The organism is Corynebacterium appendicis CIP 107643 (assembly GCF_030408415.1).
In the GTDB taxonomy this organism is placed as follows: domain Bacteria; phylum Actinomycetota; class Actinomycetes; order Mycobacteriales; family Mycobacteriaceae; genus Corynebacterium; species Corynebacterium appendicis.
The window spans coordinates 2,099,750-2,157,420 of the sequence record NZ_CP046976.1; the positions used below are offsets into that span (position 1 = coordinate 2,099,750).

Sequence of the window (57,671 nt, forward strand, 5' to 3'; positions counted from 1 at the left end):
CCTCGACGGCACCGACATCCGCGACCTCACCCGCGCCGAGCTGCGCTCCCGTATCGGCATGGTGCTCCAGGACGCCGTCCTGTTCAAGGGCACCATCATGGAGAACATCCGCTACGGGCGCCTCGACGCCACCGACGACGAAGTCATCGCCGCCGCGAAGGCCACCTACGTCGACCGCTTCGTGCGCAGCCTCCCCGACGGCTACGACACCGAAATCGACCAGGACAGCGGCTCGATTTCCACCGGCGAACGCCAGCTCATCACCATCGCGCGCGCGTTCCTGTCGCAGCCCGGCCTGCTCATCCTCGACGAAGCCACCAGCTCCGTGGACACCCGCACCGAAGTCCTCGTCCAAGAAGCCATGAACGCGCTGCGCAGCAACCGCACCAGCTTCGTCATCGCGCACCGCTTATCGACGATCCGCGACGCCGACCTCATCATCGTCATGCATCACGGCCGGATCGCCGAGCAAGGCACCCACGAGGAGCTTCTCGCCGGCCACGGCACCTACTACGAGCTCAATCAGTCCCAATTCAGCGCAGAGGCCTAACACCCGCACACTTATCGACGCCCCGCGCAACCCTCCCTACTGCTCCCCTGTGGATAAGGCTGTTTGTGGGCGGGTTATCCACAGATTTTTAGGGGCTTCTTTTTCGGGGTTGTTGTTCTGTTTAGCGTGTGGGGCATGAGCGATTTTGACGCGTTTCTTGGATCACTTGGTAGCCCGATGGATATCCTGGCTGGTTTCGACCGTCAGGCTGCTCGTGCTGCCGGCGTCAAGCCCGCCACGTATGTCGAGTGGGAAAAGGCCCACGAGGTCTACTTCGGTGCGACCCGCTTTTCTCGCCAGCAGGCCAATGCCGTTCGTGTTGCTAGGCAGACGGGGAAGTCTCTGGATCAGATTCTGTTCATCGAGCAGCAAGTGCGTGCTGTGTCCTCCGACCGGGAGACGTGGAAACTCCGCCTGGCGTTGTTGTCGGTGCGCGGCAACTACAAGACGCTGCAGCGCCGCGCCAAAGACATCATCCCCGACCCGGATAAACCCGCCCCGGAGTCCACAGTGCGGTTCGGCCGGACCCGGAAAGGCAAACGCACGGTCATCGCCACCGGGGAAGAACGCGACATCGCCGACCTGGAACACGCCCTGCGGGCAAAGCTCGACCCCAACCGGCCCGAGGGGCCGCAAATGTACGAAGCGTTCGCCGAGCTGCTGCGGGGCGGTGCCGGGGTCGCGCAGGCTGTGCCGCGCCCGTTGATCCAGGTCCCGCTTTCCGAGCACATCAGGATCGTTTCCGGTAACGGCGATGAGACGATCCTGGGCCTGTCGGACGGCACCACCATGACCGGTGCGGAGTATCTGACTCACTATTACTCGAAGGATTTGGAGGTGGCGTTGTTCCACCCGCAGGCGGGTGCGGTGAACCTGTACCACGCGAAGCGGTTCGCGAACGCCAAGCAACGCGACCTGGCGCGGGCGACGTTGACGACGTGTCCGGTGCCGGATTGCCGGCATGCGGCGGATAATTGCGAGGTCCACCACATCACACCGTGGGCGCGTGGCGGGCCGACGAACATGGACAACCTGTCGGTGTTGTGCAGGTACCACAACCGCACCAACGACGACGACCCCCACAGACACCACCGGGGTCGAATACACATGCGCAACGGCACCCCGACATGGGTCTCCCCGCGCGGAACACCAGTACCGAACACCACCCACCAATACGGTGCCATGCACCTGTTGTTCGGAAACTAGCTCGGAACCTGACCACACCACCAGGCCGAGGGCGAAACAACCCTGCGGCCATATCGGTGTGCCCAAAAAGAAACGACGAAACCGGGCCCCGAAACATCGGAACCCGGTTCGATCGGCGTGGGCTTTTAGTACATGCTCATGTAACCGCCCGGCTGCTCTGGGTGGCCGTAGGTGTTGCCCGGAGCAGTGCCAGCAGACGGGTTGCTCTGGCTGGTGGAGCCGTGCTCGCTGACCCAGCGGTAGACGAAGACTGTGCCCAAGATCTGGACCGGCGCCACGATGAACACACCAAAGCCAAGCGTGAAGAAGGCGATAGCCATGCATGCGAGGTTGAGAAGGATGATCGCACCGAAGACCTGCCAGTACTGAGCCTTCACGTCCTTCCATGCGGCAGAGAAAGCGCCGACCGGGCTGGTCTTTCCGTCGATGGCGTAGTACGGCACCAGCACCAGGAATGGGTAGGCGAAGATGATCGCGATAAAGGCCACGAAGAAGAAAATCGCGCCGAGAACCGGTTGCAGCGCACTCAGACCAACTGCGACAGCGACAACTGCGATGTAGGCCACAAGGACCAGAGCAAACATCAGAAGGTATGCGAGAATGCCGTTCCCCCACGGCACACCTTGGAATGCATTGTTCCAGGTGGGCTTGACTCCACGGGTGTCCTGAAGGGCGACCTTGGCGATGACGAGGCCGGTGGCCATCGACAAGAGGATGAGCACGACGTAGAAAATGATCACCGGGGCGGTCAGACCAGTGCTGAGTTCCTCAGCACCGCTTTCGGCGGCGGCGACCTGCGGGAAGATAACGGCGAAGAAGCCGACCAGGGCGACGACCACGGGAAGGAACAGCAAGCCCAGGTAGACGTGCCACTGGCTGGTGAAGAAGCGCTTGAAGCCGAAGGCGACTGCCTCAGCTGGCGGCAGGTTAGTCTGCGGGATGTGAAGCGGGCGGCCGGACTCGGACTGGGTCTCAGGGTTCACGTAGCCGGAGGTCGGCGGGTACGTGTTGCCCGGCCCCTGGCCGTAGCCTTGCCCGTAGCCTTGCCCCTGTCCGTACATTGGGTTGTAGGCGTGGCCGGCATTCTGGTCGGAGGAGGATCCGCCGTAGGACGACGAGCCACCGTAACTGGGGAAATTATTGGGGTTAGACATGGCCTACATGATATTTGTGGGCGAACAGTTGTCTAGGCGGATTGCCCCACCGGACCGTTTAGTATTGAAATCGTGATGAATCAGCCTCCGCATTCTCCGCGCAACCAGTCTGGGCCGCAACAAAGCGGCGGCGATCTTGTCCGCTTGTCGGATGTGGATCGTTCGGACGCGGTGGCGCGGCTGAGTTACGCGCTGGGCGAAGGGCGGCTGGACAGCGACGAGTTCAACCGCCGCTGCGAGCAAGTTGAAGCGGCGACCACCCGGCGCGACCTAGTGCCGTTGTTCCGGGACTTGCCGGAGCAGCAGCGCCAGGAGATTGCGGAGCAGACCTTCACGCGTAGCGAGATCGAGCGGGCCCGCGCGAACGGGAAGAACACGCGCCTGGGCATTTTCCTCCTGGGTTCGATGGCGTCCTTCGCGGGGGCGGTGGGGTTGGCCGCGGCGACGGGCGCCGCCACATGGATCATGCTCCTGCTCATCATTCCGGCGCTGTTCACGATTCTCTACATCATGAAGGCGGGCCCGGACAGCTGGTATGCTCCGAGCCCGCGGCAGCTGGAGCGGCAGAGGTTCCGGGAGTTGCAGACGGCGAGGAAGATGGAGGAGGAGCGTCGTAAAGCGGAGCGCAACGTGCAGCGTGACCGGCTGACCGGCGACGCGATGGACTTCGCGCAGCGTGCGTTGAATCGTTTCAACAAATAGGCCGCAGTTTTTTGGGAGAATTGCGGCATGAGCAAATCGTCGAAAGAGAAGAAATCCGGCCAGCAAGCAAAGCAGAAGCGGCCGCCGCTGAAGCGTCACCGCCACTTCGACCAGGCGGAGAAGATCAAGGGCGTGTCGTACGATCTCCGCGGCCCTGTCGCGACGACGGCGGAGGAGATGGAGCGCGACGGCCACACGATTTTGAAGCTGAACACGGGCAATCCAGCGGTGTTCGGTTTCGAGGCACCGGATGTGATCATGCGCGACATGATCGCGGCGTTGCCGACCTCGCAGGGGTACACGACGTCGAAGGGGATTATTCCGGCAAGGCGGGCCGTCGTCACGCGTTATGAAGAGATCGACGGCTTCCCCGAGTTCGATATCGACGATGTTTATTTGGGCAACGGCGTGTCCGAGCTCATCACGATGACCACGCAAGCTTTGCTTAACGACGGCGACGAGGTTCTCATCCCCTCCCCCGACTATCCCCTCTGGACTGCTGCGACGACGCTCGCCGGCGGTAAGGCCGTCCACTATCTCTGCGATGAGGAGGACGACTGGAACCCGTCGATCGAGGACATCCGCTCGAAGATCACGGACCGCACGAAAGCGATCGTGGTGATCAACCCGAATAACCCGACGGGTGCCGTGTACTCGAAGAAGGTGCTGGAGGACATCGCCGATGTCGCGCGCGAGTTCGAGCTCATGGTGCTCGCCGACGAGATTTACGACCGCGTGCTTTACGACGGCGCCGTCCACCACTCCATGGCCGCCATCGCCCCCGACCTGGTCACCCTGACGTTCAACGGCCTCTCCAAGGCGTACCGCGTGTGCGGTTACCGCGCCGGCTGGATGGTCGTCACCGGCCCGCGCCGCCGCGCCACCGGCTTCATCGAGGGGCTGGACCTGCTTGCGGGCACGCGTCTGTGCTCGAATGTCCCGGGCCAGCACGCCATCCAGGTCGCGCTCGGCGGACGCCAGTCCATTTACGGCCTGACCGGTGAAGGCGGCCGCCTGAAAAAGCAGCGAGACGTCGCGGTGAAGAAACTCCGTGAGATCCCCGGTGTGTCCGTCGTGGAGCCGAAGGGCGCGATGTACGCCTTCCCGAAGCTCGACATGGACATGTACCAGATCCACGACGACGAGCGTTTCATGCTCGACCTGCTCAAGAGCGAGAAGATCCTCATGGTCGGCGGCTCCGGCTTCAACTACCCGACGCCGGACCACTTCCGCGTGGTCACCCTCCCGTGGGCGTCCCAGCTGGAGAACGCCCTCGAGCGCTTGGGCAACTTCCTGTCGGACTACCACCAGCACTAACTAGCCGCACGCCCAACCACTGCGGCGCGCGAAGCCGTCCCTCCGAAACCAGCCTTTACAGGGAACGGCCGAGCGCCTTGAGGTCCCATCCGGCGGCCTGCCAAACGTCGGTGGGGAGGACGTTGCGGGCGTCGATAAGCGTTTTTTCAGCGACGAGCGTGCCTGCGTGCTCGGGGTCCAGCTGCTTGAATTCGTCCCATTCTGTGGCAAGGATCACAAGCTCGGCGTCGGTGAGCGCGTCGTCGAGCGAGGCGGCGTAGTCGAGCGTGGGGAAGACCTTGCGCGCGTTGTCCATGCCCTGCGGGTCGTAGACGCGCACGGCGGCGCCGGCGAGGTTGAGCTGGCCGGCGACCGCGAGGGCGGGCGAGTCGCGCACGTCGTCGGAGTTCGGCTTGAAGGCGGCGCCGAGGACGGTGATGCGGCGGCCGATCAGTGAGCCGAGCACTTCGCGGGAGAGGTCGATGACGCGCTCGCGGCGGCGCATGTTGATCGCGTCGACCTCGCGCAGGAAGGTCAGGGCCTGGTCCGCGCCGACCTCGCCGGCACGGGCCATGAATGCACGGATGTCCTTCGGCAGGCAGCCGCCGCCGAAGCCGAGGCCTGCGCCCAGGAATTTGCGGCCGATGCGGTCGTCGTGGCCGATGGCGTCGGCGAGCTGGGTGACATCCGCGCCGACGATCTCGCAGACCTCGGACACGGCGTTGATAAAGGATATCTTGGTGGCCAGAAACGCGTTGGCGGACACCTTGACCAGCTCCGCGGTCTGCAGGTCGGTGACGATGAAGGGGGTGTCTTTCGCCAGCGGCGCCGCGTAGACCTCGCGGGCGATCTCCTCGGCGCGCGAATTCTCGCCCCGGGTGCCAAGCACGATACGGTCCGGCTCGATCGTGTCCTTGACCGCGTAGCCTTCGCGCAGGAATTCCGGGTTCCACGCGACTTCGACGGTCGCGCCCTTACCGGCGGCTTCCGCGGCTGCGTCGGCGCGTTCCTGCAGCGCGCGCGCCGTGCCGACCGGCACCGTCGACTTGCCCAGAATGACGTGGTCGCCCTCGAGGTGCGGGACGAGCGAGTCGATCGCTGCTTCGACGTAGGTTGTGTCCGCCGCGTACGAGCCACGCTGCTGCGGGGTGCCCACGCCGATGAAGTGCACGTTCGCAAACGCCGCAGCTTCCTCGTAGTCGGTGGTGAACCCCAGGCGCCCTTCTTCGATGTTGCGCTTGAGCACCTCGGGCAGCCCCGGCTCGTAGAACGGCACCTCGCCGTTCTTCAACGCGTCGATCTTCGCCTGGTCAACGTCTATGCCGAGCACCTCGTGCCCAAGCTCCGCCATGCAGGCGGCGTGCGTTGCTCCGAGGTACCCAGTGCCAATCACAGTCATGCGCATACGGGACATTATGACCCGCCGCGCATGATTTAGCAGGGGAGTAGAAAAAGAGGTCAGTTGCCTTCGTTCCAGCGTGCGTTTGCGTTGTAGGTTTCCGGCTTATCGACGGTCCGCACCGCCGGATTCGTCCCATCCTCATTCACGGTGTCCGGGTCGGTGAAGTCCTTGGCTTCCCGATTGCCGCCGTGACCGTGGCCGCAACCACAACCGCCTTCGCCGTCCCGCTGCTTCGCCGCTTCACGGGCTGCTTCCTTGTCTGCGTCCTGGCACTGCTTGCACTCGCAGTCACCGTGGTCCGGCACACCGCGGTGAACTGCAGCGGCCTGGTCGTGCTCGTGACCGTGCTCGTGCTTGCACTCGCACTCGTTCGACGCACAATCGCAGGTCGTGTGGTCGTTGCGGTGGCCGCACTCGCACTGGCCCGGTTCGCAACTGCACTGCGCGTCGGCGGCGTGGACGTCCTTCAGGCCGAGGTCGCGCTGCTCGATCGAGGCATCTTCGCCGTGGTGGCCGTGGCCGCCGCAGCAGCTGTGGTTGGTGTTCTCGTTGGCGGTGGTCATGGTGTGGCTCCTTTTCACGTAGACGAAAACGTTGGTGAAAACCTGTTGAAAAACAGCCTAGTCACTCGCCAGCAAGCACGCCTGAGCCCGCAGAGCGTGGGGGTGTCACCGGAAGTTCAGATACGCCTTCGACGGCGTCGGGCCGCGCTGACCCTGGTACTTGGAGCCGACGGCAGACGAGCCGTAGGGGTTCTCGGCGGGCGAGGACATCTGGAACAGTGCGAGCTGCCCCACCTTCATTTCGGGCCAGAGCGTGATGGGCAGGTTGGCAACGTTGGACAGCTCCAAGGTGATGTGGCCGGTGAAGCCAGGGTCGATGAAGCCGGCGGTGGAGTGCGTGACCAGGCCGAGGCGGCCGAGCGAGCTCTTGCCCTCGAGGCGACCGGCGAGGTCCGCAGGCAGCGCGAATTTCTCGAGGGTCGCGGCCAGCACGAATTCGCCGGGATGCAGCACGAAGGGCTCACCTTCGGGGACCTCGACTTCGGTGGTCAGCTCAGGCATCTCTTTTTTCGGGTCGATGTGCGTGTACTTGGAGTTGTTGAACACGCGGAAGAAGCGGTCGATGCGCACGTCCACGCTGGACGGCTGGACGAGGTCCGGGCTGAACGGGTCGATGCTCAGACGGCCGGAGTCGATGGCGGAGCGAATATCACGGTCAGAAAGAAGCACGGCTTCATCTTACGGCCGCGGGGATAGTGAGGGCTTTTCAACCTGCGACGCGGACGGTGCTACGATGATCTGCGCTGCGTTCAAGCAGCAAGGCCGGCGTAGTTTAGTGGTAGAACATCAGCTTCCCAAGCTGAGAGTGCGAGTTCGATTCTCGTCGCCGGCTCAAATTTTCACTTCGCGATCCCCGCGTGGTGTACACGTCGCTCTACTCTGCCAGCGACGGTGTGGCCACCCCGTTCACGAGCTCCATGCTCGAGTCGGTCGACGGGGCGGACGTTGCAAATGTGGAGGTCCAGGCTGTGTGCGGCGGGAGGGTCAACCACATTTTCATGCCTCAGAACCCGAAGATCACCGCGCTGGTCGCCTGGGGTCTTGAGCGCGATCGGGGCGACCACACTCCCACGCGCTGTTAGCGTAGCGGGTGTGAACCTGTTCAAACCTGTTCTCAACGACCCCGACTTCACGCCCTCACATCCGACGCCGGTGCTGTACGTGCACGGGATCCACAGCCGGGCGAGCGGGTTTCGTCGTAACGCGCGCTTTTTGCGGGACCACGGCTATTGGGTGTGGGGCTTCAACTACGGGAAGATGCTCCTGCCTGGCCTGTACGGGACGGGGAGGCTGGAGGATTCGCTGGGGGAGCTGGAGGCGAGCGTCGATAAGGTGCTCGCGGAGACGGGGGCGAAGCAGGTCGATATTGTCGCGCACTCGCAGGGTGGGCTGCTGACGAAGCTGTTCATTGCGCGCGGCGGTGCACCGAAGGTGCGGCGCGTGGTCGCAATGGGCGCGAATTTCCACGGCACGGACTTGAAAGGCAAGGCACCGCGCGTGCTGGAACGCCTCGAGCGCTTTCCGACGTTGACCCGGCTCCTGCTCAGCCCCAGCGTGACGCAGCAGCTAGCGGGCTCCGAATGGATGCGAGAGAACGCCGATCCCCTGCCGGACACGGACCCGTCAGTGGTGTACACGGCGCTGTACTCGACGCGCGACACCCTGGTCACCCCGTACTACGCCTCGACGCTGAACGCGGTGGACGGCGCAGACGTGGTGAATAAAGAGGTCCCCGGCGCGCCGATCCACCAGCTGATGATGCGCGACGGGGAGATTCGCGAGCTGACCCTGTGGGGTCTGGAGCGCCCGACGACAACCTCTGACTAGCCGCACTGCACGATCGGCTGCGGGTTGTACACCGTGGTCTGGGTTTCGCGGGAGATCTCGTTGCCGGACAGGTCGCGGACGATGCGGGTGTCGGAGGTGGTGAAGCCCTGGGCACCCCCGGACGGGATGCACTCGCCGCCGGAGACGCTCTTCGGCGACGGAGAGGTGTAGGCCCAGCGGCCGCCGTTGACGGATTCGACCTCGCGGTCCTTGACGCCCTTGAAGCGGACGGTGACCTCGCCCCCGCCGAAGCTGGTCTCGATCTTCACCGGGTGCGGGGTGTCGTTCTTGAAGGCTAAGTCGATGGCGCCTTCGTAAACGGTGGCTTCGCGGCCGGCCGGGTAGCGGGAGATGTAGTAGGAGTGCGGGGTGTGGTCGACGTCGGTCATGCCCGCGAAGTAGGAGGCGTTGTACAAGGTGGTGGCGAACTGGGAGATGCCGCCGCCGACGGCGTTTCCGGCACGTCCGTCGATGATGATGCCGGAAGACACGTAGCCCTGCGCGGTGCCGCGGGGGCCGGTGTAGCCGTTGAGTGAGAAGGTCTCGCCGGGACTGACCACAGCACCGTCGACGGTGTTGGCGACGATCGAGATATTGGTGCCGGAAGCAGAGCTGTACCCGCCGGTGGTGAATTCGCCGACGACGTCGTTGAAGGTCGCGCTCTCAGCCTGCTCGGTGGTGAAGGTGGCGGGGGTGTCGCGGTAGTCGGCGTCCCAGGTGCGTGACTCGTCGCCGAGCACGCGGTCGCCGAAGCTCTTCATGGTCTCGTCCCAGCGGATCTCGATGCCGTCGACGGACGGAGTGACCTCGCCGGACGCTGAGATGGTCGCGTTCTTGCCTTCCTTGACGGTGTCTTTGAGCTGCTCGGCGAGGATGCCCTGGGCAGCCTCGGAGTCAACCTCGGGAACGATGCGGCGCTGGCCGGGGTCGTTGCGGAATGTCACCACCTCGCCGATGCGGTCGGAGTCGATGACGGCGTCGGTGTCGTCGCGGCCCTTCAGGGTCAGCGGGCCGTCGAGGGCGCGCGCGACGGGGCCGTCGACGGTGTCTTTGACCAGCTTCTCGTCGATCGCCGGGTCGGTGATGTCCGGCTCGACTTCGACGCCGTCGGGGTTGAGCCAGTTGGAGGTCATGGCGCGCTTGAGCTCGTCGGCGGGAATGTTCTGGCCGGGCTGCGGGTCTTTGACGTCGGCTTTGCCGTCCTTGATGGCCACCGTGCCGTCGACAGGTTCGACGGTAAGGTCTTTCGCGACGCGCTCGACAGTGGGCGCCAGCGCGGCCTCGTCGGCGGTGGAGACAATGTCCACCTCTGTGGTGCGGAACAGACCCATAAGCCGCGTGACGGGGTTGAGCGATTCGGTGCCGGCGGCGTCGATCGTGGCCTGCCAGTCGGGACCCAGCCCGGCGCTCGCAGGGACGAATTCGGTGGTCTTCTCACCGGCGGCGACAGTCACAGGGTCGTCGTTGACGCCGCCGAGCTCAGCGCTGAGCTTATCGACGGCCTCCGCAGGTGCCATCCCCCCGACCTCGACCCCGCCGACGGCGGTGCCGCGCGGAACGTTTCCGCGGTTGAACGCGACATCGGCCAGGTAGAGCCCCAGCAGGAGCACAATGAGGCCGACGAGGAAGCCGGCGGCGATCTTCAGGCCGCGGGATCCACTGCGGGACTCTCCGGGGCCGCCGCTGGTCCCGCGTTGGGCTTGCACACTACTCACGGGACTTAAGGGTAACGGACGACTGGGAAAAGGGAGGAAAAACGGCTAACGGGAGCCGTCGATAAGCTGCTGCTGGACGCGCCGCGCGGCGGCGTCGATGCGCTCCGGCGGAATCTCCCCCTTCTCGACGGCAGCGACTGTGCTGTCGATCGCTTCGCCCAAGCCCTCGCCGGACGACCACAAGGCCTGGTCCGCGCCCGCCGCGATGGCGTTGCGCACGGCTTCGGGGGTTGGCATGAGGTCGGTGATGGCGCGCATGCCGGACAGGTCGTCGGTGACCGCGACGCCGTCGAAGGGCTGGCCGCCGGGGTAATTGCCCTCGCGCAGCATGCGGTACGCGTTGGGGTTCAGCGAAGACGGAGAGCGCCCGTCGCCGACGCCGGGGACGACCATGTGCCCGACCATGACCGACGCGTGCGGGAATTTCGGCAGGACGGCGGCATACGGCGCGAGGTCGAACGCGTTCAAGTCCTGGATCGGCGGCGTGTGCGCGAGGGTCTCGTGGGTGTCGCCGCTGGCACGGCCGTGACCGGGGAAATGCTTGAAGGTGGGGGTGACGCCGGCGTCGACAAGCCCCTGGGCGAATAGCACAGCGACTTCCGCGACACGCTCCGGGGACGAGCCGAACGCCCGGTCGCCGACGATGTCGAGGCCAGCCGCGTCGACGTCGAGCAGCGGGGCGTAGTCGACGTTGATGCCGTATTCCGCGAGGGTGCGGCCGACGTCGTAGCCTTTGCCGCGGATGATCTCCGGCGGTTCCTGCGCGAGGTCGCGCGGCGTCGGAAACGAGCCGAGCACGTCGGAATGCCGTTGCACGCGGCCGCCTTCGAAGTCGATGCCGACGGAGAACGGGCGGTCGAATTCCTCCCGCAGCGCGTTGATGTTGCGGCCTTCTTCCGTAAGCAGCCCGGGGTCGGACCAGCTCGGCAGGAACAGCCCGCCGGCGCCGTGCTCAAGCGCGGCGCGCGCCTCGTCGTAGTTTTTCACGCCGACGACCATCAGCGAAGCGACGCGTTCGCGCAGGTCCGCGGGCAGGGCGGGCGGCGGGGTCTCGGTCACTGTGCGCGTTTCCGTCACCTCAACGGTCACCGGCTCCCGCGCTTCTTCGGGCCCCGCGCATGCGACGCAGACAACGCACGTCAGCGCGCCGACGGCCACGGCAACAGCACGCATCGCGGGCACCCCCTCGTCTCTCGCTTCTCGACGTCTCCTTCCAGATCCTATCCCCCTGGTAACCTCAAGTCCCATGACCTCCGTTATTCGCAGTGCCCGCTCGAGCCAGTCCTGGTCCCGCCGCACCTTAGGCCCCGTGCTGGCCAGCTCGGTGACCGGCATCGTGCTCGGCGTCATCGGCGTGGTGGGCATCGCGTCGTTCTCCGGACAGAACCAGGTGCCGTCCGGCAACGCCGTCCCCGCCGATGAGGCTGTGCTCGGCGGACCGGAGTACGGCTCCCGGCAGTAGATGGCCGAGCCCGCGCCCGCGCCTGCACTGCGCCGCTTTTTCGGCGGTTTTTTCAGCCGCGTTTCCGGCCGCACGCACCTTGTCGGCTGGGTCGCGCTGACCCTTCTGGCCTTTCTGCAGGCCCCCGGGCGCACAGCCGCAGACACCAAATTCGACCTCACTGCCGACCCCGGCGCATTCTTGGCCGCGGCGACCCACGCCTACACCGACCGGTTCACCCTCGGACAGATCCAGAACCAGGCCTACGGCTACCTCTTCCCCCACGGCGCATTCTTCTGGCTGACGGAACCACTGCCGGACTGGGTGGCGCAGCGGATCTGGTGGGCCATCGTCATGGGGACCGCGTTCTCCGGGACGGTGGTGGTTGGAAGGCGGATGGGATTGAAGGGGGCGTCGTTAAGCATTGCTGCTTTTCTGTATGCGCTGAGCCCGCGCGTGCTGACGACGCTCACCGCGATCTCGTCCGAGGCATGGCCCGTGGTGCTGGTGCCGTGGACGCTCGCTCCCCTGCTCGCGCCACGGCTGCGGCGGGGCGATGTCGCGGCGGCGGTGATTCCTGTGGCGCTGATGGGCGCGGTGAACGCGACCGCCACGATGATGGCGTGCCTGCCCGCATTCGTGCTGCTCATCTACCGCTGCGCGTGGAAGCCGCTCGCCGGCTGGCTGCTCGGCGTGGCACTTGTGTCTGCGTGGTGGATCGGGCCGCTGCTGGTGCTGGGGCGGTACTCGCCGCCGTTCACGGACTTCATCGAGTCGTCGTATGTGACCACGCGCTGGCTGAATCTGGCGGAGGTGCTGCGCGGCACCACCTCGTGGGCGCCGTTCGTGGACACGGAGCGCACCGCCGGGCACTTGCTCGTCGCGGAACCCGTGTTCGTGCTGGCCACGCTCGCTGTCGCCGCGTTCGGGGTGGCGGGGCTCGCACTGCGCAGCATGCCGTGGCGCGGTTACCTCGCTGTGCTGCTGTGCCTCGGCGTCGGGCTGCTCGCCGCCGCGCACGGGCCGTTCGGCGATGCGTGGCTTTCGCTTCTCGACGGCCCCGCCGCCCCCTTCCGCAACCTCCACAAGCTCGACCCGCTGGTGCGCCTGCCACTGGCTTTGGGTGCCGGGTACGCGCTGAGTCGCGCGCGCACGCCAGTGGTGGTGGCGGGCGTACTGGTCACGGTGCTCGCCACCTCGCCCGCGTGGACGCTGCGTCTGGCGCCGGAGGGGACGTGGACGGCGGTGTCATCTGATTGGCAGGACGCCGCCGAGTTCATCGACGCGAACGCCGCCGGCACCCGCACCCTCGTCGTCCCGGAGGCGCAGTTCGCACGGCAGACCTGGGGCTGGACGCGCGACGAACCGATTCAGAGCCTGACCTCGACCCGCTTCGCCGCGCGCGACGCTGTGCCGCTCGTCGACCCAGAAGCTGTCCGCGGCCTCGACGGCCAGGTGGCGGCCCTCGACCCCGAGGCCCTGCGCGCCATCGGCGTCGGTGCGGTGGCGGTGCGCGACGACTTGGCCTCAGGCCCTGAAGCGCCCTCGCTGGACGACTCCTTCGGCGAGCCCGAGCGCTTCGGGGACGTGACCGTCTACCTGCTCGAACCGCAGCGTGACATGATGATCTCGTCTGCCGACCTGCCCACCGTCGCCGGCGGCGGGGAGGTGCTGCCGCTGCTCGACCGCGCCTTCGGCTACTCGCCGCGCGCGATCGTGGGCTCTTCCGACGCCGATATCGTCACCGACACCCCGGCGCTGGCGAAGCGCAATTACGGCACTCTCACCGGCCCCAGCTCGTCCCACCTGCACGATCTTTCGGAGGGCGGCGAGATCCGCAACCGCGTCCCCGACTACCCGTCCAATGCCCAGCGCGTGACCGTCACGGCTGAGGGCGGGAGCGTGCGGGCGTCGTCGTCCGCCTCCGACGCCACGTCCTTCGGCGGCGCAAGACCGGCGGAATCGTTGACGGCCGCCGTCGACGGTCTCGACGACACCGCCTGGCACCCCACCCCCGGCGACCGCTCCCCCTGGTTCGAGATCTCGCCCGACGACCCCGTGCGCGAGGTCACCGTGGCCGCCACCGACGACGTCGAGGCGACCGTCAGCTGGCCCGGCGGCTCCCGCGAGATCACGCTGGAGGCGGACGAGCCGCTCGCAGTCGGCGTCGGCACCGAGGACGCGCGGGTTGCCGGCCCGATCCGCGTCGCCCTGGACGAACCAGCCGGCATCAGCGAATTCGACGCCGGCGTGACGCGCACCGTCACCGTGCCCGGGACCGGCGACACGTACTTCTTCCAGCGCCTTCTGCCCGCCGACGACGTCATCCGCCGCGCCTTCACCACCGACCGCCCCGCGACATGGGAGCTCACCCACGCAGCCGAAATCGACGGCGAACACCACGACGAAGGCCCCGTCGAGCTGCCCGCCGGCGAGCACACCATCGTCACCGACGCTGAAACAGTCGCGCTCACCCGCGCCGGGCACCCCAGTGCTGCCGCGTGGTCGCCTTTCGACGGCACCGTCTCGCCCTCCCCTTCCGACCGCCTCATCCTGACCACCCGGGCCTTCAACGACGGCCTGCGCGGAACGGTCAGCGGCCCGGACGGCAGCACCGTCCTCGAACCCGTGCGCGTCGACTCCGGCATGCAAGCCTTCCGCCTGCCCGCCGGCACCCAGGGCACCTTCACGATGAGCTTCGCCGGCGAGGGCTTCTTCCGCGCCAGCCTCATCTTCGGCGGCGCGCTCAGTCTGCTGGTCTTGGGACTGTGCGTGCTGTGGAGCTCATGGACCCCGCCGGCGGCGCGGCCCGGCACACGGCACCACGGTTCTCACAACCAATCCGCGCTGGCCGTCTCGGCTGCGGCGGCCGTCGCTGCGGTCACAGCCGGCGGGCTGGCGGGCGCGGCGGCGTATGCGGCGACGTTCGCGATCCGCCGCTTCACGCTGATCCCGCCGTGGGCGCTCGGCGCTGGCGCGGCGGGGGTCATGGGCCTGTGGCTGGCGCGGGCACCGTGGCCGGCTGAGAATTACGCGGGGGATTCTGCGGCGGTGACGGTCGCGGGCTGCGTCGCGGTGAGTTGTGTCGCAGCCAGTGCATGGCGGGGGCCTCGACAAGCTCGTAGCTGATGTAGCTCACGGCCACCGACACCACGACGGTGAAGGCGAGCACGAGAGCGAAGTCGATCACGCGTCCGGTGAACAGCTCGCGGCCGAGAACCGGGAACGCGAGTTCCAGCACCGCGACATGCCACAGGAAGATCGAGTAGGACCAGCGCCCCAGCGCGCGCATCACGGGGCTGGCCAGAACGCCGCCGTAGCGCCGCGGCGCCAGCGCGAACGGCGCGAGCCACAGCGCGGCGAAGACGGTGCCCAGGATGATCCGGGCGTTGAACTCTGACGGGCTCGGGTGGGTCAGCCCTTGCGGGCCGACCCACTCCTGTCCGGCGAGCCACGCGACGCCCAGCGCGAGCATGGGAAACGCCCACCGCGCACGGCCGGACACGCGCAGACGCACCCCGGCGCGCTCCAGCTCCGCGCAGCCCAGCCCGACGGCGAACCACGGGGCGTACGACGGCGGGAAGATCTGGAGGTTGAGGGGGGCGTCGAGGCCGTCGATGAGCCACGGCCAGGCCAGCCCGAATAACACAGCGCCGGCAAGCAGGACCGCGCGCACCCGCTGCCCCGCGACGAGATAGAGCGGAAGCACAAAGTAGAACGCCACCTCGATGCACAGCGACCACATTTGCGTCAGCCCGGGCACGAGCCCGTCTGGGACGTAGACCTGCACCAAAAAGAGGTTGGCCAGCGCCTGCTGCCAGCTCAAACCAGACAGGCTGGGCAGCGCGGCCATCACCACCACGGCGCACACGAGGTACGCCGGCAGGATGCGGGTGAGGCGGTGGGAGGGGTACGTCGCTAAGCGTGCTTGTCCGCGCGCCAACAGGAAAGCCGACAGGGCGAAGAACACGGCGACGAAGAAATCGAAGCGTTCGAACAGCGCGCTGCCCAGGCCGGTCTGGAAGGAGACGTGCGTGACCACGATCCCCAGGGCGGCGACCGCGCGCAGGCCCTCGAGTTCGGGGAGGATCGGGTAAAGGCGCTTGCTAGTGTTCGAGATACTGCAAGTGTAAAGGAGGGCCATGAAGCGGCTGTACTGGTGCGTCGCCGTGTTCGTCGTCGGCATGGTCCTGGGGACAATGGTGGCGCCACCGATCGTCACGGCGATGAAACCGCTGAAAAACGGTGTCACGACGTTGACGTGGACCGGAGGGGTCACCGAGGAAATCGAGGTTGCCGGCGCGAAGAAGGACGCCACCGTGACCGTGCGCGGGCCGGGCGGCGAATACAGCGACGAGATTTCCCGCTACACCGCCGAAACTTCGCGCGGCCTGGTCTTTCTCTTCCCCTTCAAGCCGGACCGCCGCAGCTTCCGCTTCTACGACCCGGCGGGCGACGCGCAGGGCACCGTCGACTACGTGGGCCCCGGGCGCGTCGACGGGCTGGGCACGTACGAATTCCACGGCACCTTCGACGGCGACGACTACCACGCCGAGCGCACCTTCGAGGTTGAGCGCCGCACGGGCACGCTGATAGATGCGACGTGGGAGACAGCCGACGGCACGCGCACGCTTGACGACGCCACACGTGCCGCCCAACTCTCCCTCGCCCACGACCGGGTGCGCGTGCTGAAGATCCTGCAATTCCTCGCGTGGCTGGGCGGGTTCATGGCTGTCGTCGCCGCGGCTGCGGGAGTGGTGATCTTTGTCCGGCGGTAGCTGGTGGCCCCGCACTGCGCTCACCGCGTGGGGCGTCCTCCTCGTCGGCGCGCTGACCTGGCCGTTTTTGATGTCTTTCGCGTCGCCGTCGGCGGCTTTCGCACTGCGCGACATGATGGTGCTGCCCCACCCGGCGCTCACTCACGCGGCGGTGGGGTTCGGCGATTTAGCGGCGAGGAATGCGCCGCAGGATGGGGTGCTGGCGGCCGTCGGCACGCTTGTTCCTGCGACGTGGTTCGTGGCGGCGCTCATGGTCGCGGGCGCTGGCGCGGCTGCATGGGTCGGCGCGCAGGTGGGGTCCCGGCCGTGGACGCGCGCGGCCGCGATGACGGTGGCGGTGTGGAATCCGTTCGTCGTCGAGCGCCTCCTACAGGGCCAGTGGTCGCTGGCGCTCGCCGCGTGGCTGCTGCCCGCCGTGGCCCTGTGCCGCGGTCCGGGTCAGCTGCTGGCTATCTGCGGCGCGTCGCTCACGCCGACGGGAGGCATATTCGCACTACTCACAAGCTTGACGACGACCCGCCCCACCACCTTCTTCTCCCTTGCGGCCTGCCTGCCGTGGATGGTGCCCGCGCTTCTCGGCGGCGTCGGCGCCGGCGCTGGTTCGGGGACTGCATCCGCCGACTCCGCCGCCGCCTTCGCTCCGCGAGCGGAGACTTTCACCGGCACCCTCGGCGCGCTGCTCGGGCTGGGCGGGATCTGGAATGCCGGCGTCGTTCCACCGTCGCGCTCTGCCGGATTCGCCTTGGCCGGCGTCGTCTTGTTCGCGGTGCTGTGTTTGGCGTGGCGGCATGTGCCCCGGCCTCTTTTAGCCCTCGCCGCCTGCGGTTTCGCTGTTCCGCTCGTCTCGTGGCTGCTGCCCGGCGCGATGGCGTGGTTCGTGTCGACCATCCCCGGCGGGGGTTTGCTGCGCGATGCCCAGAAATTCGTCGCCCTGGCTTTGCCCGCGTTCGTCGTCGCCGCCGCGCGCCTCGACCGCGTGGATCTGCGCTTGCCCGCCGTTGCTCTGCTGCTCGCCGTGGTCCAGGTCCCGGACGCCCCGCGCGCTGTCGCCGCGCTCGCCCCTGTGCACGTCACCGTGCCCGACGTCGACCACCGCGGCCGCGACATCTTCTTCGACGGCCGCCCCCACCTGCTCACCCGCCCGGACGGCATCCCCATCGTCGACCCGGCCACCAAGGCCATGAACGTCGTCGAATCCGGCGAACTCATCGTCGACGGCACCGTCGTCGACCATCCTTCCCCGCGTTGGCGCGCCACGGCCGATATTTTCGGCACAGTGCCGCGGCCTGAGTCGCTTTCGGACTCTGCTTCAGGGGGAGACCCCGCCGTCCAGCGCTACTACTCCGACCCGCAGGTCGCACTCGTCGTCTACCCCGACGGCTCGGTTGAGGATACGGGCTACCCCGCCCGCGCGCTGCCCCGCGCCGGCATCGCGCTGCTGTTGCTGTGGTTCCTGCTGCCGCTACTGGCGGCCGTGCTGTTTTTCGTCCGGTTACGCCGCCCGATTCCACGCGAACGCGCATGAACTGTTCCCCAGGAATTGCTGCTCATCAATCGGGAAAGAGCATTGGCCGGGCCGAGCTTCACTCGGTTCATGCCCGGTAATTCATGCGCAGCAGTTCATGAGCCCCTCCCCCCAACACCATGCGTCGAGCAATCCCCGCGGTGTCACGCGGAGGCGGCGTTACGTGAACGAGCCGACAACCCGGCTGAGCAGCGCGGCGAATTTCCGGCCGGTTTCCTGCCACGAGTACTGGGAGGCGCGGTGACGGGCGGCGGCACCGAGCGCGGTACGGCGGTCGGGGTCGGAGACAAGCTCGCGGACGGCGGCACGGAATTCGGCCTCAGTGTCGACGAGGACGCCGGTCTCGCCGTCGGCAATGGAGTCGCGCAGGCCACCAGCCTCGCGGTAGCCGACGGTGGGAACGCCGTGCTGGCCGGCCTCGATGACCGCGATGCCCCACCCCTCCTTCGCGGACGGCATGAGGTGCAGGTCGGACCGGGCGAGCAGGGCGTGCTTCAAGTCGTCGCCGACGTGGCCGTGGAAAATGACGCGGTCGCCGAGATCGGCGGCGTAGGCGCGCAGCTGGTCCTCCCACCAGCCGGAGCCGACAATGTCGAGAACCACGCCGGGCAGGTCGCGGACAGTGTCGATGGCCTGCTCGATCCGCTTGTGCGGCACCAACCGCGACAGCACCACGAGGTGGGTCTTCCCGTCGGGCTTCAGCGACGGCAAGTCGGCGGGAACGGGGTCGACACCGTTTTCGATGATGGCGATGTCCCCGCGGTTCACGCCGAGTGCGACCAGGTCCGCGCGCGACGCCTCCGACACGGTCACGTACTGCGCGCCCCGGTACACCAGCGGCGCCAGCTCCGACTCCAAGAACCACCCCAACCGCCCGATCACGGGACCGGCGACAGGCCACTGCTCCTGGTGGCAATGGTGCGTCAGCAGCACCACAGGTTTGCGCGTGAACAGCCGCGCGAAGAACGGAATGCCATTTTGCGTATCGACGACCACGTCCGCCCCACTCCCCCACACCGCGAAAGGAGCGCGCAGATAGACGGTGTACTTGCCGCCGTAGCGGCGGAAACGGATGCCGTCGCGGAGCGAGCGATGCGGTGCGTCTGTGTGGCTGGCGCTGCGGTAGATGACCTCGTGTCCTTGGCTGGCCAGGTACGCCCCGACGCGTTCCAGGTAGCGTTCGCTGCCGCCGCCTTGGGGGTGGGTGGTGTCGCGCCAACACAGCAAGAGGATCTTCATCCCGGCTGATCTTACGCGGGTGCGAGATTCGCAGCGTGAGTGATTGCGGGTGTTAGTGTCACTGAAATGGACATTCGCACAGAACGCACGCGCAGCTTTGCGACGTTGAAGCGCTCAGTCAGGCTGCTGCGGGCGTTCCGGCACGAGCAGACCCGGCCGGAGAAGTTCTACGGGGCGTTGGCGCAGGACACGGCGGAGCTGCTCGAGGCGCTCAGCGGGGATGTGCTGGGCCGGGGGCTGGACGGTCAGCGCGTCCTGGACGTCGGCGGGGGTCCGGGGTATTTCTCGGAGGCGTTCGGGGAAAGGGGGGCGTGGTATGTGGGGCTGGAGCCGTCGATAAGCGAAATGTCGGCGGCTGGCTTGAGCGGCTACGGCGCGGTGCGCGGGGATGGCGTAGCGCTGCCGTTCAAGGACGGTTGCTTTGATGTGACGTACTCGTCGAATGTGGTCGAGCACGTCCCGGATCCTGCGGCGATGTGCGCGGAGATGCTGCGCGTGACGCGGCCGGGCGGGCTAGTCGTCGTGAGCTACACGGTGTGGCTGGGGCCGTTCGGCGGGCACGAGACGGGCCTGTGGCCGCATTATGTGGGCGGCGAGTTCGCGCGGCGGCGCTACGAGCGCATCCACGGGCGGCCGCCGAAGAATGTGTGGGGAAAATCGTTGTTCGCCGTCTCCGCGAAATGGGGTCTGGCCTGGGCGGACAGCAGCGGGGCAGAAAAAATCACCGCGTTCCCCCGCTACCACCCGGGGTGCGCCTGGTGGCTCACCTCGGTGCCAGTGGTGCGGGAGTTCGCGGTGTCGAACCTCGTGCTGGCCCTGCGGGCTTAGATCATCGAGCGGGACTTCTCCAGTTCGTCGAAGATCTCCTGCGGGACGCGGTCGCCAAGGGTGCCCAGGTACTCCTTGCCCTCCTCGAAGTCGGCGGCGAATTCCTCCGGGTTGACGGCGAGGGCTTCGCGCACATCCTCGATCGGGGTGTCCAGGCCGGAAAGGTCGAGATCCTCGGCACGGGCGACATTGCCGGCCACGGTCTCGTCAGCCTCGACGCGGCCCTCAATGCGATCGACGATCCACTTCAGCACGCGGGAATTCTCGCCGAAGCCCGGCCACAGGAATCGGCCGTCGTCGCCGCGGCGGAACCAGTTGACCAGGAAGATCGACGGCATGCGGTCGCCGCCCTCTTCGCCGCGGTCGATCCAGTTCTGGATGTAGTCGCCGACGTTGTAGCCGATGAACGGCAGCATCGCCATCGGGTCGTGGCGCAGGGAGCCGACCTTGGCCTCCAGGGAGGCGGCGGTCTGACCGGAGGCGAGCAGGGAACCGATCATGGTGCCGTGGTTCCAGTCGCGGGCCTCGGTGACCAGCGGGATGGTGCTCGGACGGCGGCCGCCGAACAGGATCGCGTCGACCTTCACGCCGCGCCAGTCGTCGAACTCTTCCGCTGCGGACGGGCACTGGGTGATCGGCACGCAGTAGCGGGAGTTCGGGTGGGCGGCCGGGGTGGTGGATTCCGGTGTCCAGTCGTTGCCCTGCCAGTCGATGAGGTGCTCCGGGGTCTCGCCGTCCATGCCCTCCCACCAGACATCGCCGTCGTCGGTGAGTGCGACGTTGGTGAACAGGGTGTTGCCCGGCTCCATGGAACGCATCGCGTTCGGATTGGAGGCGTAGTTGGTGCCCGGGGCGACGCCGAAGAAGCCGTTCTCGGGGTTGACGGCGTACAGACCGTCGTCGCCAAGCTTGAGCCATGCGATGTCATCGCCGACGACCTCAGCCTTCCAGCCCGGGATGGTCGGGGTGATCATCGCCAGGTTGGTCTTGCCGCAGGCGGACGGGAATGCGCCGGTGACGTGGTAGGCCTTGCCCTCCGGGTCGATGAGCTTCAGGATGAGCATGTGCTCGGCCATCCAGCCCTCTTCCCTCGCCATGACGGAAGCAATGCGCAGCGCGTAGCACTTCTTCGCCAGGATGGCGTTGCCGCCGTAGCCGGAGCCGTAGGACCAGATCTCCTTGGTCTCCGGGAACTGGGAGATGTACTTGGTGTCGTTGCACGGCCACGCGACGTCTTCCTGGCCTTCCTCGAGCGGGGCGCCGACGGAGTGGAGGCAGCGCACGAAGTCGCCGTCCTTGCCGATCTTGTCCAGGGCTTCCTGGCCCATGCGCGTCATGATGCGCATGGACATGACCACGTATGCGGAGTCGGTGAGCTGCACGCCCAGCTTGGGATCCGGGTCGGAGATCGGGCCCATGCAAAATGGCACGACGTACATGGTGCGACCCTTCATGGAGCCGCGGAAGTGCTCGGTCATCTCGGCTTTGAGCTCGTCCGGGGCGACCCAGTTATTGGTGGGGCCGGCACCTTCGGGGATCTCGGAGGCGATGAAGGTGCGGGACTCCACACGCGCCACGTCGGACGGGTGGGAACGGGCAAGGAAGCTGTTCGGGCGCTTTTCCTCGTTGAGCTTGGTCAGCGTGCCCTTCTCCACCAGGTCGGCGGCGAGACGGTCCCATTCCTCCTGGGAACCGTCAGCGAAAACCACCTGATCCGGCTGGAACAATTCGACTGCGTCGTTGATCCACTCGATCAACTGCTCGTTCTCGGTGGGCGCCTGGCCCTGAAGCCCCTTCACTGCAGCGGTCATTGCTTCTCCTCTATTTCTTCGGCGGTTCCTTTATTCAGCGTATCGAAGTGCGCGTGTGTCGTGCCCCAACTTGTCAACCGCCCATTTAAGCGCCTTGAAACTACATCGGAGATACCCCCAAAAGAGTGTGGTCACTCCCCCACTATTCGCCGCCATTCCCGCGATTAAGCTGCCCGTACTTGCCGCGGCATGAGCCCGAGCGGGGGTTGTGTGAACATCCCCCCGCAGACGGAGCCAGAAGTCCTTTTGGTTCCCCTATGCGGGGGGCATCGCGCGAAGGAATGTGACCTGTTGGACAATATCATCGTGAACGAAAACGACCGCAGTACCGAAGGCAGAGTGGAAAGGGACGGCCTCGGCGAGCTTCCGTCCGGCCGCCCGCCGCAGACCGAATTCGACACCGGCCTGGATTACCCGCGCTTAGGGTCGGTCACGTTCCGCCGCGGCACGTTGACGGACAACCAGCAGACGCTTTTCGACGAGCACTGGCCCCGCCTCGGCCGCGTCCTTGCCCATTCCGACGAGGAACAGTGGATCGACTACGACGAGTGGTTCGGCCGCGCCGGCCACCCGACGATCGTGGAGATCGGCTCGGGCACGGGCACTTCCACGGCCGCTATGGCGCCGCTGGAGGCGGACACGAATGTGATCGCGGTGGAGCTGTACAAGCCGGGGCTGGCGAAGCTTTTGGGCTCGGTGGTTCGCGGGGGCATCGAGAACGTCCGCATGGTGCGCGGCGACGGCGTTGAGGTTCTGGCACGGATGATCGAGCCGGAATCGCTCGATGCCGTCCGCATCTTCTTCCCCGACCCGTGGCCGAAGGCGCGGCACCACAAACGCCGCATCATCCAGTCGGGCACGCTGAACCTCATCGCGACGCGCCTGAAGAAAGGCGGAGTGCTGCACGTGGCCACCGACCACGCCGGCTACGCCGAGTGGATCGACGAGCTCGTCGAGGTCGAGCCAGCCCTGGAGTACAAGGGCTGGCCGTGGGACGAGGCGCCGATTTTGACCGACCGACAAGTGATCACGAAATTCGAGGGCAAAGGACTCGACAAAGAGCACGTGATTCGCGAGTACCTGTGGGTGAAAAAATGACAGATCTGCACACGTCCACGCACCCCTACACCGCCGGGGCGCAGGCCGGACCGGACAATCTCCTGCTCGTGTGGGACGCGCCGAACCTGGACATGGGCCTCGGCGCGATTCTCGGCGGGCGCCCGACGGCGGCGTACCGCCCGCGCTTCGACGCGATCGGACGCTGGCTGGCCATGCGCGCCGTCGAGCTCGGCTCCGACACGGGCACGACGGTCGAGCCGGAGGCGACGGTGTTCACCAATGTCGCTCCCGGAGGCGCGGATGTCGTTAGGCCGTGGGTGGAAGCGCTGCGGAATGTGGGTTTCGCGGTCTTCGCCAAGCCGAAGGCGGACGAGGATTCGGACGTGGACGAGGACATGGTGGAGCACATTCGCCGTCGTCAAGCGGAAGGCGTGCTGCGCGGCGTCGTCGTCGCGTCCGCGGACGGGCAGAATTTCCAGGAGCTTCTCGACGAGCTCGCTGACGACGGCCTGCCCGTCACCGTTCTCGGATTCCACGAACACGCCAGCTGGGCAGTGACCTCGCAAACCATTTCATTCGTAGACTTGGAGGACATTCCCGGGGTGTTCCGCGAGCCGCTGCCGCGCGTCAACCTGGACCAGCTGCCGGAGGAGGGCGCATGGCTGCAGCCCTTCCGCCCGCTGTCTGTGCTGCTGAATAAGGGCTAGCAGAACAGCCGAGAAGACAAGGAGGGCCCGTGTTCTATAAGTGGGGCCAGTTTGCTTACCGCCACCGCCGGATCATCCCGGTGGTGGTCATCGCCGTCATTTTGCTGATGCAGGTGCTGTGGGGCTCCAAACTGGGCGACCGGCTCTCCCAGGAGGGCTGGGAGGACCCGGGCGCGGACTCCACCACGGCCGCCGCGATCGAGGAGGAGGTCTTTGGCCGCGACAATAACGGCGACGTGATCGTGCTGGTCAGCGGCAATATCAACGACGAGACAGTCATGGCGGAGGCGAACCGCCAGATCAGCGCGCTCGGGGAGCAGTTCCCGGAGCAGATCGACCACATCAACAGCTACTTCGCCACCCCGAACGCCCAGCTGATGTCCCAGGACGGGACGAAGGCGTTCGCGGCGATCGGGCTCGCCGGCGACGGCGAGCAGACGCTGAAGGACTACCGCGCCATCGAGGACGCGCTGAACGACATCACATTGCCGGAGGGCGCGGACGTGCAGATCGCCGGCGCCACCGCCATTGCGGACGCGCTGGACCAGGGCATGGCCGACGACATCGCCCGGGCGGAGAAAATCGGCCTGATCTTCGTGGCCGTCATCCTGCTCTTTGTCTTCGGCGGCGTGGTCGCCGCGGCGATGCCGCTGGTGGTGGGCATCCTGTCCATCCTCGGCTCCCTGTCCGCGCTGTCGCTGCTGGCGCAGGTGCAGCAGGTCAACGTGTTCTCCCAGTCGGTGATCACGCTGCTGGGCCTGGGACTGGCCATCGACTACGGCTTGTTCATGGTCTCGCGCTTCCGCGAGGAGCTAGACCAGCGCGGGGATTCGCCGGAGGAGATCCGGGACGCGGTAGCGGAGACCACCACGACAGCCGGCAAGACGGTCTTCTTCTCCGCGCTCATGATCGGCGTGGCCCTGTCCGGCCTGCTGATGTTCCCGCAGGCCTTCCTCAAATCCGTCGCCTACGGCGCGATCACCGCGGTCGTGCTCGCCGCGATCATCTCGGTGGCGGTGCTGCCGGCGCTATTCAGCATGCTGGGGCGCAACATCGACAAATTCTCGGTGCGCCGCACCAGCCGCAGGGCCCGCCGGATCGAGGACACCGTCTGGTACAAGATCCCGTCCTGGGCGATGCGCCACTCGAAGCCGGTCATCGTCGGTGTCGCCGGTGCGCTAATGCTGCTCACCCTGCCCATCGTGGGCATCACCTTCGGCGGCATCAACGAGTCCTACCTCCCGCCGTCCAACCAGGTCCGCCAGGCGCAGGACGAGTTCAACGAGACCTTCCCCGCCTACCGCACCGACCCAGTCAAGCTCGTGGTGGAGGGCGCCGATAACGACCAGTTCGTCGACATCGTCTGGCAGACCCGCGGCATCACCGGCCTGGCCTCCCCGATGGAGAAGACCAAGTCCACGCCGGACGGAACATTCGTCCTGGCGGGAACGCTGGCGGATAGGAACGGCGGGGAGGACGTCGTCAAGCAATTGCGCGCGATTGAGGCGCCGGACGGTGTGGAACTGCATGTCGGCGGCACCCCGGCAATGGAGGTCGAATCCATTGAAGCTCTGCTGGAGCGCCTGCCGTGGATGGCTGTGTACATGGTGCTGGCCACATTCTTGCTGATGGCGGTGCTGTTCGGCTCGATGATTCTGCCGGTGAAGGCCGTGATCATGAATATTCTCGGCATCGGCGCGACGCTCGGCTTCCTCACCCTCGTCTTCGTCGACGGGCTGGGCGCGGACGTGCTCGGTTTCACCCCGGGCCCGCTCATGAGCCCCGTACTCGTGCTGATCATCGCGATTCTGTACGGCCTGTCCACGGACTACGAGGTCTTCCTCGTCTCCCGCATGGTGGAAGCGCGCAACAAGGGCGCGACGACGGACCAAGCGATCAAGTACGGCACGGCGCACACCGGCTCGATCATCACGGCCGCGGCTCTCATCATGATCGTCGTCGCCGCCGCCTTCGCACTGAGCGAGATCGTGATGATGAAGTACATCTCCTACGGCCTCATCATTTCGCTCGCGCTCGACGCGACGCTGATCCGCCTGCTGCTTGTCCCCGCCGTCATGCACGAGCTGCGCGAGGACAACTGGTGGGCGCCGCGCTGGCTCAAGCGCACCGCGGAATCGTTCGGCGAGGGCGGCGACAAGAAGAAGCAGGAGCTTATCAACGACGCCCCTCCCCACCCCCGCACCGGCGAGATCCCCGTCTCGGGAACCGTTCCGTCGAACCAGCACGCCCGCTCGGGTGTGAGCGTGGACCAGGACACGCAGCTCATCCCGTTCGACGAGCTGATGCGCCGGCTGAACAGTTAGGCACCCCAGACATGACCAACGCCCGCGCGTGGATCCGTTGGCTGGCACCCGTGGTGGTGCTGGCCATTATCGGCGTGGTCTTCCGCGACCAGCTGCCGTTTTTGGGTGAGGCGTTCACCGCGCTGCGCCACTCCTCACCTGCCCCCGTCGCTGCGGCGGTGGTCTGCGCCGTGCTGGCGATCCTGGCGATGGCCGCCGTCATGCGCATCGTGCTGACCAAGGACGGCGTGCGCGTGAACATGGCCAACACCACCGCCATCACCCTGGCGAGCAACGCCTGGTCCACCACCATTCCGGGCGGGCCGGCGATCTCCGCGTGGCTGACCTTCAAAGTGCACCGCTCGTGGGGCGCGTCGGTCGGGCTGTGCGGCTGGTTCTTCGTCATTTCCAGCGCGCTGTCGACGGTGTGGATGGTGGTCATCGGCATCGCCGCGGTGATCTTTTTCGGCGCGCGCCTGTCCGTGTGGGCGCTCGCCGGTTCCCTCGCCGTTGCCATCGCCGCGATTGCGGGTGTGTTCTGGGCGATCCACAACCCGGATGTGCTTCGTCGTTGGGTCCGCTTCCTACCCGAAAAAGTCCGCGGCAAGGTCGAAGAGGTCATCGACCAGCTCAGCTCGATCCGCATGACGCCGGGCGCGTTCCTCGCGGCGGCTGTGTTCTCGTTGCTCAACCAGCTGATCGATGTGGCCACCCTCTACTTCTCCGTCACCGCCGTCACCGGCGCCCTGCCCGGACTATCGGCCGGCCTGAACGAGACGACCATCCAGGGTGTCGCCCTCGCCTTCATCATGACCAAGCTCGCCGGCGCCGCCCAAGTCACTCCCGGCGGCATCGGCACCGTTGAACCAGTAGCCACCGCTTCCCTGGTCGCTTCCGGGCTCACGCTTGTCGACGCCACCGCCGCCACCCTCATCTACCGCATCATTTCCTTCGCCCTCATCACCGCTATCGGCTGGGTCATCTACCTCGTGGCCTACGCCGGAAAAGGGTTCATGCTCGGGCATCCTGGGGATGGACACCTGCAAAACTGATTGAACAGGTCTATAGTGGCCTTATATGAACGCTTGGGGTCGCAGTGTTGACTGGCAACGGGTCACTCCGGTGGCATGGCATGGGCATGAGCGGGGTGTCGACACGCTTGTACGCTCCTTCGACGCTGTTCCGGACGGGCAGCGCGTGAGGTTGGCGAAAAAGACGTCGAATTTGTTCCGCTCCCGCGAAGCCGCCGGTGTCGGACTCGATGTGAGTGGCCTTACCGGCATCATCGAGGTGGACCCGGTGGCAAAGACTGCGGATGTGCAGGGCATGTGCACCTACGAGGACCTCGTCGACGCGACCCTGCCCTATGGCCTGGCGCCACTGGTGGTGCCACAGCTGAAAACGATCACGCTCGGCGGCGCAGTGTCCGGCATGGGCGTGGAGTCCACGAGTTTCCGCAACGGCTTGCCCCACGAATCCGTTGTGGAGATGGATGTGCTGGTGGGCACCGGCGAGATCATCACCTGCTCCCGCGAGGACAATGTGGAACTTTTCCGTGCGTTCCCGAATTCCTACGGCTCCCTCGGTTACGTTGTCCGGCTGAAGATCGAGCTGGAAGATGTCGCTCCGTTCGTGGAGCTCGCGCACGTGCGCTACAGCGACCTGGCGCAATTCCAGGACGCATTGGCTTCCGCGGCCGCGAGCGGCACGTGGGAAGGCCGGGAGATTCACGGCCTTGACGCCGTCGCGTTCTCCCCGGACGAACAGTACCTCGTGCTCGCCTTCCAGACGGACAATGCGCCAGGAACCTCCGACTACACGCACGACGCGATCTTCTACCGCTCCATCCAGCACCCGGCAGGCACAAAGCACGACTATCTGACTATCCGCGACTACATCTGGCGCTGGGACACCGATTGGTTTTGGTGCTCCCGCGCATTCGGCGCGCAGAACCCCCAGGTGCGCAAGATATGGCCGCGGCAGCTGCGCCGCAGTTCCTTCTATTGGAAGCTCGTGGGCTTGGACAAGAAATACGACCTCGAATACCGCTTCCTGAAAAAGCCGAAGAACCTGCCGCGCACCGAGCGTGTCGTGCAGGACATCGAGGTAACCGATACGCACCTTGCGGCATTCCTGGAGTGGTTCTTTGCCGCCAGCGATATCGAACCCGTGTGGCTCTGCCCAATCCGCCTGCGCCCCGGTGTGGAAGAGCTCTCGGGCGTGGGGCTGCCCGAATCCGCGCCGTGGCCGCTCTACCCGCTGGATCCGGGCACTACCTGGATCAACGTCGGCTTCTGGTCTGGTGTGCCAGCCGACCATGTCTCTGCGGCGCAGGAGCCGGGGGCCTTCAACAGACTCATCGAGCAGAAAGTCTCGGAGCTCGGCGGGCATAAGTCGCTGTACTCCGAGGCGTTCTACAGCCGCGAACAATTCGGGCAGCTATACGGCGGGGAACTGCCGGAGCAGATGAAGCAGAAATACGACCCGGACAGAAGATTCCCGGGCCTATACGACAAAACAGTGAATAACGCGTAGGAGATAAAACATGATCATCGGTGGCCGCAGCACACACTTCACCCCCATGACCGTCGCAGAGATTGTGGACACGCTCTTTCCCGCCGGCAACCCGTTCCGTTGGGAAGCGTTCGACGGGTCCACCACCGGCCCCAAGGATGCCGAGCACACCGTGCGTGTGACCAGCCCTGAAGGCTTGTCCTACATCGCTACCGCCCCGGGCGATTTGGGTCTCGCCCGCGCGTGGGTCACCGACGGGCTCGTCGTGGAGGGCGAGCATCTGGCCCACCCGTACGGCATTTTCGACCACCTGCGGACGCTGTACGAGAAATTCTCCCGCCCGGACGCGGTCACCGGTTTAAGGATCGCCCGCTCCCTGCGCTCCATGGGCGCCATTCAAATCCAGCCGATCCCAGAGGCGGAGCAGGCGTCATGGCTGGAGCGCCGCGTACGTCAGGGCTTGTCCCGCCACTCTAAGCAGCGCGACGCGGACGTCATTTCCTCCCACTACGACGTGGGCAACGAGTTCTACGAGCTCTTCCTCGGCGAATCCATGGCCTACACCTGCGCCTACTACCCCACCCCGGACGCGACCCTCGACGAGGCGCAGGAGAATAAATTCCGACTCGTCTTCGAGAAGCTGAATCTGAAACCCGGCGACCGCCACTTGGACATCGGCTGCGGCTGGGGCTCCATGGTCCGTTACGCAGCGCGGCGCGGTGTGAAGTCTCTCGGTGTCACCCTGTCTAAGGAGCAGGCCGAATGGGCGCAGGCCAAGATCGAGGAGGAGGGCCTCGCTGATCTCGCCGAAGTGCGCTTCCTCGACTACCGCGATGTCGAAGAGGGCGATTTCGACGCCATCTCCTCCATCGGCCTGCTCGAGCACATCGGTGTCAGCAACTACCCGGCCTACTTCGAGTTCCTCTCCGAGAAGCTTCGCGACGGCGGCGTGATGGTCAACCACTGCATCACCTACCCCGACAACCACAAGACCCGCAGAGGTGGATTCATGGACCGGTACATCTTTCCCGACGGGGAGCTCACCGGGTCAGGCACCATCATCAAGAATATGCAGAACCACGGTTTCGAGGTCTTCCACGAGGAAAATATCCGCTTCGACTACATGCGCACTCTCCACGACTGGTGCGAGAACCTCAAGGCCAACTGGGACAAGGCTGTCGAGCTGGTCGGCCAGAACACCGCCAAACTCTGGGGCATGTACATGGCCGGTTCCGAGTGGGGTTTCGAGCACGACGTGGTGGAGCTGCACCAGGTCGTAGGCATCAAGCTTGACGAGAACGGTTCTCGCGCCGGTACCCCCGAGCGGCGCTGGTGGAACGACTCGGTGTTCTAAACCGCCGGTTCACTAGAATTCACTCTATGAAGATTTCCTCGCCAGTCGCTATCGCACTCGATACCCTCGCCATCGCCGTCTTCGCACTGCTGGCACGCATCGCGCACCAGACCGACGAGATGCCGCTGAATTTCACCGGCTGGCTGTCCACCCTGTGGCCATTCCTGGTCGGCGTGGCGCTCGCATGGGTCATCGTCACTCTCGCACGCAAAGGTGAGGGCAAGGGCAACGGAGTCTCCATCTGGCTGATCACCGTTGCCACCGGCCTGATCATTTGGGGTATAAGAAATCAGCAGCTGCCGCACTGGTCCTTCATTGTCGTGGCCAGCGTGATGTCGGCGCTGCTGATGTTGGGGTGGCGCGGGATCGCGCGCCTGATCAAGCGTTAGCTCTTAGAACGGCAGCTGGCCGCTGGAGATGGAGCGGGCAATCCACACAATGTAGTTGATGAGCTCGGTACCGAGGTCGAGTACGCTGCTGAGCATGTTTCCTCCTGCAATAAGGTATCGGGAATTTCAGAACTGTCTGTTTCACGTATCGTGACTGGCCCCCGGTACGTTACACAACCGTTACAAACGGGATTACAGCGGGTGAATATTGTGCTTCTTCGGCAGGTCAGCCTCGTATTTGGTGGACAGCTGCCGTAGCGCTCGGCGCAAGGTGAGGCGGGTTTCCGAGGGCTGGATCATGCCGTCCAGGTAGCCGCGCTCGGTGGCCACGTACGGGGAGGTCATATTCTCCTCGTAGAAGTCCATGAACATCTTCTTCATGGCGTTGCGCTGAGCCTCGTCCTCGATGGCGGCGAGCTGCTTGCCCTGGATCATCACTGCGGCGGCAGCGGAGCCCATCACGGCGATCTGCGCGGTGGGCCACGCGAAGTTCAGGTCGCCGGAGAGGTTCTTCGAACCCATCACGGCGTACGCGCCACCGTAAGCTTTGCGGACGATCAGGGAGATCTTCGGCACTGTGGACTGCACCACGGAGAACGCCAGCTTGGCGCCGCGGTGGATCAGACCGACCTTCTCTTGGTCCACGCCGGGCAGGTAGCCCGGGGTGTCCACGACGAAGATGAGCGGCAGGTTGTAGGCATCGCAGATCTGGATGAAGCGGGCACCCTTGTCAGCGGCGTCGGCGTCGATGCAGCCGGCGAAGTGCATAGGGTTGTTCGCCACGAAGCCGACGGGACGGCCGTCGATACGCCCAATGGCGCAAATGAGATTCGGCGCGTAATTCTCCTGGATCTCGAGGATCTCCTCGTCGTCGCCGAGCTGGACCAGCAAATCCATCATGTCGTAGCCGGCATTGGTGTCGTCCGGCATGAACTCGTCGAGCGCGGAGTCGTCGAGCTCCTCGTCGGCGGGCGCCCACGCCACCGGCGCCTCGTCGAACGAGCTGGTGGGCAGGTGGCCGAGCAGGTCGCGTACGAAGTCGAAGGCCTCTTCCTCGCTCGGCACGGTGACCGAGACGTTGCCGTTCTGCTCTTGCTGCATCGCGCCGCCGAGCTCAGCCGACGAGACGTCCTCGCCGGTGACCTCGCGGATGACGGCCGGGCCGGTGACGTACATTTCGGCCTGGCCTTCCACCGCGACGATGAAATCTGTGGTCACCGGGGCGTAAACGGCTCCGCCGGCGGACTTGCCCAGCATGATCGAAATCTGCGGGGAGCGGCCCGACAGGGGCAGCTGGCGGCGGGCGATCTCCGAGTACATCGCCAGCGAGGTGACCGCGTCCTGGATGCGGGCGCCGCCGGAGTCCTGGATGCCGATGACGGGGCAGCCGACCTTGATGGCCAGCTCCATCACGTCGACGACCTTGCGGCCGAAGGTCACACCAACGGAACCGCCGTACACGGTCTTGTCGTGGGCGTAGATGGCCACCGGCCGGCCGTCGATACGCCCGTAGCCCGTCACCACACCGTCGGAGTAGACCGCGTCATCGTCGCCGGGGGTGCGGGCGAGCGCCCCGGTCTCGACGAACGACCCTTCGTCGAGAAGCGCATTGATGCGCTGACGCGGCGTGGTCTGCCCGGCGTCGTCGCGGCGCTTGCGTGCGCGCTCGGAGCCCGGATCCTGCGCCCGCTCCACGCGGTCGCGCAGGTCGGCGAGTTTCTCTGCGGTCGTCATGGTCATTGTTCTAGTTCACCTCGGCGATCCATTCGGCGATGTGCTTACCCACGATCCCCACCGCGGGTTCATCCACAACCGCCAGGTGATCGCCTGGCAGCTGCACGATAGTCAGGTCCTCCACGATAGCGCCCCAGCCTCCGTCCGGGTCGATCTCCGCGTAGGCGGGCTCGAGCATGATCGCGCCGTCGTGCATGCGCTCCGCGCGGAACAGCAGGACCGGCACGTTCACCTCAGCCCAGCGCTGCATGTCCACATTGGCCAGGATCTGGTTGTCCACGAACGAGGCGCGCTGGTGCTCCAGCACGCCCGCGGCGAGGCCGTGCTCGGCGGCGTCAGTGGTGGCGAGGAAATCGGCGAGCATCTGCAGCATCGCGTCCTCGCCCGCGGTTTCGAGCAGCTCGTACGGCACCTCGAAGTCGAGGCCGTAGGTCTTTTTCGCGAATGCGGCGTAGCGCTCCCAACGCTTCTTCGTTTCCTCCGGGGTATCCGGAGTCGGGTTCGACGGCTGGGTGGTGTCCAGCAAAGCGATGAACTTCACTGGGATCTGAATGTCCGAGCGATTCTCCAGCTGGTGCGCGACCTCGTAGGCCAGCGCACCGCCGAAGGACCAGCCGGCGAGCACGATCGGCTGACCGGCGGAAAGGCGCTCGATATCCGCGATGTAGGCAGCGGCGCGCTCTTCGAGGCTGCCCTCGAGGCGCTCAATGCCGTAGACCGGCACATTGGCCGGCAGGCGACGGGTCAGCGGCTGGTACACAGAGCTCGACCCACCAGCCGGGTGGAAGAGGAATACCGACGGCGTGGTCTCGTCGGTGCGCTCGCGCAGGACGCGGACATTGCCGTCCACCGGGGTCTCCAGTCCTTCGCGCACGGTGTTGGCCAGCGGCTCGAGCGTCTCGGCTGCGAGCACGTCGTCGGCGCTGACCTCGATGCCGGAGCGCTCAGAGAGATGCGCGGCGATCTTGTCGGCCTGCTCGCGGGTGATGTCCGGCAGCGGGGACGTCACGCCAGCCGCGGCAGCACCGGCGTGCTTCGCCCAGGCGCCGAAGACCATGCGCTCGGACGCGTCGCGTGGCGCAACGCCCACACCCGCTGCCGGAGTACCCGCTCCCTTCGCTTGCTCGACCGCCTGCGCAGGATCGCGGTTCGGGTCGTTCTCCGCCATCGGCTGCGGCGCGTCGGACTGGCCGGCGACGGCCTCTTCGACCATCGTGATCACGTCGGCGACAGAAGCGTCGCGCAGCGCCTGGACCTGCAGCGGCGGGATCTGGAAGTCGTTCTCCACGCGGTTCTTGATGCGCATGCCCATCAAGGAATCCAAGCCCAGATCGATCAGTGGCAGCTCATCGGGCAGGTCGTCGACGTCGTAGCCCATCGACTCGGAGACAATGGAGCGCAGGCGTTCCTCGACGGTCTCCTTCTCCGGGTCCCAGCGGACCACGTCGACATCGTCGGTCGCACCGCGGATCATCTGCTCGCGGGCGGCCTTCACCTCCGGCGCCGGCTGCGGGGCATCGGTCACGCCCGGAAGCGACACCTGGCCCAGATCCAGCGTGGACGCGAAACCCTCGGCGACGAGGACCGCGCCGTTGTACACACTGATGGTGAGTCCGCCCAGCCCGCGTCGGATCATGGTGGTCAGCTCGCCCGCGGCCGGCAGCGGCGCGCGTTCCTCGGCCGCCACGACGGTGGCATTCGCGTCGACTTCAGCGGCGGCAAGTTCCACGACCTGCATCGCGGAGAAGATTTGGTCGGCCGGTGCCGCGTAGACGACCGTGCCGTCTGGCAACGTCACCTTCGGGCCCAGCGGGCCGGCGCCAGACGAACTCGGGCGCGCCGAGGTCCACAGTTCGTTGCGGTGCAGCGGGGTGTGCGGCACGTCGGCGCGCACACCGTCGCCAGCCAGCGCGGCGAAGTCGACGGGCATGCCGGAAACGTACAGCTTGGAGGCGAGATCCAGCAGGGTGGCCACCTCGTTCTCCTTGCGCTTCAGGGAGAACAGCAGCTGCGCGTCGGGCTTGCCCACGGTGAACGCGGTGTTCATCATGCCCATGGTCGCGACCGGGTTCGGGGAGATCTCCACCAGCGTCGTGTGGCCGGCGGCGAGCGCGGCCTCCGTCGCGTCTTGGAAGAGCACCGGCTGGCGCGTCATGCGGATCCAGTAATCCACATCGTGGATCGTCTCGCCCGCCTGGCGTGTGCCGTCGACGGAACCGAAGTGCGGAATGCGCAGCGGTTTCGCCTCAATTCCGGCAATGTCGCCGGCGAGCTCGCCGAGAATCGGGTCGAGCATGCTCGTGTGCCCCGCGCCGCGCACATTCAGCTTGCGCGCGAATTTGCTCTCTTCCTCGAGCGCCGCGACGAGGTAGTCCACGGCCTTTCCGGGGCCGCCCACCGTGGTCATGCCGGGGCCCGCGTACACAGCAGGTTCGACACCGGCGGCCTCAGGATGCTTATCGACGAAGCCTTCCAGCTCCTCCCTCGACAGCTCCACCACGGCCATCGCGCCTTCTTGGTCGGTGCCTTCGACGGTCTTCTCGCCCTCGCCCATCAGGCGTGCGCGGGTGCAGGCGATGAGCATCGCGTCCTCGGCGCTGATGCCGCCGGCCGCGTAGGCCGCGGCGATCTCGCCCATGGACATGCCCATCGTGGCGGCCGGTGTGATTCCGTAGCTGGCCAGCAGGTCGGTCAGCGCGATCTGGATCGCGGTGACGGTGACCTGGCCGGTCTCGGTGTCGTAAGTCTGCTCATCGTCGAGAATGATGTCCAGCATGGACCAGCCGGACTCGAAGTCGACGACTTGGTCCAGCTCCTGCATCCTCGTGCGGAATGCCGGGGACAGCTCCACCAGGGGTTTGACCATCTTGCGGTGCTGCGAACCGAAGCCGGAGTACACGAACACGGGGCCGGCCGACGACGGCGAATCCGCCGACGCCACTCCCTGCGTCACCTTTCCTTCCGCGACGTAATTCAAGCGCTTGCGCGCCTCGTCGACGGTGGAGGCCGCGACGACGGCGCGCGAACGGCCGTGGTTGCGCCCAGCCAGAGTGCGGGCGACTGCGCGCAGGTCCGATTTGTCGTTGAGCGACTCCGCGACAGCGCTAGCGAGCTCGCGGCGGCGCGACGGCAGCAGGCCGGAGACCGGCAGCAGGACCAGGTCCGGGTTGGATGGGTCGATGAGGCCAGCATTCGGTTCACGCTCCGGCACCTCGTAGTCGGAGGCGTTGAAATCGCTGACGACGATGTGCGCGTTCGTGCCGCCGAAGCCGAAGCCGGACACACCCGCGATACGGCGCCCGGAGTATTCGGGCCACTCGCGAGGATCCTCGACGACCTCGATCTTGGTGGCGTCGAAGTCGATGAACTTGTTGCCCTCGGTGAAGTTGGCCGTCGGCGGGAGGGTGCCGCGGGTGAATGCTTCGAGCACCTTGATCATGGCCACCACACCTGCGGCGGACTCGGAGTGGCCGATATTGGACTTGGCCGAACCGAGCAGCAGCGGGTTCGCGTCGGCGCGGTCCACGCCGAGGACCTGGCCGAGGGCGGTGGCCTCGATCGGGTCGCCGAGAGCGGTGCCCGTGCCGTGGGCCTCCACGAGGTCCACATCCGCCGGGTCGATGCCCGCGTCGGCGTACGCACGGCGCAGCACGTCCACCTGCGCTTCCGGGTTCGGGGCGGTCAGGCCATTGGAGTGGCCGTCGGAATTCGTGGCAGTGCCCTTGATCACCGCGAGCACTTCGTCACCGTCGGCGATGGCGTCCTCGACGCGCTTGAGCACGATGAAGCCGGCTGCCTCCGCGCGGACGAAGCCGTCGGCGTCATCGGAAAACGCGCTGATCTTGCCCGTGGGGCTAATCACGCCGAGCTCAGCGAATGCCGTGGAGATGAACGGGGAGGCGAAGATATTCACGCCGCCCGCCAACGCCACATCGGCTTCGCCGCCGCGCAGGGCACGCACCGCTTGGTGCACAGACACCAGCGAGGACGAGCATGCCGTATCCACATTCATCGACGGGCCGCGGAAATCGAAGGCGTACGAAATGCGGTTCGGAATCACTGCGCTGGAGGTGCCCGTCAACGCGTACGGGTGCGCCGACGCCGGGTCGGAGGTGATGAGCATGCCGTAATCGTTCGACGACGAGCCGACGAAGACGCCGACGGATTCGCCGCGCAGCCCGCTTGCGGGAATGTGCGCGTCCTCGAGCGCCTCCCACGCCAGCTCCAGCATGATGCGCTGCTGTGGGTCCATATTCTCCGCCTCGAGCGGAGACAGGCCGAAGAATTCATTGTCGAAGCTGCGGATATCGTCCAGGTAACCGCCCTGGACATTCTGCTCGCGCATCTTCGCGGACATCACCGGATCCTGCGAGTACTCGCTCCAGCGGCCTTCCGGCAGCGGGCCGGTGACGGACTGGCCGGACACCAGCAGGTCCCAAAACTCGTCCACATTGCCTGCACCGGGGAAGCGTCCGGCGCGGCCGACGATGGCGATATCGCCGGATCCGATGGCGCTGCCGCGGTTGGCAGGGACGGCAGCCGTCGATAAGCGTGCGCCTGTGGGCGCGAGGAGACCGTGCGCGAGCGCTTCGACCGTCGGGTACTGGTACGCGACCGTCGGGTCGAGCTTGATGTTCAGCAGGCGCTCGAGCTCGCCGGAGAGAACGACGACATCGCGCGAGGAAAGGCCGAGGTTGTCGAGCGGGACGGACGGATCGACCGTGTCAGCCCCCGTGGCATCCGCGATCCACGACTGCAACCAGGTGGTGAGCTCGCTTTCGGTCATGCTTTAGCCCTACGTCCTTTTCTCGATTGATTGATTCTTACGGCCTATCTATCGGGCTCGGCGCCCGGCGCGTTAACGTCCTAGTTTTCTTGCAGGAACTTTGCGCGGTTGACTACGCGCGCGATCTTGCCAGAGCTGGAGCGCGCGATCTCATTCGGCGCGTAGAAGCGGACGACTTCCGGGCTGATGCCGTGCTTGTTGGACACCGCGCCGCGGATCGCGTCCTCGGCGAGCGCATCGGAGGCCTCGTCCGCGCCCTCGACGCGCTCGACGAGCAGCACGAGCTTTTCGACGTCCTCTCCCGGCACCGCGAACGCCGCCACCGAATCGGGGCGCACGTGGTCGGATGCCTCCATGACCGTCGCCTCGATATCCTGCGGGTAGTGGTTGCGGCCCGCGATGACCACCAGATCCTTCAAGCGGCCAGTGATGTAGAGGTGGCCCTGGTAGAAGGCGACGAGGTCGCCCGTAGCCAGCCAGCCGTCCTGGCCGCGCAGTGTGTTGCCGAAGGTCTGCTTGGTGTCGTCTTCACGCCCCTCGTAGCCTGCCGCTACGTTATCGCCGTGCAGCCAGAGCTCGCCGATCGCTCCCTCCTCGACCTCGTCGTGGGTCTCCGGGTCGACGATGGCGTAGCGCATGTCCGGCACGGGCTGACCGTTGGACGCGAACGGGATGCCGTCTTCCGCCTCGACGATGCGGCCGCGGCCGACCTCTTCGCGGTCGAAGTTCTTGAACAGCGGGCGCTCGTCCGTCTGCGGGGTCGACACAATGAGCGTCGCCTCCGCCAGGCCGTACGACGGGCGGATGACCTGCGGGTCCAGCTTGGAGGGGCCGAAAGCGTCCACGAAGGTCTCCACCGCTGCCTTAGTCACCGGCTCGGAGCCGACGATGATGCCGTCGAGCGCGGAGAAGTCGTAGTCTTCGGGGTTCTCCGGCGCGGCGTATCGGGCGGCGAGGTCGAGCGCGAAATTCGGCACGACGGTGTAGACGAAGGTCTCGTCCTTTTCGTCTTGCTCGCGTTTGGTGATCTGGTCGACCCAGCGCTTCGGCTGCTGGATGAAATCGCGCGGGCCCATCAGTTCGAATTCAATGCCCATGATGGTGACGAACACGGTGAGAATGATGCCCATGTCGTGGTGCAGCGGCAGCCACGTGGACAGGCGCAGCGGCATCTTCAGCTCGACTGCGTCGTAGATCTGCAGCACGTTCGTCAAAATCGCGCGGTGGGTCAGCACCACGCCCGCCGGGAGACGGGTGGAGCCGGAGGTGTACTGCAGGAACGCGACCTCGTCGACGGCATCGCCGTCAGCCGGCTCATCCGGCGCGGTCCAGGACTCGGCCAACGAATCCGGCAGCGCGTCGACGACGAGGATGCGGGGGCGCTCCGCGCGCGGGACCTCCGCGAAGAAGGCGCGCACGGCCTTCGCGCCGGCGTTGTTGGTCAGCACCGCCGCGGCCTTGGAATCCTCGAGCACGGCGGTGAGCTGCTCGCCGTGGCCCGGCTCATTCGGGTCATAGAGCGGCACCGGCACCTGGCCGGCGTAGATCGCGCCCATGAAGGAGAAGATGTATTCCGGCGAATTCGCCGCCATGATGGCCACGCGGTCGCCTGGGGTGCCGGTCTGCTGCAGGCGCGCCGCGACAGCCTTGATGCGGGTGATCACCTCGTCGCGCGTGAAATCCACGGCGACACCATCGCGGTCGTCAGAGAAATCCCAGTAGCGCATCTGGTGCACCTCGCCGGTGCCCATCTCGGCGCTGCCCTTATAGAGCATCTCGCACAGCTGGAACAGGGACAGTTCCGGCGGCAGATCGATCTTGTCGTCGTCGTAGAACTGGTAGAGCAACTGCTCGAGGTCCATGGTGTGCGCTCCTTGGCAACTAGTTAGTTTTTGCTGTCGATACTTTCGCGAATCCACTCTACGGACCATTGGCTTGCTGTGGAGCCAGGAATCACGTTGGGGTTCGATGCGTACATCGCGTGCACACCGTTGGCCGCTACGAGTTCCCGCGCACGGCCGAGAGCGTTGCCCACGTCCTGCGGGGCGTCGCACACAGTGTCCGCGGGCGAGCAGATCTCGATCGCCCGGTCGTTGAGTGCCCCGAAACCGCCGTCGCGCGGGCCGCGCATCGTCGCGCCCGGCACGACTGCCTGCACCACGCGGTTGAGCGGCTCCAGCGCGATCTCCGCGCCGATGCCCCCCAGCGGGTTGCCGGGGTTGATGCCCACGCCGTTCTCGCGGCGCCCGTCGGCGATCATGATCGCTCCGCGGATCTTCTCCGGGGCGACCACGCCGCGGTGATTGCCGATGTCGCTGGCGATATCACCCACGATCACTGCGCCCTGGGAGAACCCCGCGAGAATGAATTCCGTCGACGGGCACGTCTCGTCGATGAAGCGCAGCTCCGCGTTCATCCGGTCCGTGCCCTCGTTGCGCGAATCGTCGTAGCTCATCTCTTTGCGGCCGTGCGAGGTCTGGATGTTCTTGAACTGCGCGGTGTACGGCAGCGTCCACACCCGGACGTGGTTGATGTCGTACTGCTCCTGCAACGGCTGCGTGATGGAGAGCATGAAGCTCTTCGGGTTCGCCTGCGGCACAAACGGGTCGTCGTTCTTCGACGACTCCCACGTGCCCGGCGCGGAGATGACTTCCACGGCCGGGCACCAGTCCGGTTCCTGTGCCTTGGTCTCCCGCGGTCCGGGGGACAGCGGCGGTTCCGGGCTCTCACCCGGGCCGAGCCACTGAGCCGCGCCGAATGCGATGACGCCGAGGACGGCGAGCGCGGCAATAATGGTGAGAATTCTGCGGGTGCGCACGAGCGTGCGGCCCTCCTTCTAGCTGCTTAGCAGAGGTTATCGCGTGCCGCGGACTCGATGAGCTGGGACAGCTCCTCGACATCCATGTCCGTGGCCTGCTGCTCGACGAGCTGTCCGGCGACGGCGTCACGCGTGACGGTACTTCCGTCGCAGATGGTACGGGCGGTACCTACCAGTTGCTCCTCATTTCCCTCGACGTTCACTCCGCCTTGGCGTAGAGCTTCCAGGAACGCCTCGTCTTCTTCCGCCCGCATCGGTGCGGCGTCCGGGGTGTTCTCCACTTCGCTGGCCGCGCCCTCGCCTGCCCCCGGGTCGTCCGCCGGTGCGGCGGGTGCTTCCGAGCTGGACTCAGTAGCAGACTCGGTGCTGGTCGTCTCCGTCGTCGTCTCTGCTGCAGAGCTGGACGGGGCCGGCGTCTCCGGCACGTCGTCGCTGTCCACGGTGGCACCGCCGCACGCGGTGAGGGTAAGTCCCGCCGCGGCGATGAGAGCCACTATCGCTTGTTTACGCATACCGTCTAGTTCTTCCGCTCACGAACCTGGCCGGAGATCTCGTCCAGGGTGCCGTTCTCGAAGGAGATGGTCAGGCCGCCGGTGGGGATCTCCTTCATGTCGGAGGTGGGCCAGCCGAATTTGCCCTGTTCCCAGCCGTCTTTGCCCCAGTGGTCGAAGATCGCGCCGTAGTAGATCACGTGCGCTCCGGTCTTCGGCGACCAGTAGATATTGCCCTTCTCGAATTCCTGGAAGAAGCCGCCCTTGATCTTCTTCTCGTTGTCCCTCGGGAAGCCCAAGTCGGAACGGGCGCCGCCCATCTCGCCGTACTTGGCGCCGATGGCGCCGTAGACGAAGAAGTGCTCGGTATTGCCGTCCTTCTCCGGGTTGCGGGTCAGGTAGCCCTTCTCGAATTTCTGGACGTAGCCGCCCTCAGCCGGCTGCGCCTCCTCGACCGGGTAGCCCAAGGTGCCCATCTCGTAGCCGGACTTGCCCCACGCGGCGAACATGTCGCCCGGGATAGCCTGCGCACCGGTCTGCGGGGTCCAGTAGACAGAGCCGTGCTGGAAGTGGACGAAGCGCCCCTTGCCGTCCGGAGTCTTGAGCTCGCCGGTTTTGGGGAAACCGAGCCAACCGGCCGGGCCGCCGAGAGCATTGTACTTGGCCAGGATCGCGCCAAACAGGACCTGCGCGCCGGTTTCCGGGGACCAGTACGCGGTACCGCCGCGGAATTCCTCAGCCTTGCCCTTGCCGCCGGCGACGTCGTACTCGTTGGTGACGCAGCTACCGATGATTCCGCTCTTGGTGGCCTCAGCGATCGCACCGACCGGGGTGCACTCTGCACCACGGTCTGCCTCGCTGACCTCAAGGGAGTCGGCGATGTGCGGCCATGCCTGGGTCATCTCGAACTGCCAGTACTCCCACGCGTGGACACCGGATGGACGGTAACGAGTGATGATCGGCACGCCCGCCTTCTTGGCATAGCGCTCGAACGTCTGAGAGGACATCCGGGAGATGACCTCCAGACCCACGCCAGCCGGCACTGCCGGGCCGGAGGCGACGGAATCCGGCTGGCCGTAATCGTCCTGGCCGGAGCCGGCGGAGACGTAGACGGTCTTGCCCTTGAGATTCTCGATGCCCAGCTTCGGGTCGTGGTCGATCCAATCCTGGGAGCCCAGCGGACCCCACATTGCCTCGGAGTCGTAGCCGCCCGCGTCCTTCTGCGCGGCCTTGATGGCCAGCGGCATGCCGGAGGTGGTGGTGTCCAAGTAGCCGGAGAAGGAACCCACGAAGTCGAACAGGTGCGGGTTGCGCTCCGCCAGGTTGACTGCGGCGGTGCCGCCCATGGACAGGCCGACCACGGCGCGCTTGCCGTTAGAGCGGTACTGGTTGTCCAGCAGCGGGACGAGCTCCTTGGTCAGAAAGGTCTCCCACATGTAGTGCTTGCCGTTGTTCGGCTTCTGCCAGTCGGAGTAGAAGGAGGACTCGCCGCCCACCGGCATGATGACGTTGACGTTCTTGTCAGCGTAGAACTGCTCGATATTGGTCTCGATGGTCCAGCCGCTCTCGTCCTCACGAGCACGCAGGCCGTCGAGTGCCCAGACCTCAGGGAACTTCGCCTCGGGGTTGGAGTGCCAGTCGCGGGCCAGCAGGATCTGCACCTGGATCGGCTTCTCCGGCATCGACGGCGAGTTGATGAACACGGCGACACGGCGCTGCGTCAGCCACTCGATGCGCTCAACGGTCACACCTTCGGGAAGACCCTCGATCTGCGGGTGCTCGTCGACCTCGATCGGGGTGCGCGGCGGCGGATCGGACGGACGCAGCCCCTCGGAAATGCCGCGGCCGGACGACAGGGAGCTGGACAGATCGGAGGATCCGTTCTGCGCGACGGCAGGCACGACGGCTACCCCGACAGCGAGCGCTGTGGGAACTGCGGCGACTGCGAGCAATTGGCCTTTGGTGACCTTGCGGGGAGAACGTCGGGGTGTAAAGCGCATGTTAGAGAGCCCTTTGCTGGTTGACGGAATGGCGGACTAACGGGCGCCCCGCCCTGGGGGTTCCCCTCCCCCAGGCCGGGCCCGGTCTTCGTGATGAAGTTTAAGTTTCACTTGAGACTTTACAGGGTGACACGCCGCGAACACAGAAAAACCCTGGGAAACAATGACCACAGCTGTATCTACAGTCACCGTCGCCCAGGGCTAGCGTAGGTTCTTACCACGCGTTCATGTGATTGAGCACGCGACTCTTCGTCTTATTCAGCTGGTAACCGAACTGGTCCCAGTTGTGCAGACCCACGGCAGGGTAGTCGGCGGTGACGCGCAGCCCCTGAGCACGCGCCTTCGCCTCCCACACGCGGGTGGTGATCATGGCCCCGGACTCCAGAGCAGCGCCGGCAGCCTGGTGCTGCGGCAGGTACTTCGCATCAGCTGGGCCCGGGATACCGGATGCAGCAGAAATGTAGACATCGCTGTTGCGGAGACCGCCCATGTTCAGGAACGGATCATTCTCAAAACGCGCTGGGCTGACGATCGAACCGTGCATTGCGTTCAGGTTGTATCCACCAGCGTCGAGCATGGCCAAACGCAGTAGGGTCTGCATGCCCGGCAGCGTCGTGGTCAGGTAACCCGAGAAGGACAGGACCTGACGGAACTGGTTCGGGTGCTTCGCCGCCAGGTTCATCGCGCCGGTGCCGCCCATGGACAGACCGAGCACCGAGTTGTTGGTTGGGGAGACGCCGAATTGGCGCTGCAAGTAGCCCGGCAGCTCACGGGTCAGAAAGGTCTCCCACTTGTACGGCTTGCCGTTGCCGTACTGCGGGTCGTGCGCCCAGTCGGCGTAGAAGGAAGCCTCGCCGCCGACCGGCATGACCAGGGTGATATTCGAGTGCGCGTACACCGCGGCCGCGTTGACGTCGTTGACCCATGCGCTGGTGCGCTCCGTTGCACGGAGGCCGTCGAGCAGGTACAGGCCAGCGTTGCCGCCGCGCGCCGCCGGCACGATCTGCACCGTGATATTGCGCTTCATCGCCGGGGAATACACGTCGCAGCGCTGAACCCAGTACCTCACCGGATCCCAGGTGCAGTGGCCCGTCGCGTCGGGGCGCAGCCAGTCGCGGTTGCCTGCGGCCTTGGCATAGTTCGGGGTCGCCACCATGAGCGTCATCGCCGTGGCCAGCGCCAGGAGCAGCGCGAGCAGCGAGCGACGCAAAGACGTAGTCGCGTTCATGTGTCCACCAATCAGATAGTCAGAAAAATTCCGGATTACACACAGGTGTATCGCAAAGCGTTACCGTGATGTTATCAATGGCTGAATTCTTAATCCACTAGTCCGCTGACCAGGCGATGCGCTGGCCGGACAGCCCGACATCCTCGCCGCGCCCAACGCGGTTCAGTGTCTCCTCGTCGAGATACACCGCCGGGTCCGACGCGACTTCCAGGGTGCGCCCCGCTGTCAGCGCGAATTTCATGTTCTTCAAAAACCGTTCCGCGCTCATCGGCTCACGCGAGGTGGCCAGTAGTTCCGCGATCTCGTCCGTGCGCAGCGCCGCGCGCGCTTCACGCACTTTCTGCTTATCGACGTGCCCGGGCAACCCCTCCACGTCCACCGCCGTGTCCGCGAATTTCCAGTGCCCGGGGAGTTGCTTGTCGTGGCCGATGCGGCCGCCCTCGATGCGCGGCTGCCGCGCCGCTAACGGAGTGGCCAGGCCGACATCGTCGAGCACGCGCATCTCCAAGTCCGAGTTCGCGCTCACCATGCCCAGGTTGATCAGGTATGCCGTGGGCGCCAGATTCTGCAGGTCCGAATCTTTGCTCACGCGGTCCAGCGGCAGCCAGTCGTAGACAAACGGGTCCTTCTGCTTCAGGATGATCGCGAGCGCGCCAGAGTTCTCCTCCTCCGCTTTAGCGACACCTTCTGTCCACCCGTTCATTAGGTCGCTGGCCAAGAAGTCCTCGGCGTACCGCGGCGGGTTGCCCGATTCGCGCAGCAAGACCGCCGTCCAGAATTCGCGCTCGTCGACGATAGTGAGGTTCTCCGGGCCGTCCTCGAAAGGCTCGAAGCCCAAGTCGTGGCCACGCGCGACAACGATGCCCGCCCACACTGCCACCGCTGCGGCGCAGATGCCTCCGACTAGCGTCAGCGGCACCGCCGCCACCGGCAGCAGCATGGCGAACAGTGGCAGGAGCACCATGCGTCCGTGCATGAAGTCGCCGCCCACGCGCACCACGTAGAGCAGGTGCAGCAGCCCGCAGCCGACAGCGACCGCCGCGACGAGCTTCTCCCGCGACGACAGGCGCAGCGCCCAGTAGATTCCGAGCGCCGCCGCGACGAGCACCGGCGCCCACAGCGCGTACGGGCTCACCGTGTCCCACACGTAGCGCGCACCTGTCCCCCAGTACGCGCCCGACGCCGACTTCGCCACCGCGGTGTGCGGCGTCAGCAGGCCGTAGTAGCCCATGCGGAAGATCTCGTAGCCCGCCGACACCGGCAGGGCCGCCGCCAGGATCAGCCCGATCTGCTTCCAGTCGCGCCAGTTGACCGCCAGCAGGACAATCCCGGTGATGCCGCCGTAGAGCGCCAGCTCGGGCCGGACCAGCCACGACAGTCCAGCCCAAAACGCCAGCCACAGTTGGGCCCGCCCGCCTGCCGACCACCTGACGAGCAGCGCCCACCACACTCCGATCCAGGCCAGGGACAGTCCCCACTCCAGGCCGGAGGTGGCGAAATCCCGCGCCGGCGGCAGGGCCAGGTAGATGAGCGAACCAAACGGTGCGACGAGACCTGGGTGCACCCGCTGCCACAGCTTTCCCGACCCCAGCGTCGCCGCGACCACGCCGATCACGGTCAGAATGAGCGCCAGCCACATGGCCACGTCTTCCAGCCGCATGCCGGGCACCCAACTGAACGCCGCGATGAGGTACTGCCATAGCGTCGAGGTGTTCGTCTCCACACGCTCGCCGATATTGAAGACCGGCCCGTTCCCGGCCAGGATGTTGCGCACGGTGCGCAGAACGATCAGTCCGTCGTCGCTGATCCAGCGGCGGGCCCACCCGCCCGAAAAAGCGAGAACGCCCGCTAGCGCTGCCGAAAAGAGCAGCGATATGCGGGCGCGTTTTTCCATGCGCGACATATTAGCCCATGGCGGGCGCAACATAGACAGCCATGACGATTGCGAGGATCCACAGCAGCGCCAACGCCTGCAGGACTCGGTCCTCGAGCGCGATCTCGTCCGGCGCGCCGCCGTTGCCGCTGTCCACTTCCGCAGCGTAGCGGAGGATGGCGATGATGAACGGCACCATCGAAATCTGGTACCACAGGCCCTGGCCTTCCTCGACGCCGTCGCTAAGCGTGAACCCCCACAGCGCGTACGACATGACCACGGCTGTGGCGGACAGCGTCCACACGAAACGCAGGTAGGTCTGCGTGTAGCCCTGCAGCGACTTGCGGATTTTCGCGCCCGTGCGCTCGGCGAGCAGCAGCTCCGCGTAGCGCTTTCCGGAGGCCATGAACAGCGAACCGAACGCGGCGACCAGCAGGAACCACTGCGACAAGTCGATGCCCGCCGCGACGCCGCCGGCCATAGCGCGCAGCATGAAGCCCGAGGACACGAGCGCGATGTCGATCACCGGGATGTGCTTCCAACCGAAACAGTAACCCAGCTGCAGCGCGATGTAGACGCCGACGACCGTCGCCAGCGCCGGGCCGTCCGTCGCCAGGAACGACAGGCCGATCGCGAGCGCGATGAGCACGACCGACATGACGTACGCCAGGTTGATCGGCAGCATCCCCGAAGCGATCGGGCGGAACCGCTTCGTGGGGTGCTCGCGGTCCGCTTCCACGTCGCGCGCGTCGTTGACCAGGTAGATCGAGGACGCGCCGAAGCAGAACACGATGAACGCCAGCGCGATATCGACGAAGGTGCGCGACGTGAACGAGTCCGCGCCCGCTGCCAGCGGCGCGGCGAGCACCAGGACGTTTTTGACCCACTGCTTCGGACGCAGACCTTTGATCATCGCGTCCGGCAAGTTCTTCGGAGCCGTCTTCGTCCGGTTGTAATCTACGCCCTCGGTGTGGGGCTCAGACTTCAGAAACGGCTCGTCTACTGGCTGTGTCACGCTTGTTGCCTCTCAATATTGATCGCGGCTCGTGCCACCCCGATGCCAAGCAGTGCGCCGGCCAGGGTGTCCGTGGGGTAATGCACCCCCAGGACCATGCGGGAGGTCATCATAATTGGGATTCCGGCGTACGGGAGTTTCGACCCGGTGATGTCGGCAAGGTGCACCATCGCGGCGCTTGTCGACGTCGCGTGCGAGCTCGGGAAACTCAACCTCGACGGGGTTCCCACGCCGATTTTCACCCGCGGATCATGCGGACGTCGCCGCCGGACAATACGCTTGAGCACCACCGACGCCGCATGCGCCGTGAACGCACCCGCGCCCATGGCCAGCCACTTGCGCCGCCGTTGCTTATCGACGGCCGCGCCCGCCCCCGCGATACCCAGCCACCCCAGGGCATGCTCGCCGAAATGGCTCATCCCGCGGGCGGCGGGGAGGACGCATGGGGCGTCGAAAAGCGCGCCCTGAATGCGCTCGAGGACTTGCGCTTCCTTCTTATCCCACGAGTTCTTACTGCTCATTGAAGATCTTCTCCCAGTTCTCGTGGCTGGTGAGCTTCGGCTTCGCCTCGCGGTAAGCGTGGGTGAGCTCCGGCCAGCGCTCCTTGATCTTTGCGCGCAGCTCTTTTTGCTCTTGGGCGAGGTCGGTGGCTAGTTCCTTATTCCGCTTGCGGAAAGCCACCCCCGTGCCGCCCGCCGTGGACACCGTCGCGGAATCGACGCGCGAGAGCGTGTACCAGCGGGCTTCCTCAGCGGTGAGGTTGAGTTGCGGTGCCTCCCAGTGCGCGCGGTCCTCCGGCTTGCGCAGGTGCAACGCGCCTTTGATCGCCCACGGGATCTTCTTCACCCTGGCCAGGCGGCCGCCGATCTTGTTGGTGGGCACGCCCGGTGCGCCCGTCGGTGCCGGCAAGTCCGCCGCCGACTCGATGATCTGCGCGTCCGAATAATCCTTGCGCACCCCCTGAATGCGCGGCAGGGCCGATTCAAGAATGTCGAAGAGCTGGTCGGGTCCCTTGAGGAAGTCCTTCATGGCCTCGTTCTGGATGGCGATCGTGGAGTACTCCATGCACAGGTAGTGCTTCGCCGTCGACTTGGCGATGGACTTGAGCAGCCCCTTCGGTTCCCCATCGAGGTACATTGACGCCACGATCAGGCGGTTTCGCAGGTGGAAATACGCCTGCCAGTCGATGGCGTCATCCTTGTCCGCCCAGGCCATGTGCCAGATCGCGGCACCGGGCCAGGTGACCGTCGGAAAGCCTGCTTGTGCCGCGCGCAGCGAATACTCCGTGTCGTCCCACTTGATGAACAGCGGCAGCGGCAGACCCATCTTTTCGGCGACCACGCGCGGGAAAAGGCACATCCACCAGCCGTTGAACTCCACGTCGATGCGGCGGTGCAGCGGGCGCGATGTGGTTTTTCGCGGGTCGAGGTCCTCTTCCTCCGTGCCCACGTAACCGAGGGGGTACTTGGCGAAGTCGTGGTCGTACACCGCGTGCGGCGCCGCTCCCCACATGAAGTCCGCGCGGTTGACCTGCTCGCCCGAGGTGCGCAGCTGGCTGCGGTCCTGCAAGTTGAGCATCTGCCCGCCGACCAGGATCGGGCCCTTTGCATAGCGCGCCGCCTGCACGGCGCGCAGGATCGAATCCGGCTCGATGGCGATGTCGTCGTCCATGTACAGGATGAACGGCGCATCCGTCTGGTGCAGCGCCTCGTACATGATGCGGGAGTAGCCGCCCGAGCCGCCGAGGTTGCCCTGGCTGAAGATCTTCAGACGGCCCTGCAGCTTCTCTTCCGCTTGCGCGAAGTCCGGCTCGTCCGCCGGGTGCTGGTTGCCCTGGTCGGGCATGAGCACATCCGTGATCGCGCCGAGCACCAGCGGGTCCTCTGCAAGTGCGTGCAGCGCATTGACTGCATCTCGCGGACGGTTGAACGTCGGGATGCCGACCGCGACCTTCTTCTCCGACGGCTCGATCGTCGTCCCGTCCGGCAGGACCTGCTTCTCCGGCTCCTGCGGGGAGCACCAGCCAGCATTCGCGATCGTCGCGTCCGACTCAGCGTTGATGTCGAACCACAGCCACCCGCCGTCCTCGAAATTGGCCAGCTTCAGCGGGATCTCCACCCGCTCGTCCTGCGCCTCCACGTTGGTCACCGCGATGCGCACACCGTCGTGCTTGGAGCGGTACACCGAGATCGTCGCCGCACCCTCGACATCCATGGCCAGCACCACCGTGTCCAGCTGCGACCAACGGCGCCAGTAGCTCGCCGGGAACGCGTTGAAGTACGTCTGGAACGAGACCTCCGCCCCCTCCGGGGCGGTCACCCGCGTCCGGTCGGGCCAGCTCGCCCTCTTCGTGTTCTGCTCCGACTCGATCAGGTAGAGCATCCGCACATCGTGCGGCTCTCCCTTCCGGGGCAGCAGAATGCGTTGCAGGACATCCACGGCTTTCATCTCAGTCACGGACTCAAGCGTAATAGCTACGGCCTGTCCGTTAATCCCCGGCGCGCGGGCCCCGTGCCGTAATACAGGCTGAAAACCCCCAGGAACTATGCAGCGCATAGTGAGCATGCTTATCGACGACACGTGCACCAGTTCCCCGCTCCTTGCCGTTACCGCCTCCACCATCCACAAAAGCCCAGGAACTCTGCAGCGCATAGTGGCCCGGCCCATCGTCGAAGGAGTTATCCACAGGACGAAAAGTCCGACCAAGTCCCATGGTTCACCCCGTTTTATACAGTTCGTTCAACCACCAAAACAAACCACAAAACGGCAGGTAGAAACATGCGCACTCTCAAATACGACAAAGACGTAATCCTCCTCGTCGACCGGATCCGACATCTCGTTCAGTCGCTGACCAAGAGCAAGGCTGAGCTGCTCCAGCTGATCTACGACTTCGATGTCAATGACTTCGCCAAAGCTTTCGGCGCTTCCTCCACCTCATGCTGGCTCGTCCGCGAGTTCGGCATCGCTTACTCCACCGCATACGAATGGCTGCGCGTCGCCAACCAGGCCGTGCACTTCACCTTCCTCATGGACGCCTTCCGCGCCGCAGAGATCGATTACTCAACGGTCCGCTTGCTCCTGAAGTACCTCACGGCCGACAACGAAGTTGAGCTCGTCGAACTCGCCAAGGAACTCGGCCACGAACAGATGAAGAAATATCTCGCGGGCCACGGCACTACGGAGCCTAAAGAGGAACAGCCCGAGCACTACCTGCGCGTCAAGGACCTCCCCGACGGCGACGTGGCTATTGAAGCAGTCATGAGCGGGACGGAGGGAAGCTTCTTCAAAGCTGCGCTGAAGATCGGGGAAATGGCCTATTACGAGCAGGAACACGCGAAACAGCAGGCCGCCGCCGAAGAAACTCGGCCCGCCCGCCAGACGGTGTCCGGCTACGGAATGCCGATCGGCCGTTCTCTCCTGCAGTCCTTCATGGGCATCATCAACATGGTGCGCACCAAGGCGACGAGCACACTGCGCACCCCTGGCGCGCACGTCAACATCGTGCTGGATGCCGACGGCCACGCCTACATGCCGGCGGCACCGAAGGTTCCTTCCGCGGCGCTGGCGAACCTCGTCGCCAACGGTCTGAGCCGCCTCAACGTCTGCGACAGCTCCGGACTCATCCTCAATGTCGGCCGCGCACAGCGTCTCGCCACCGACGCGCAGGTCAACGCGCTGATGACGATGTGGGGCCACCAGTGCGCGATGCCCGGCTGCACGCACACCCGTTTCATTGAAATCCACCACATGGAGGAATGGGCAGACGGCGGAAATACTGACTTGGATAATCTGATCCCTTTGTGCAGCGCATGCCATTCGCTGGTCACTGACGGATGGGCGCTTATCGAGCGACATGGCAAGCAGATCTGCTTCTTCATGGGCGACGGTTCTGCCTATGTTTCGGATAACCACTCCATGACGCGGCGCGATGATTCGCTGATTCCCCGCCCGCCCGTTGAGGACTGGGCGAACACTGATAACTTCGCTGATTCCCGCGAACCAGTGAATGTTTGATACGAAAAAGCCCCGCGCCAGCTGGGCTGGGGCGGGGCAGATTCGGTCCGCTTTATGCGGCAATCAGGGATCCGGAGAAGTCACCGGCATCGAGGGTGCCGTCTGCGATGCGCGAGAGCTTCTCAGCTGCCTCGCGGCCGGCGAGAACGGGAACCCAATCGGTCACGTTCGCCCGCTGCAGGTGCTCGCTCAGGGTGTCGCGGAAGATCGTCTCGACGACGTGTGCGCCGAGCTCCTCATCGAACCGAGCGTGCAGGTCCTTGGAAATGTTGTTGATTGCGATCATGGCATCCTCCTTTCGTATTTCTGATTGCCATGAAATTGAAGGTGCGCCCGAGGGGTACCCCGGGGCAAGGTTTCAAGCTTTCGCTCGTTGTTAACCTGACGTTAACTTTAGCAGATGGTTGGTAGACGACAAGCATTGGCCCCTCCCGAATAAATAGAGTGCATCTGACCAGCTATTTCTGAATGCATATAATTAACAAGAACGTCGCCCCGGAACCTAAGTTCATGGTTCGTTAACTTTAATGCCGTGAATCGAACACTCCCGTTAACCTTATGGTCATTTTTGGCGGCCGGACGCGCCGTTTTGGCGTGCTAATCTCCCGGCTGTGTTTATCGACGACTCCCCTCCCATCCGCCGTGGCACCGACACCACAGCCGCTTCGGTCCGCCGGGTAGCGATTCCGCTGCTCTACACGCTGATGGGTTTCGTGCTTCTCCGCTCGGCCTTCATGATTCCGCTGACCAATCCGGGTACGGACTTCACGCCGATCTGGACGGCGGCGAATAAGTACTGGGCGGGTGAGCCGGTGTTCAACTCGGACTACACCATCGACATGCCGCACTATCTCTACAGTCCCGCGGGCACCGTCCTGATCTCCCCGGTGGCGTTGTTCCCCACTGAGTCCATGGCCCGAGCCGTGATGGCTTATTTGGGCGCAGCATCGATCATCGGTGCGATCGCATTGGCGTCGTGGATGGTTTCCCGCCGCTGGTTCCACATCGCGTTCCCGCTCACTGTGTCCTTCTTCTTCATCACCCCGGAGCCTGTCCAGTTCACGTTGGCGCTGACCAATATCAACGGCTTCATGCTGCTGCTCGAGGTACTGTTCGTGTGGCTTTCGTTGCGCCTGCGTGAAAAAGGTGTCGGTTGGAAGGGGCACTTCAACCGCCCAGAGGCGTGGGCCGCCGGCATCGTGGCCGGCATCGCGGTGTCGATCAAGCCGCAATTCGGTGTGCTGTTCCTCGTGTCGCTGGCGTTCGCGCAAGTCGCCGTCGTCGCTGTGGCAGCGCTGGTCTCCATCGTCACTTTCGCCATCGGCTGGTTCACCATCGCCGAGCCCGAGCTATTCTTCACCAACCTCGTCCCCTACTTGAGTGAGCCCCGCCCCCGGTTCAACGGTTCCATTGGTGGACTCGCCATCGTGCACGGCTGGTCGGATGCAACCGTTACGGCGCTGACGGTGTTGACGCTGGTGGGGACGCTGGCGGCCGTCGTCACGCTCTGGCGCTGGAAGGAAGTCGACCCGGTGATGTTCAGCTTCACAGCGATCGCTGTGTGCTTCGCCGGTGGCTTCATGGTCAGCGGGTTGATGCAGAACTACTACGCGATCTGGTTCATTCCGTTCGTGCTCACCGTGTGCCGCCCGCACTCCCCCATGCACTGGCCGGTCACCGTCCTGGCACTGCTGTTCACCGTGGCCAACCCCCTGTGGCCCGCGACCGGCAACGCCACGATCGACGAAATGGTCACGCACATGCCGGCATTCATGTTCATCGCGCTGCCGCTCATCGTCGCGGCGTGGGGCGCGGTCCAGATCCTCAAAGACCGCAGCGAGTCAGAAGCGGTTGTTGAACCGGAGAGTTTGCGGTCCAACTCGTCGAGCACGGAGTCAGCATCAGCTGGGTTGTAGCACCACCCGCGGCAGCCTTGCTGCATTTCGACGATTGCCTGTCTCGCATCTCGCGTGCGCGAATGCTTTTCGACGCTCGTTGGGCCCCTCCGGATCCACATGCCGTTTTTCCACCACTGAGTGGGGAGCTAGTGGTGGACGGCAATTCAAAGAAGCTAACGACCGAGAATCAAGCGAAGGCCTTCGCGGAGGTCGCCGACAACACGATCTGCCTCTGACTCAGGAGCTCCCAGGTTGTCAATAGTCAAGCCGTTCACCAGTGCCGTGATCAGCCGCGACTTACGCTCGGCATGTTCCTTGCCGCCTAGCGCCTCTACAGCCGAATGCTGGAAATCGTGAAGCACCTGGCCGTAAAGCTCAGCTATCCAGTACGCGTTGCCGAGGCCGAACCGTAAGTGACCCAGATCGCCGCATCCTCGAGGCGCTCGCCACCGAGGGGGAGAAGTTCAGAAAGCCGCACAACCCAGGCCTCGAATGCGTCGCTGGGCACTTGCGCCCCGACCACGCGGGCATTCTGCCGCTGAATAGAGCGAATGAACGCGTGAGCAAGCAGGATCTCTTTATTTGGGGCGTGGTACTGAACGGATCCCGCGGCGAATCCGGACTCCTTGGCCACTTCGCGCACGCTGACTGCATCGAGGCCTCGGGATGCGATGATTCGGATGGTCGCATCCGCAACGGCAGCAGCCGATTCCGAGAACTGGTGGTCCAGCGAAAAGTCATTCATGGTTGCATACAAGCCTAGCCTGTCGTACGTTCGTAAGGGCCCCTTACGAACGTACGACAAAAGGTTTCCCGCCATTCACTCCCTCCTTCCGCTCGTCGGTTTAGCTCTGCTCGACAGCTTGAGCATCGGCACGCTCGTCATCCCTCTGGCACTCATCCTCTTGTGGCGAAACGTGCGCGTGCCCGCGCTCGCTGCCTACCTGCTCACCGTCGCGGCGGTGTATTTCGCCCTTGGAGTCGCCATGCTCCTCGGCTTCACTGGCCTCGGCTCGTACGTAGAACGGATCACCGACACGCCCGTCTTCCCCTGGATCACCCTCGTACTGGGAGCAATTCTCGCCATCTTCGGAATCTTCGCGCCCAACCCGGTCAAACCCGCCCCGGGCGAGCTACCGAAGCAGCTGAACAAGCCCATCCAAGCCAGCCTGCCCAAGATGATCATCTTGGGCTTAGGAGCCTCCCTGACGGAAGCGGCGACCATGCTGCCTTATATCGCGGCGATGGGAATCATCAGCGACTGGGACACCCCGATGGCAGGACAGGTAGCAGCCATCGCCGCGTACTGCGGGGTCATGATCGCGCCGACCGTGATCTTGGCGGCGATCGCGCTCGTTGCGGGACAGAGATTCTTCCCTCGCCTTGAGAAGGCCATTCCCCGCCTTCAGTACGAGGCCAAGGTGACGCTCCTCTGGGTCGCGGCGATTGTCGGCATCTACATGGTCGTCTACAGCGTGGGCGCTATCCGCTAGTGCCCACGCGGTTGATCGATGGGCTTGCCGTCCTCGAAGTAGGTGCGGATGTGGTTGTCGAAGACGGACAGGTCGGCGCCGATGGCGATGTACATGTCCAGGCACTGTTGGGTTGCGGTGTCGATCAAGCCGCAGTTCAGCTTGCTGTTCATCGTCTCGCTCGCGTTCGCGCAGGTCGCTGTAGTCGCTGCGGCGCTGGAAGGAAGTCGACCCGGTACTGTTCAGCTTCACCGCGATCGCTGTGTGCCGCCCGCACTCCCCCATGCACTGGCCGGTCACCGTCCTGGCACTGCTGTTCACCGTGGCCAACCCGCTGTGCCCAGCGACGGGCAACGCAACGCTCGACGAAAAGGTCACGCACATGCCGGCATTCATGTTCATCACGCTGCCGCTCATCGTCGCGGCGTGGGGTGCAGTGCAGATCTTCAAAGGCCATTGCGAACCGGACGCAGTTGTTGAACCGGAGGCCGCGGGCCGGCACGCGCTGGTATAAGCCTCGCGCCGGCAGAGCCAAATAGTAAAAATAGTAAAGATAGTAAGCGATAGTAAAGAGCCTGCATTCCGGCAATCGCGAGACGTTTTCCCTCCTAACGCTTATATTTTTAAAAACGCGTAGAACACGAGCCCGGAGGAGACAATGCGCCCCAACTCCGCATCAACAGGAAAACTGCAGTTACGCAAAAATGGAACGGTGACTTGTCCGTCCTGTAAAGCAGTGATCTCACCAGACCTCACGGCTAATCTCCTACCGAAACATGATGACATCCGCCGAGGTCATCTCTGCTTGGAGAGCAATAGAGAATTCATCTTCAACCCTTGGACGCCTCCGAAACGTAAAAACGCGATAACCGCTTAGACCTCTTGAAAGCTCCAGATTCCGTGCTCACCGACGAAGAACGGGCAATGAAGAAGAGAATTCTGGCGAATGTCGAGAAGTACAAGGTCCGCGATCCCGAAACTCGCCGCTACGAATACGAACAGAACCAAGCAAAGAGAGATCCGGAAAAGCGCGCAGCCATTAGGCGCGCCGAAGCTCGCGAGCGGCGTCGGGAAGAAGCCGCTGAACGGCGCCGCGAAGCCCGACTCACTGACTCGTACGCCCTATACGCCCACGACAGCTTCGGTCGGAGCGACGACGGCTTCGAACCACACGAGCGCATGCGAGGTTTCCATGGTGGCCTGCCCGGCATGGGCAAGAGGCGTTAATCTCAACAACCCTCTGCTGCCAGAGCACCAGTCGACTCGAGTGAAGCCCATTCACACGACGTGTGAACGTAGCTAGTCGGTCACTTACGGAGATACTTTAGGTCTTTTAGCTGGCCTTTTAGGTTGTGAACTTACATACACTTGACACGTTCGTGAACGTAGGTTATCTTTGTGAACGTACATACAAGATTCGCGAAAGGCTCACGAACAATGACCGCACTCCAAACCGTCACTCTCCACCAGGACAGCCGCCCCTCTCGGCGCCTCATCCTCGTTGACATCGAGAATTTCAACTGCAGCCCAATCCAGTGCCCCGCTGAGGCGAAGTGGTGCAAGAGGATGCTCACTTCCTGGCTGAATATCCAGGAGGGAGAAATCATCGTCATCGCGTCCGACAAGAGTGGCATCCTTAATGTGAATGCAGGCTGGAAAGGCCCCCGCTTGCTGATGGGGTTGGGCTCAGATGGCGCGGACCTCCGACTCATCGAGGAGATTGAGCGTATGAATCTTGGCCAGTTCGATGAGATTGCGCTTGTCTCAGGCGATGGAATCTTCGCCGACCCAGTTTCACGCGCGGCCAAGTGTGGCGTGCCGACCAAGGTTTATTCCCACGGTTTTACCTTGTCAGAGCGGCTGCGAATGGCTGCCGCTGAGGTTTACTTATCGGAGGACGGCTACTCGCAAAGCGCCGCTGAGCTGCAGGGCACCCCTCCGACGAACTCCAACATCATTCAGCTCCACTCGTACTCCAAGGAAACAGCGTAAATGGTTGCAACCACCGGACATCTCACTCTCAAAGACATCGCTGAGCTTGCGCAGGTATCTCGGCCTGCCGTCAGCAACTGGCGCAAGCGGTACAGCGATTTTCCCGCGCCACTGGACACGTCCGCTCAGAGCAAACCATTGTTCGAAGCAGCTGACGTTGTTAGGTGGCTCAAAGCCAAGGAGCTCCTCTCGGAGGATGCTGAAAAGAATTTGCAGCTCACAAGCCTCTGGGCAGCCGCGAATCTGTTGCGCAACGAGATCGCGATCGATGACATTCCGCTGATCATGCTGACACTGCTGGCAATCGACAAAGATCCCGTTTTCAAGCCATCAGCTGAATTCGATGCACTCAGTTCACGTATCAGTACTGTAAAACTCGAGGAAGTCCAGCAAGCCATCTCCAGACTCCACTTAGCCGACCACGGTGAAGCTGCCCAGCTGGTAGTGGACCGCTTCCTCGGCATCGGCTCCCGAGGTGATCGCAGCCAATACGGAACCGCCTCCTCATTATCAAACGCCACAATCATCGCGGCAGCCTCCAGCACGCACGAGAACGCAGAAACCGTGTTGGACCCAGCTTGTGGCATTGCAGGAACACTGCTCGGTATCGGAAGACACTTCCCCGAAGCTCAGCTCTTGGGTGCTGAGATAAATCCTTCTACGGCGAGCCTTGCGCGATTACTCACGTACCTCACTGGGAACGAGGCAACTATTGAAAAAGCAAACTCTCTCATGTCCGATCAGTTTCCGGATGTGCGAGCTGACATCGTGGTTTGTGAACCTCCGCTAGCCGTGCGTTTTCACAAGAGCGATCTGGAGCAAATGCAGCGGAATAATCCCGAATATCCCCTGAGAGGACTGGGCAGCGAAGAGCTGTTCATTCTGTACGCGGCTCAGCATCTGACCGAAAAAGGTCGGGCGTACTTAATCACCAGCATGAGGCCGACTTACCACGGCGGATTCAAAGAGCACCGTCAGCGCCTCATCGCACAAGGCCAGATCGAAGCCGTCGTCGAACTTCCACGCGGAGTTTTATCGGCCACTCGCATTCCTGCCGCGCTGTGGGTGTTACGCGCAGAAGGAGCTGAGGAGACCCTGCTCATCGATGCTTCAAACCAGTCACCCGATTCGGTTCCATCGCGGATCGGTAAATGGCTGAACGCAGCCCGCAGCCACGAAACCACCGACGTGACGTACAAGGCAGTCACATTGGCGGATGTGGTTACCAATGACGGTTCACTCTCTCCATCCATCTATCTCACCGAACCTATCGCCCTCGATGATGCAGCAATAGCTTTCGACACGGCGCTTCATTCACTCAATACAACTACGAAGGATCTTTCGCACATGCGCACCCCTCGCATCACCGCAAGCACTGTCCCGACGGCTACGTCGTCCACCATGCTCGCTGACCTCATCAAGGACGGCCACTTCGAGCGCATCAATGGGCGCTACCGTGCAAACAAGGAACTTCAGAGTGGCGACGTGCACCTCGCTCGCCCTAACCGAAGTGCCAGTCCAGCTTTCGTTGATGAATTCAACGCCACTGATCTTCTCCACCCCGGCGATATCCTCATGCCACGCATCGGCGAGCTGCCCGCTTGGGTCCATGAGGAAGACGGTAAGAAATGGGTCGCGTCCGATGCTCTGATCGTTCTTCGTCCGGCCTCGGATGAATACGACCCGTACTTCATCGCCGCGTGCCTCAATGCACCAACGAACATCAGCACCCAAGGCATGATCGCGAAGCGCCACCAACTAGCTCGACTCGCAATCCCAGAGCTCAACCGTGAGCAACGCTCGTTCATCGCTGAGACTCACCGTTCACTCAATAATGCGCGGACGGCTGCCCGTCAGCTCGAGCACGAAGCCGAACAAGCGAGCGATGCTTTCCTCAACCTTGTCTTTGCAGGAAAGTAGGCTCCCAGATATGACTTCCACCCCAATCAAGGAACTTCAGGACACCCTCTGGAAAGCGGCTGACAAG

General features: G+C 64.8%; 48 protein-coding genes, 1 tRNA gene and 1 pseudogene (2 of these 50 running past the window's edge). 27 read left to right on the forward strand and 23 right to left on the reverse strand.

Features of this window, described 5'->3' with window-relative positions; all coding sequences use genetic code 11:
- Together CAPP_RS10285 and CAPP_RS10290 are read left to right on the forward strand one after the other, a co-directional pair.
- Nucleotides 1–550: the final stretch of an ABC transporter ATP-binding protein gene (locus CAPP_RS10285; protein WP_076599073.1), read on the forward strand. Its footprint begins 1,403 nt before the window's first position; only the last 550 of its 1,953 coding nucleotides appear in the window; the start codon falls outside the window, past its left edge; its stop codon occupies nt 548–550.
- Between the two features lie 135 nt (nt 551–685).
- On the forward strand, nt 686–1,756 hold the full coding sequence (locus CAPP_RS10290) for an HNH endonuclease signature motif containing protein (protein WP_290172886.1): 1,071 nt from the start codon (nt 686–688) through the stop codon (nt 1,754–1,756).
- Nucleotides 1,757–1,881: 125 nt separating this feature from the next.
- Here the strand turns inward: CAPP_RS10290 and CAPP_RS10295 are convergent, their stop codons facing one another.
- Nucleotides 1,882–2,910: a hypothetical protein gene (locus CAPP_RS10295; protein ID WP_076599514.1), complete on the reverse strand. Its 1,029-nt coding sequence runs from the start codon at nt 2,908–2,910 to the stop codon at nt 1,882–1,884.
- A 75-nt stretch (nt 2,911–2,985) separates the two neighbouring features.
- Here CAPP_RS10295 and CAPP_RS10300 point away from each other — a divergent pair, with 75 nt between their 5' ends.
- On the forward strand, nt 2,986–3,612 hold the full coding sequence (locus CAPP_RS10300) for a DUF1707 SHOCT-like domain-containing protein (RefSeq protein WP_084560612.1): 627 nt from the start codon (nt 2,986–2,988) through the stop codon (nt 3,610–3,612).
- A gap of 27 nt (nt 3,613–3,639) precedes the next feature.
- Nucleotides 3,640–4,929 carry a pyridoxal phosphate-dependent aminotransferase gene (locus CAPP_RS10305; protein WP_084560611.1) on the forward strand — a complete coding sequence of 430 codons (1,290 nt, stop codon included), beginning with the start codon at nt 3,640–3,642 and terminating at the stop codon, nt 4,927–4,929.
- Between the two features lie 55 nt (nt 4,930–4,984).
- Here the strand turns inward: CAPP_RS10305 and CAPP_RS10310 are convergent, their stop codons facing one another.
- From CAPP_RS10310 to dcd, 3 genes are all read right to left on the reverse strand, one after another.
- The gene (locus CAPP_RS10310; RefSeq protein ID WP_076599513.1) at nt 4,985–6,313 is read right to left on the reverse strand and encodes a UDP-glucose dehydrogenase family protein; all 1,329 of its coding nucleotides are present in this window, start codon (nt 6,311–6,313) and stop codon (nt 4,985–4,987) included.
- Between the two features lie 53 nt (nt 6,314–6,366).
- Nucleotides 6,367–6,873: a hypothetical protein gene (locus CAPP_RS10315; protein ID WP_076599512.1), complete on the reverse strand. Its 507-nt coding sequence runs from the start codon at nt 6,871–6,873 to the stop codon at nt 6,367–6,369.
- Between the two features lie 105 nt (nt 6,874–6,978).
- Entirely contained in the window at nt 6,979–7,542 is a 564-nt protein-coding gene (gene dcd, locus CAPP_RS10320; protein WP_076599511.1) for a dCTP deaminase, read from the reverse strand.
- Between the two features lie 92 nt (nt 7,543–7,634).
- On the opposite strand from dcd, the gene CAPP_RS10325 reads away from it, so the two are divergent.
- From CAPP_RS10325 to CAPP_RS10335, 3 genes are all read left to right on the forward strand, one after another.
- Nucleotides 7,635–7,705: transfer RNA gene (locus tag CAPP_RS10325), tRNA-Gly, on the forward strand.
- 25 nt (nt 7,706–7,730) lie between these two features.
- Nucleotides 7,731–7,955 carry a hypothetical protein gene (locus tag CAPP_RS10330; RefSeq protein ID WP_143313896.1) on the forward strand — a complete coding sequence of 75 codons (225 nt, stop codon included), beginning with the start codon at nt 7,731–7,733 and terminating at the stop codon, nt 7,953–7,955.
- A 10-nt stretch (nt 7,956–7,965) separates the two neighbouring features.
- A complete protein-coding gene (locus CAPP_RS10335; protein WP_234958904.1) occupies nt 7,966–8,700 on the forward strand; it encodes an esterase/lipase family protein in 735 nt (244 codons plus the stop codon).
- Here the strand turns inward: CAPP_RS10335 and CAPP_RS10340 are convergent.
- Both CAPP_RS10340 and CAPP_RS10345 read right to left on the reverse strand, forming a co-directional pair.
- The gene (locus CAPP_RS10340; protein WP_084560609.1) at nt 8,697–10,415 is read right to left on the reverse strand and encodes a VanW family protein; all 1,719 of its coding nucleotides are present in this window, start codon (nt 10,413–10,415) and stop codon (nt 8,697–8,699) included. The genes CAPP_RS10335 and CAPP_RS10340 overlap by 4 nt on opposite strands.
- A gap of 45 nt (nt 10,416–10,460) precedes the next feature.
- A complete protein-coding gene (locus tag CAPP_RS10345; RefSeq protein WP_076599510.1) occupies nt 10,461–11,588 on the reverse strand; it encodes a glycoside hydrolase family 3 N-terminal domain-containing protein in 1,128 nt (375 codons plus the stop codon).
- A 73-nt stretch (nt 11,589–11,661) separates the two neighbouring features.
- On the opposite strand from CAPP_RS10345, the gene CAPP_RS10350 reads away from it, so the two are divergent.
- Nucleotides 11,662–11,877, forward strand: a complete 216-nt coding sequence (locus tag CAPP_RS10350; protein ID WP_076599509.1) for a DUF2613 domain-containing protein — start codon at nt 11,662–11,664, stop codon at nt 11,875–11,877.
- Nucleotides 11,878–13,653, forward strand: a pseudogene (locus CAPP_RS11310) (alpha-(1->3)-arabinofuranosyltransferase domain-containing protein); the annotation flags it as partial.
- 1,189 nt (nt 13,654–14,842) lie between these two features.
- On the opposite strand, the gene CAPP_RS10360 reads toward CAPP_RS11310, so the two are convergent.
- On the reverse strand, nt 14,843–16,000 hold the full coding sequence (locus CAPP_RS10360; protein WP_076599508.1) for an acyltransferase family protein: 1,158 nt from the start codon (nt 15,998–16,000) through the stop codon (nt 14,843–14,845).
- Between CAPP_RS10360 and CAPP_RS10365 the strand changes: the two genes are divergently transcribed.
- Both CAPP_RS10365 and CAPP_RS10370 read left to right on the forward strand, forming a co-directional pair.
- On the forward strand, nt 15,999–16,634 hold the full coding sequence (locus tag CAPP_RS10365; protein WP_076599507.1) for a porin PorA family protein: 636 nt from the start codon (nt 15,999–16,001) through the stop codon (nt 16,632–16,634). The genes CAPP_RS10360 and CAPP_RS10365 overlap by 2 nt on opposite strands.
- The gene (locus CAPP_RS10370; protein WP_234958902.1) at nt 16,621–18,159 is read left to right on the forward strand and encodes an MmpA family trehalose lipid delivery protein; all 1,539 of its coding nucleotides are present in this window, start codon (nt 16,621–16,623) and stop codon (nt 18,157–18,159) included. The genes CAPP_RS10365 and CAPP_RS10370 overlap by 14 nt, the downstream gene beginning before the upstream one ends.
- A gap of 159 nt (nt 18,160–18,318) precedes the next feature.
- Here the strand turns inward: CAPP_RS10370 and CAPP_RS10375 are convergent, their stop codons facing one another.
- Nucleotides 18,319–19,398: a glycosyltransferase family 4 protein gene (locus CAPP_RS10375; protein WP_076599506.1), complete on the reverse strand. Its 1,080-nt coding sequence runs from the start codon at nt 19,396–19,398 to the stop codon at nt 18,319–18,321.
- A gap of 66 nt (nt 19,399–19,464) precedes the next feature.
- On the opposite strand from CAPP_RS10375, the gene CAPP_RS10380 reads away from it, so the two are divergent.
- Nucleotides 19,465–20,226 carry a class I SAM-dependent methyltransferase gene (locus CAPP_RS10380; protein WP_076599505.1) on the forward strand — a complete coding sequence of 254 codons (762 nt, stop codon included), beginning with the start codon at nt 19,465–19,467 and terminating at the stop codon, nt 20,224–20,226.
- Here CAPP_RS10380 and CAPP_RS10385 read toward each other — a convergent pair.
- Nucleotides 20,223–22,037 (reverse strand): phosphoenolpyruvate carboxykinase (GTP), encoded by a 1,815-nt coding sequence (locus CAPP_RS10385; protein WP_076599504.1) that lies wholly within the window; start codon nt 22,035–22,037, stop codon nt 20,223–20,225. The two genes, CAPP_RS10380 and CAPP_RS10385, sit on opposite strands and share 4 nt — an antisense overlap.
- A gap of 339 nt (nt 22,038–22,376) precedes the next feature.
- Here CAPP_RS10385 and trmB point away from each other — a divergent pair, with 339 nt between their 5' ends.
- From trmB to CAPP_RS10420, 7 genes are read left to right on the forward strand one after another with little or no spacing between them, the layout of a single operon-like run.
- Nucleotides 22,377–23,135: a tRNA (guanosine(46)-N7)-methyltransferase TrmB gene (trmB, locus tag CAPP_RS10390; protein WP_076599521.1), complete on the forward strand. Its 759-nt coding sequence runs from the start codon at nt 22,377–22,379 to the stop codon at nt 23,133–23,135.
- Nucleotides 23,132–23,803 carry an NYN domain-containing protein gene (locus tag CAPP_RS10395; RefSeq protein WP_076599503.1) on the forward strand — a complete coding sequence of 224 codons (672 nt, stop codon included), beginning with the start codon at nt 23,132–23,134 and terminating at the stop codon, nt 23,801–23,803. The genes trmB and CAPP_RS10395 overlap by 4 nt, the downstream gene beginning before the upstream one ends.
- Before the next feature lie 29 nt (nt 23,804–23,832).
- On the forward strand, nt 23,833–26,127 hold the full coding sequence (locus CAPP_RS10400; protein ID WP_076599502.1) for an MMPL family transporter: 2,295 nt from the start codon (nt 23,833–23,835) through the stop codon (nt 26,125–26,127).
- A gap of 11 nt (nt 26,128–26,138) precedes the next feature.
- Nucleotides 26,139–27,158 (forward strand): lysylphosphatidylglycerol synthase transmembrane domain-containing protein, encoded by a 1,020-nt coding sequence (locus tag CAPP_RS10405; RefSeq protein ID WP_076599501.1) that lies wholly within the window; start codon nt 26,139–26,141, stop codon nt 27,156–27,158.
- A 25-nt stretch (nt 27,159–27,183) separates the two neighbouring features.
- Complete coding sequence (locus CAPP_RS10410; protein WP_076599500.1) at nt 27,184–28,641, forward strand: FAD-binding oxidoreductase; 1,458 nt, start codon at nt 27,184–27,186, stop codon at nt 28,639–28,641.
- Between the two features lie 10 nt (nt 28,642–28,651).
- Nucleotides 28,652–29,974, forward strand: coding sequence for an SAM-dependent methyltransferase (locus CAPP_RS10415; RefSeq protein WP_076599499.1), 1,323 nt, complete (start codon nt 28,652–28,654; stop codon nt 29,972–29,974).
- A 26-nt stretch (nt 29,975–30,000) separates the two neighbouring features.
- Nucleotides 30,001–30,363: a DUF3054 domain-containing protein gene (locus CAPP_RS10420; protein ID WP_076599498.1), complete on the forward strand. Its 363-nt coding sequence runs from the start codon at nt 30,001–30,003 to the stop codon at nt 30,361–30,363.
- Nucleotides 30,364–30,555: 192 nt separating this feature from the next.
- On the opposite strand, the gene CAPP_RS10425 is transcribed toward CAPP_RS10420, so the two are convergent.
- The 11 genes from CAPP_RS10425 to CAPP_RS10475 form a co-directional block, all read right to left on the reverse strand.
- Nucleotides 30,556–32,097: an acyl-CoA carboxylase subunit beta gene (locus tag CAPP_RS10425; protein WP_200803290.1), complete on the reverse strand. Its 1,542-nt coding sequence runs from the start codon at nt 32,095–32,097 to the stop codon at nt 30,556–30,558.
- Between the two features lie 10 nt (nt 32,098–32,107).
- Nucleotides 32,108–36,883 carry a polyketide synthase Pks13 gene (pks13, locus tag CAPP_RS10430; RefSeq protein ID WP_076599496.1) on the reverse strand — a complete coding sequence of 1,592 codons (4,776 nt, stop codon included), beginning with the start codon at nt 36,881–36,883 and terminating at the stop codon, nt 32,108–32,110.
- A gap of 80 nt (nt 36,884–36,963) precedes the next feature.
- A complete protein-coding gene (locus CAPP_RS10435; protein ID WP_076599495.1) occupies nt 36,964–38,745 on the reverse strand; it encodes a FadD32-like long-chain-fatty-acid--AMP ligase in 1,782 nt (593 codons plus the stop codon).
- Between the two features lie 23 nt (nt 38,746–38,768).
- Nucleotides 38,769–39,701 carry a cutinase family protein gene (locus CAPP_RS10440; RefSeq protein WP_076599494.1) on the reverse strand — a complete coding sequence of 311 codons (933 nt, stop codon included), beginning with the start codon at nt 39,699–39,701 and terminating at the stop codon, nt 38,769–38,771.
- A gap of 26 nt (nt 39,702–39,727) precedes the next feature.
- Complete coding sequence (locus tag CAPP_RS10445; protein WP_234958900.1) at nt 39,728–40,195, reverse strand: DUF732 domain-containing protein; 468 nt, start codon at nt 40,193–40,195, stop codon at nt 39,728–39,730.
- Nucleotides 40,196–40,218: 23 nt separating this feature from the next.
- The gene (locus CAPP_RS10450) at nt 40,219–42,192 is read right to left on the reverse strand and encodes an alpha/beta hydrolase-fold protein (protein WP_143313895.1); all 1,974 of its coding nucleotides are present in this window, start codon (nt 42,190–42,192) and stop codon (nt 40,219–40,221) included.
- Nucleotides 42,193–42,406: 214 nt separating this feature from the next.
- Nucleotides 42,407–43,420, reverse strand: a complete 1,014-nt coding sequence (locus CAPP_RS10455) for an alpha/beta hydrolase (RefSeq protein WP_084560606.1) — start codon at nt 43,418–43,420, stop codon at nt 42,407–42,409.
- Between the two features lie 97 nt (nt 43,421–43,517).
- The gene (locus tag CAPP_RS10460) at nt 43,518–45,314 is read right to left on the reverse strand and encodes an arabinofuranosyltransferase AftB family protein (RefSeq protein WP_076599520.1); all 1,797 of its coding nucleotides are present in this window, start codon (nt 45,312–45,314) and stop codon (nt 43,518–43,520) included.
- 10 nt (nt 45,315–45,324) lie between these two features.
- The gene (locus CAPP_RS10465) at nt 45,325–46,308 is read right to left on the reverse strand and encodes a decaprenyl-phosphate phosphoribosyltransferase (RefSeq protein ID WP_076599490.1); all 984 of its coding nucleotides are present in this window, start codon (nt 46,306–46,308) and stop codon (nt 45,325–45,327) included.
- Nucleotides 46,305–46,829 carry a phosphatase PAP2 family protein gene (locus CAPP_RS10470; protein WP_076599489.1) on the reverse strand — a complete coding sequence of 175 codons (525 nt, stop codon included), beginning with the start codon at nt 46,827–46,829 and terminating at the stop codon, nt 46,305–46,307. The genes CAPP_RS10465 and CAPP_RS10470 overlap by 4 nt, the downstream gene beginning before the upstream one ends.
- The gene (locus CAPP_RS10475; RefSeq protein ID WP_076599488.1) at nt 46,819–48,756 is read right to left on the reverse strand and encodes a glycosyltransferase; all 1,938 of its coding nucleotides are present in this window, start codon (nt 48,754–48,756) and stop codon (nt 46,819–46,821) included. The genes CAPP_RS10470 and CAPP_RS10475 overlap by 11 nt, the downstream gene beginning before the upstream one ends.
- 330 nt (nt 48,757–49,086) lie before the next feature.
- Between CAPP_RS10475 and CAPP_RS10480 the strand changes: the two genes are divergently transcribed.
- Complete coding sequence (locus tag CAPP_RS10480; protein WP_076599487.1) at nt 49,087–50,322, forward strand: HNH endonuclease signature motif containing protein; 1,236 nt, start codon at nt 49,087–49,089, stop codon at nt 50,320–50,322.
- Nucleotides 50,323–50,374: 52 nt separating this feature from the next.
- Here CAPP_RS10480 and CAPP_RS10485 read toward each other — a convergent pair whose 3' ends face one another.
- Nucleotides 50,375–50,608: a three-helix bundle dimerization domain-containing protein gene (locus tag CAPP_RS10485; protein ID WP_076599486.1), complete on the reverse strand. Its 234-nt coding sequence runs from the start codon at nt 50,606–50,608 to the stop codon at nt 50,375–50,377.
- Between the two features lie 325 nt (nt 50,609–50,933).
- Between CAPP_RS10485 and CAPP_RS10490 the strand changes: the two genes are divergently transcribed.
- The gene (locus CAPP_RS10490; protein ID WP_076599485.1) at nt 50,934–52,238 is read left to right on the forward strand and encodes a glycosyltransferase family 87 protein; all 1,305 of its coding nucleotides are present in this window, start codon (nt 50,934–50,936) and stop codon (nt 52,236–52,238) included.
- A 361-nt stretch (nt 52,239–52,599) separates the two neighbouring features.
- Here the strand turns inward: CAPP_RS10490 and CAPP_RS10495 are convergent, their stop codons facing one another.
- Nucleotides 52,600–52,965, reverse strand: coding sequence for a TetR family transcriptional regulator (locus tag CAPP_RS10495; RefSeq protein ID WP_159437740.1), 366 nt, complete (start codon nt 52,963–52,965; stop codon nt 52,600–52,602).
- A 73-nt stretch (nt 52,966–53,038) separates the two neighbouring features.
- On the opposite strand from CAPP_RS10495, the gene CAPP_RS10500 reads away from it, so the two are divergent.
- The gene (locus tag CAPP_RS10500) at nt 53,039–53,713 is read left to right on the forward strand and encodes a GAP family protein (protein WP_076599519.1); all 675 of its coding nucleotides are present in this window, start codon (nt 53,039–53,041) and stop codon (nt 53,711–53,713) included.
- Here the strand turns inward: CAPP_RS10500 and CAPP_RS10505 are convergent.
- Complete coding sequence (locus CAPP_RS10505) at nt 53,710–53,865, reverse strand: hypothetical protein (RefSeq protein ID WP_159437739.1); 156 nt, start codon at nt 53,863–53,865, stop codon at nt 53,710–53,712. The two genes, CAPP_RS10500 and CAPP_RS10505, sit on opposite strands and share 4 nt — an antisense overlap.
- 110 nt (nt 53,866–53,975) lie before the next feature.
- On the opposite strand from CAPP_RS10505, the gene CAPP_RS10510 reads away from it, so the two are divergent.
- The 5 genes from CAPP_RS10510 to CAPP_RS10530 all read left to right on the forward strand — a co-directional run.
- On the forward strand, nt 53,976–54,206 hold the full coding sequence (locus CAPP_RS10510; protein WP_076599484.1) for a hypothetical protein: 231 nt from the start codon (nt 53,976–53,978) through the stop codon (nt 54,204–54,206).
- 410 nt (nt 54,207–54,616) lie between these two features.
- Entirely contained in the window at nt 54,617–54,919 is a 303-nt protein-coding gene (locus CAPP_RS10515) for a hypothetical protein (protein WP_076599483.1), read from the forward strand.
- A 210-nt stretch (nt 54,920–55,129) separates the two neighbouring features.
- Nucleotides 55,130–55,684, forward strand: coding sequence for an NYN domain-containing protein (locus CAPP_RS10520; RefSeq protein WP_076599482.1), 555 nt, complete (start codon nt 55,130–55,132; stop codon nt 55,682–55,684).
- A complete protein-coding gene (locus tag CAPP_RS10525; RefSeq protein WP_076599481.1) occupies nt 55,685–57,604 on the forward strand; it encodes an N-6 DNA methylase in 1,920 nt (639 codons plus the stop codon).
- Between the two features lie 10 nt (nt 57,605–57,614).
- On the forward strand, nt 57,615–57,671 hold the start of the coding sequence (locus CAPP_RS10530) for a class I SAM-dependent DNA methyltransferase (RefSeq protein WP_084560604.1). The gene runs 1,530 nt beyond the window's last position; only the first 57 of its 1,587 coding nucleotides appear in the window; its start codon is at nt 57,615–57,617; its stop codon lies beyond the right edge, outside the window.

Bases quoted from the DNA above. Each gene is read 5' to 3' on its own strand.
- CAPP_RS10460 (WP_076599520.1), bottom strand. From the start codon at position 45,314: ATGGAAAAACGCGCCCGCATATCGCTGCTCTTTTCGGCAGCGCTAGCG.
- CAPP_RS10380 (WP_076599505.1), top strand. From the start codon at position 19,465: ATGGACATTCGCACAGAACGCACGCGCAGCTTTGCGACGTTGAAGCGC.
- CAPP_RS10485 (WP_076599486.1), bottom strand. From the start codon at position 50,608: ATGATCGCAATCAACAACATTTCCAAGGACCTGCACGCTCGGTTCGAT.
- CAPP_RS10480 (WP_076599487.1), top strand. From the start codon at position 49,087: ATGCGCACTCTCAAATACGACAAAGACGTAATCCTCCTCGTCGACCGG.
- CAPP_RS10415 (WP_076599499.1), top strand. From the start codon at position 28,652: ATGATCATCGGTGGCCGCAGCACACACTTCACCCCCATGACCGTCGCA.
- CAPP_RS10360 (WP_076599508.1), bottom strand. From the start codon at position 16,000: ATGGCCCTCCTTTACACTTGCAGTATCTCGAACACTAGCAAGCGCCTT.
- CAPP_RS10505 (WP_159437739.1), bottom strand. From the start codon at position 53,865: ATGAACAGCAAGCTGAACTGCGGCTTGATCGACACCGCAACCCAACAG.
- CAPP_RS10525 (WP_076599481.1), top strand. From the start codon at position 55,685: ATGGTTGCAACCACCGGACATCTCACTCTCAAAGACATCGCTGAGCTT.
- CAPP_RS10475 (WP_076599488.1), bottom strand. From the start codon at position 48,756: ATGAAAGCCGTGGATGTCCTGCAACGCATTCTGCTGCCCCGGAAGGGA.
- CAPP_RS10450 (WP_143313895.1), bottom strand. From the start codon at position 42,192: ATGCGCTTTACACCCCGACGTTCTCCCCGCAAGGTCACCAAAGGCCAA.
- CAPP_RS10350 (WP_076599509.1), top strand. From the start codon at position 11,662: ATGACCTCCGTTATTCGCAGTGCCCGCTCGAGCCAGTCCTGGTCCCGC.
- CAPP_RS10300 (WP_084560612.1), top strand. From the start codon at position 2,986: ATGAATCAGCCTCCGCATTCTCCGCGCAACCAGTCTGGGCCGCAACAA.
- CAPP_RS10420 (WP_076599498.1), top strand. From the start codon at position 30,001: ATGAAGATTTCCTCGCCAGTCGCTATCGCACTCGATACCCTCGCCATC.
- pks13 (WP_076599496.1), bottom strand. From the start codon at position 36,883: ATGACCGAAAGCGAGCTCACCACCTGGTTGCAGTCGTGGATCGCGGAT.
- CAPP_RS10425 (WP_200803290.1), bottom strand. From the start codon at position 32,097: ATGACGACCGCAGAGAAACTCGCCGACCTGCGCGACCGCGTGGAGCGG.
- CAPP_RS10515 (WP_076599483.1), top strand. From the start codon at position 54,617: ATGAAGAAGAGAATTCTGGCGAATGTCGAGAAGTACAAGGTCCGCGAT.
- CAPP_RS10345 (WP_076599510.1), bottom strand. From the start codon at position 11,588: ATGCGTGCTGTTGCCGTGGCCGTCGGCGCGCTGACGTGCGTTGTCTGC.
- CAPP_RS10410 (WP_076599500.1), top strand. From the start codon at position 27,184: ATGAACGCTTGGGGTCGCAGTGTTGACTGGCAACGGGTCACTCCGGTG.
- CAPP_RS10455 (WP_084560606.1), bottom strand. From the start codon at position 43,420: ATGAACGCGACTACGTCTTTGCGTCGCTCGCTGCTCGCGCTGCTCCTG.
- CAPP_RS10495 (WP_159437740.1), bottom strand. From the start codon at position 52,965: ATGAATGACTTTTCGCTGGACCACCAGTTCTCGGAATCGGCTGCTGCC.
- CAPP_RS10365 (WP_076599507.1), top strand. From the start codon at position 15,999: ATGAAGCGGCTGTACTGGTGCGTCGCCGTGTTCGTCGTCGGCATGGTC.
- CAPP_RS10385 (WP_076599504.1), bottom strand. From the start codon at position 22,037: ATGACCGCTGCAGTGAAGGGGCTTCAGGGCCAGGCGCCCACCGAGAAC.
- CAPP_RS10405 (WP_076599501.1), top strand. From the start codon at position 26,139: ATGACCAACGCCCGCGCGTGGATCCGTTGGCTGGCACCCGTGGTGGTG.
- CAPP_RS10375 (WP_076599506.1), bottom strand. From the start codon at position 19,398: ATGAAGATCCTCTTGCTGTGTTGGCGCGACACCACCCACCCCCAAGGC.
- CAPP_RS10315 (WP_076599512.1), bottom strand. From the start codon at position 6,873: ATGACCACCGCCAACGAGAACACCAACCACAGCTGCTGCGGCGGCCAC.
- CAPP_RS10470 (WP_076599489.1), bottom strand. From the start codon at position 46,829: ATGAGCAGTAAGAACTCGTGGGATAAGAAGGAAGCGCAAGTCCTCGAG.
- CAPP_RS10520 (WP_076599482.1), top strand. From the start codon at position 55,130: ATGACCGCACTCCAAACCGTCACTCTCCACCAGGACAGCCGCCCCTCT.
- CAPP_RS10395 (WP_076599503.1), top strand. From the start codon at position 23,132: ATGACAGATCTGCACACGTCCACGCACCCCTACACCGCCGGGGCGCAG.
- CAPP_RS10295 (WP_076599514.1), bottom strand. From the start codon at position 2,910: ATGTCTAACCCCAATAATTTCCCCAGTTACGGTGGCTCGTCGTCCTAC.
- CAPP_RS10435 (WP_076599495.1), bottom strand. From the start codon at position 38,745: ATGGACCTCGAGCAGTTGCTCTACCAGTTCTACGACGACGACAAGATC.
- CAPP_RS10510 (WP_076599484.1), top strand. From the start codon at position 53,976: ATGCACTGGCCGGTCACCGTCCTGGCACTGCTGTTCACCGTGGCCAAC.
- CAPP_RS10310 (WP_076599513.1), bottom strand. From the start codon at position 6,313: ATGCGCATGACTGTGATTGGCACTGGGTACCTCGGAGCAACGCACGCC.
- CAPP_RS10290 (WP_290172886.1), top strand. From the start codon at position 686: ATGAGCGATTTTGACGCGTTTCTTGGATCACTTGGTAGCCCGATGGAT.
- CAPP_RS10305 (WP_084560611.1), top strand. From the start codon at position 3,640: ATGAGCAAATCGTCGAAAGAGAAGAAATCCGGCCAGCAAGCAAAGCAG.